This is a genomic window from Cyanobium gracile UHCC 0281 (assembly GCF_034931305.1).
GTDB classification, from domain to species: Bacteria; Cyanobacteriota; Cyanobacteriia; order PCC-6307; family Cyanobiaceae; genus Cyanobium; species Cyanobium gracile_A.
This window is the reverse complement of the sequence record NZ_JAYGHY010000021.1, coordinates 1-45,986: the sequence shown is the minus strand read 5'-3', so window position 1 is coordinate 45,986 and position 45,986 is coordinate 1. Positions and strand designations below refer to the sequence as shown.

The following is a 45,986-nucleotide window of genomic DNA, read 5'->3' as shown; positions in this document are numbered from 1 at the left end:
GGAACGTGGGGGCGGCGCTGCGCCAGCTGCGGCCGTCGAAGCGTTCATGCACCAGCACCCGCCAGTAGCGCTGCTCCAGGGGCGGCGGCTCGCCGCCCAGGGGAAAGGCGACCCGGGCGGCGGCCTGGCGGCTGACGGCGAGCCTGGCGATGGAGCCCGGCTCCATGCTGTCGCTGAGGCCGGTGACGGCCCCCATGCCGTGGCCGGTGCCGAGGTTGCTGAAGGGCATCAGCCGGGGCAGCAGCAGGAACAGCACCAGGGCGATCGGCAGGGCCGCCAGCAGCACCTGCAGGCTGCGGCGCAGCAGCGCCTTCCAGTCGGGCCCGGCCCCCAGTTCCAGGGCCAGCAGGCCGGCCAGGGCCATCAGGATGGCCAGGCCCTGCAGCAGGCTCGGGCCCAGTTCGGGGCGCAGGGCCGCCAGCAGACCGGCGCAGACCAGCTGCAGCAGCGCCACCACCCGCCGCTCCTCGAGGCTGCGGGCCTCGCGCAGCTTCAGGGCCGTCAGCACCGCCAGGCCGAAGGCCAGCAGGCTCAGGGACAGGGCGGGCGACAGGCCCAGCAGCCCCACCGCCAGCAACCCCATGGTGAGCCACTGCAGGGGAGCGGCGGCGCGGCTCATCGGCAGCAGGCGAGGGCCGCCAGGCACTGATCCCGGTGGAGCACCCCCCGGCCGGGCGCGATGGCCTGGCCGCCCAGCACCAGGCCGTAGCTGAGGCCCCGGCCGTGGCAGCTCCAGATGCGCTCACTGAGGTGTTCGAGGGCCGCCTCCAGGGGCACCCCGGGTTCCGGGGCCAGCAGGGGGGCCGCTTCGGGGCGATCCAGGAAGCGTTTGGCGTACTCGCCCCGCCCCTGGGCCAGCAGTTTCCAGGCCAGTCGGCTCGGGCTGTCCTGGGGGCGATGGGGAGCCAGGTCACGCCAGTCCTCGCTGCCCTCCTGGCGGCTGGCGACGGCCGGTTCACCGGCCACGGGAGCGGTGGCTCCAGCCAGCAGCTGTACCGGTCCGGCCCGACGGGCCGGGTAGATCAGCTGGGCCGCTTCCGGGTACCAGCGGGACCAGCAGCAGAACAGCCCCAGCGGGGCCGTGGTCTGCACCCGCAGCAGGCCGGGTGTGTGCCAGCCCCGCCCAGATGGTGTCCAGGTCACGGTGAGCGCATGGTCCCCCGGCGGCAGCGACAGCGGCGCACCCGCCGCCTCCCCCCCCAGCCGCAGGCGCACCCCTTCGCTGCGGCTTGGGCAGCGCAACTGGATCGGATAGGCGAGCGGGGTCCCGGCGAAGCCCGGCGCCGGTGCGCCGCAGCCCAGCTCCACACCCTGCAGGTTGAAGTGGGTGAGGTGCAGGGTGAGCAGGAACAGGCTCAGCATCAGGAAGCTCAGCAGCAGGGTGCCGTTGCTCTGCATCTGGATGCCGACCACCTGCAGCAGCACGGTGCCCGCCAGCCAGAGCCAGCCGAACCGCGTCGGCAGGATGTAAAGGTTGCGCATCCGCAGGCGCACCCGCTCTCCCCGCTGCGGCCTACCGAAGTCCATCGACACCCGCCTGGAGCCGCTGGCTCAGCTCCCCGTTGCGTTCCCCCCGCTGGCCGCCGTCCATGCGGTGCTCGCAGACGGCGGCCAGCACCGCCTGGACGTCGTCAGGGAGCACATGGTCTCGACCCTCCAGCAGCGACCAGGCGCGGGCGGCAGCCACCAGGGCCAGGCCGGCCCGGGGGGATAGCGGATGGCCCTGGGCGGGCTGGTGACGGCTGCGCTCCAGCAGGTCGAGCACGTAGTCGAGCAGGGCGGTGCTGCAGTGCTGCTGATCACAACGTGCCTGCAGCTCCAGCAGATCCTCGGGCCCGAAGCCGCCGTTCAGGCCATCGGGCCGCAGGCCCTCGCCCTGCAGCAGGGCCCGCTCCGCCTGGCGGGGCGGATAGCCCAGGCTGAGGCGCATCAGGAACCGGTCCAGCTGGGATTCCGGCAGGGCTGAGGTGCCCCCCTGGTCGAGACCGTTCTGGGTGGCGATCACCAGAAAGGGCTGGGGCAGGGGATGGCTGGTGCCGTCCACGCTCACCCGACCGGCGGCCATCGCCTCCAGCAACGCGCTCTGGGTGCGGGGGCTGGCCCGGTTGATCTCGTCGGCGAGCAGCACCTGGCTGAACAGGGGACCAGGCTGAAAGTGAAAGCTGGCGGCGCCAGGGTCGAACACATTCAGGCCGGTCAGATCGGCGGGCAGCAGGTCGCTGGTGAAGCTCACCCGCTTGAAGCCGAGCCCGAAGCTGCGGGCCAGGGCCTCGGCCAGGGTGGTCTTGCCCATGCCGGGCAGGTCCTCGATCAACAGGTGGCCGCGGGCCAGCAGGCAGGCCAGGGCCAGCCGCACCTGATGCTCCTTGCCCAGCAACACCTCTCCGATCGCGCTGATCACCGGCTGGAGAGGGGAAGGGGGCACGGGGGGAGTGCGGTGCACCGGTGGTCCACCCATTGCAGCAGCCCCGCCACCCTTCTGTGTTACAACCTCCTGAATGTTCCCTGGAGTCGGTGCCAGCTCACCACCCGGTGACGGGGCTTCCTGATCCGCCGCAACCCCATGGCGGCAACCTCCAGGCGGCCGCAAGACGCCTCGGCTGCCGTCCGGATCAGCTGCTGGACGCCAGCGCCTCCCTGGTGCCCTTCGGCCCTCCGCCCCGCCTGCGGCGCCTGCTGCACCGCGCACTGGGCACCGATCTGCGGGACTATCCCGACCGGGAGTACGGGGGCCTCTGCGGCGCCATCGCCGCCTGGCACGGGCTCGATCCGGCCATGGTTCTCCCCGGCAATGGGGCCGCCGAACTCTTCACCTGGGCGGCGCGGGACGCCGCCGCCTGCGGCCTGAGCCTGCTGCCGGCGCCGGGCTTCGCCGACTACCGCAGGGCCCTGGACTGCTGGGGCGGCGCGTGGAGGACCCTGCCGCTGCCACTGGACTGGTGCGGACCCGGTCCCACCGACTGGCCCCTGGCCGAGGCCGCCATCGCCACGGCCGTGACGACAGGCCGCCCGGCTGTGCTGTGGCTCACCAATCCCCACAACCCCACTGGCCAGCTCTGGAGCCGGGCCTCGCTGCAGCCCCTGCTGGAGCGGTTCGCCCTGGTGATCGTCGATGAGGCGTTCCTGCCGCTGGTGCCCGCCGGCGAGGACCAGTCGCTGGTGCCGTTGCTGCCGGCCCACCCCAACCTGGTGGTGATCCGCAGCCTCACCAAGCTGTTCTCGATCGCCGGCCTGCGCCTCGGCTATGCCCTGGGCGGCGCCGAGCGGCTGGCCCGCTGGGCCACCTGGCGCGACCCCTGGCCCGTCAATGGCCTGGCGGCAGCGGCGGGGCAGGTCCTGATGGCCGATCAGGCCGGCCTGCGGCGCTGGCAGCGGCGGGTGCAGCACTGGGTGGCCGGAGAGGGGCCCTGGCTGATGGCCCGTCTGGCGGCGGTGCCCGGACTGGAGCCCCTGCCCTCGGCGGCCAACTACCTGCTGGTGCGCAGCACTCCTGCGGCCGTCTCGCTCCAGCCGCTGCGGCTGGCGCTGGAACGCCAGCACCGGATCCTGGTGCGCGACTGCCGCTCCTTCGAGGGCCTGGGGGAGAACTGGCTGCGGATCGCCGTCCAGAGCAGGGCCGGCAACCGTCGTCTCCTGGGGGCCCTGCGGCGCTTCAACCGCGGCCGCTGACCTGCTCCAGCACCTGCACCAGCCGCCGGTCGGCGTCCCGCACCGCCAGGGCCTGCATGCCGTCCCGCATCGGCTCCAGAGGATCGGCTCCTGTGGCGGCGCCCCGCAGGCGCGGCCCCAGCAGCCGCCACACGGCCCGCCCCAGGGCTGGCTCGCCGGGCTCGTGCTGCCAGACGATCACCGCGGCGCCCAGGCTGGCGGCGGCGGCGGCATTGGCATCCTGATGCCGGTCGGCGGCTTGGGGGAAGGGCACCAGGATCGCCGGCGTGCCGCAGACGGCCAGCTCGCTGAGGCTGCCGGCGCCGGCCCGGCTGATGGCCAGATCGCAGTGTTGCAGCAGCCCGGGCAACTCCTCGCTGAAGGCCCGCTCCGCCACCCCGTCGAGGCGCAGCGTTCCGGCTTCGGGGTCCTGGCTGCCCGTGAGGTGCACGATGCGGCAGCCGCTGGCCGCCAGCTGCGGCAGCAGGGGCCGCACCATGCGGTTGAGGCGCAGGGCCCCCTGGCTGCCCCCCATCACCAGCAGCAGGGGCCCGTCGCCCCCTGGCACCCACTCGGGCAGGGGTGTGGGGGTAAGGAAGTCCCGTCGTACCGGGGTGCCGCACACCAGAGGACGGCAGCGGGACAGCCGCTCCGCCGCCTGGGGAAGCCCCACCGCCACCGTTGTGCACAGGGGGCCCAGCAACCGGGTCACCCGCCCGGGGATGGCGTTGCTCTCGTGCAGCACCACCGGTACCCCGCACCAGCGGGCGGCCAGGATCGCCGGTGCGGCGATGTACCCCCCGCTGCTGAACACCACGCTCACCCCCTCCCGCCGGATCAGGCGCCGCATCGGCAGCACGGCCAGCAGCAGCTGCAGCAGGTTCCACAGCTTCCGCAGACCCCGGCCCTGCAGTCCGCCGGCGCGCACCATGTGGAGCGGGTAACGGCTGGGGACCAGGTCCGTCTCCAGCCGGTTCGGTACCCCCACCCAGTGCACTTGCCAGTCGGCAGGCAGGGCTTCGGCCACCGCCAGGGCGGGGAACAGGTGGCCACCCGTGCCGCTGGCGGCGATCAGCAGGGTCGGCATGGGCGGGTGGGGCGAGCGCGCCTAACTTAAAAGCCGATTCCGGTCCGCTTACCGCCGCCCCGGTTCCCTCCCTCTCCATGGCTCCGTCCTGCCCGCTGAACGCCCCCCTGCCCCCGGTTCGGTCGCCCCAGCGGCTCGGCATCCTCCTGGCGACCATGGTGATGGCCGGCGCTGGCGTCGCCCCCGCCCTGGCGGTTCCCCCTTCGCCCGCCCAGCTGCAGGCCCTTGAGACCGCCCTCAACAGCAGCTCCGACACGGCCCTGGCTGGCCTGCTGCAGGCGGGCCCCGGTCTGGATCCCGCCCTGCTGGAGAGCCGCCGGCGCTTGTTGCGGCAGCAGTTTCCCGATGCCCGCTGGCAGCTGCGCAGCGGCGCCCAACTGCGCGATGGTCAACCCACGGTGACCCTCCGGGTGGATGGCACCCGGCGCCAAGGCGGCACCACTTACCGGCTGGAGGCGGAGCAACAGCTGGCCCTGCAGAGCGACGGCACCCGCATCAACGGCCAGACGGTGCTGCGGGAACGGTCGCTGCTGCGCAGCGGTGACAAGCCCCTGCCGGTGAGCCTGCTGATCCCCGACGCCGTGCTGACCGGCCAGCGCTACGACGTCGACGTGATCTTCGATGATCCGCTCGACGGTGCCCTCGCCGCTGGGGGCATCGCGGCCATCACCCCCCAGCAGCAGGCCACCATGGCCAGCCCGAGCATGGAACTCGGCGCCCTCGGGGGCGGCGGACTGTTCAAGATCGTGCAGGCGCCCCTGTCCCCCGGTTCCCAGACCTGGGCCGTCCTGCTGGTGCACCCCGACGGCATCGTCAGCGCCACCAAGCGGGTGCGCGTTGTCGCCGATCGCCAATCGCTCGAGCCCTGAACCATGGGCCGACCGCATCGGATCTGGGTGGTGGACGACGATCCGGACCTGCGCCATCTCCTCTCCACCTACCTGGGGGACCAGGGCTACGAGGTCCGCTGCATGGGCGATGGCGCCCAGCTGATGGCCCGGCTGGAGGGGCAGCGCCCCGATCTGCTGGTGCTCGACCTGATGCTCCCCGGCGATGATGGCCTCACCCTGCTGCGGCGTCTGCGGGACGGGGACGACGACCTGCCGGTGCTGATGCTGACGGCCCGTGCCGATGCGGTGGATCGGATCATCGGCCTGGAGCAGGGGGCCGACGACTACCTGGCCAAACCCTTTCTGCCAAGGGAGCTGTCCGCCCGGATCGAGGCGGTGCTGCGCCGCCGCGGCACCCTTCCCGGCGGATTGCCCCAGCCCGACGGGGCCCGGATCGGCTTCGGCGACCTGGAGGTGGATCTGGCAGCCCGCACTCTGGAGCGCCAGGGGGAAGCGCTCACCATCACTGGCGGCGAGTTCGCCCTGCTGGCGGCCTTCGTGCAGCACCCCCACCGGCCCCTGTCCCGGGAGCGGCTGATCGAGCTGGCCCGGGGCCCGGGCAGTGACACCGACAGCCGCAGCATGGACGTGCAGGTGTCACGGTTGCGGCGGCTGATCGAACCCGAGCCGGCTAGGCCCCGCTATGTGCAAACGGTCTGGGGCTATGGCTATGTGTTCGTCCCCGATGGCAAGCCCCGCCAGTCCTGAATCCTTCTGGCGGCCGTCGCTGGGGCGCACGCTGGCGTACCTGGTGGCAGGCACCGGCGCGGCCGCCCTCAGCCTGGTGATGCTGCAGGTGCTCCTGGGTCGGCGGCTGGCCCAGCAGCAACTGGTCCAGACAGGTTCGGAGGTGGCCTCGAACGTGGTGCTGGGGGAAGTGGCCCTGGAGCGCTTCAGCCCCGAGGTGCTCGGCCAGATCAGCGGCATGCGCCTGGTGGTGGGCACCCTGCCGGAGCCGGAACCGGCCGCGGCCGCGGACCGACGGTTGCGCTGGCAGACCCACCGGCTGCAGCGGGAACTGTGCCGTCGCCTGGGCCGATGTCCTGCGGTGCGGCCGGCCCTGTCGCCTCGGCGCGGCGTGTGGGTGGAGATGGCCTCGTCCCTCGAGCGGGTCTGGTTGTTCGCCCCCCTGCCCTCCCCCCGCGGCTGGCCGCCGGATCCGTTTTTTCTGTCCGTGTCCATCGGCCTGGGCGGCCTTGGAGCCCTGCTGCTGTTCCTGACGCTGGAGGTCCAGCGGCCCTTGACCCGCCTGCAGGAGGCCCTGGCCGATGTGGGTCTCGAAGCCCTGCCCGAGGCTCTGCCCGCCATGGGCGCCCCGGCGGTGCGGCAGCTGATGGCCCGGTTCAACGCCATGCTGCTGCGGCTGGAGGATTCCGCGCGGGAGCGCACCACGATGCTGGCTGGCATCGCCCACGACCTGCGCAGTCCCCTCACGCGGCTGCGGCTGCGCCTCGCCCTCGCCGCTGAGGGCCCGATGGCGCCCCAGGAACTGGAGCGGGCCCAGGCCGACATCCGCTCGATCGAGCGGATCACCCGCCAGTTCATGATTTTTGCGGGAGCCGAAGCGGGGGAGAGTCCCTTGCTCGTGCCGCTCGATGCCCTGGTGGCGGAGTCGGCGGCGGCGGTGGGGGAGGTGCCCCTGGAGCTGGATCTGGAGCCGCTGGTGCGGCGGGTGCGCCCGATCGCTCTGGCGCGGGCGGTGGGCAACCTGCTCGACAACGCCCTCACCTATGGCCGGCCGCCGCTGCGGGTGGTGCTGCGGCCCCTCGGCCCGGGCGATGGGGCGGTGCATCCCCACGGTGAGGCCGGACCCGTGGAGAGCGGTTTCGAGATCCAGGTCTGGGACTGTGGCGAGGGCATCAGCCCGGAGCAGTGGCACAAGGCCATGACACCGTTTCAGCGACTGGATCAGGCCCGCGGCGGTGAGGGGCACTGCGGTCTGGGCCTGGCCATTGCCGCCAAAGTCGCCCGCGACCATGGCGGTGACCTGCGCCGGCTTGAGGCCCCTGCCGCCGCCGAGCCTCCGCAGGGACGCTTCGCCGTGGCTCTGAGGGCCTGGCCCCTGCCGGGGGTGTAGGTCGGCTTCAGTTGCATCTGGTCATAGCTGGCGAGTAGTCAGTCTGATTGCCGTCACACTTGCCGGTCACCATGGAATCGTTAACGACACTTCCTCCCATGCCCGCCAACACCCTGCTTCAGCCCCTGCGGATCGCCGTTCTGGCCGCGGTCCTCGGTTCCACCGGTGTCGCCATGGCCCAGAGCGGCCCCTCGGAGGCCGGACGGCCCACGCCGGCCCAGATGCAGAAGATCTTCCCCGAGCAGAAGCGGCTGGCGATCAGCGATCATCAGGCCCGCATTGCCATCCTCCAGACCGGTGAGCGGTGTCTCTCCGCCGCTGCCAGCAGCGAAGCTCTGCGGGCCTGCATGAAGCAGCAGCGTGAAACCAGCCAGCGCCAGCGTCAGCAGCATCGGGCTGCCATGCAGGCACTGTTCCAGCGCAACGGGATTCCCCTGCCCCAGTGGGGCAAGGGCGATCGCAAGGGGAAATGGGGTGAAGGACGGCCCGGCAACCCCGGAACCATCTGACGCCGGGCCTCAGGCCTCGTCGAGGGCGGCCACGCCGGGCAGCACCTTGCCTTCCAGGAGCTCCAGGCTGGCGCCGCCCCCGGTGGAGATGTGGCTCATCTTTTCGGCCACACCCACCTTCTCCACCGCCGCCACGGAGTCACCGCCGCCGATGATCGTGCAGCAGCCCTTGCCGCTGAGCTCGGCCAGGGTGTGGGCGATGGCGTTGGTGCCGGCGGCGAAGGCGTCGAACTCGAACACCCCCATCGGGCCGTTCCAGATCACGGTCTGGCAGTCGGCCAGGGCCTCCTGGAAGGCTTTCACCGAATCGGGACCGATGTCGAGGCCCATCCAGCCATCGGGGATGGCATCGATCGCGGTGGTCTGGCTGTTGGCGTCGGGGGCGAAGTTGTCGGCCAGCACCACATCGGTGGGCAGCAGCAGCTGGACGCCCTTGGCGGCCGCCTTGGCTTCGAGTTCCTTGGCCAGTTCCAGCTTGTCCTCCTCCACCAGGCTCTTGCCCACCGCCAGTCCACGGGCCTTGTAGAAGGTGAAGATCATGCCGCCGCCGATCAGCACCTTGTCGCACTTGTCGATCAGCGACTCGAGCACGCCGATTTTGCTGCTCACCTTGGAGCCACCGACGATCGCGGCCAGGGGACGCTTGGGCTCATCGATCGCCCCCTGCAGGTACTGCAGCTCTTTCTCCATCAGGAAACCGGCCACGCTGGGGCTCAGATACTTGGTGACGCCCTCGGTGGAGGCGTGGGCGCGGTGGGCGGCGCCGAAGGCGTCGTTCACATAAACGTCCGCCAAGGCGGCCAGTTTCTCGGCGAAGCCGGCGTCGTTCTTCTCTTCTTCGGCGAAGAAGCGCACGTTCTCGAGCAGCACCACATCGCCATCGGCCATGGCGGCCACCTTGGCCTCGGCGTCGGGGCCGATGCAGCTGTCGGTCTTGACGACGGCTTTGCCCAGCAGCTCGCTGAGACGGGCCGCCACCGGGGTGAGGCGCATCGCCTCATTCACCTGGCCCTTGGGCCGGCCGAAGTGGGCCGCCAGCAGCACCCTGGCGCCGTGGTCGATCAGGTGGCGCACGGTGGGCAGGGCCGCCCGGATGCGGGTGTCGTCGGTGATGGCGCCGGTGTCGTCGAGGGGCACGTTGAAGTCGACCCTGACCAGCACCCGCTTGCCGCGGAGATCATCGGCGCTGAGGCTGGAGAGGGATCGCTTCGCCATGGTTACGTGTAAGGAAAGGCGGGGGGAGATTAGCCTCCGGCGCCTCCCGCTCCGCCGCCGCCGCGATTCGGTTCTTCCCACCCCCGCTCCCTGGCGGCCGCAACGGTCGGCGCTAGGACAAGAGGGCCGGGCCTTCCGCCATGTTCGACACCGTTCTCTTCCCCATCGACCAGAGCCGCCAGACGATGGAAACGGCGGCCGTCGCCCTGCAGCTCGCCCAGCGCCATGGCAGCCGCGTCGTGCTGCTGTCGGTGGTAGAGGCCGAAGAGGGCGTGATGCACGATCCCGCCGCCGTGGCCCAGCTGCTGGAGCAGGCCCGCGCCAGCTTCACCGGCGCCGGTGTGGCCTGCGAGGTGCTGGAGCGGGAGGGAAAGCCGGCCTTCGTCATCGGCGATGTGGCCGATGAGATCAATGCCGATGTGATCGTCATGGGCACCCGCGGCATCACCCTCGAAGGCGATCACCAGAGCACCGCCGCCCGGGTGCTGCAGCTGGCGCCCTGTCCGGTGCTGGTGGTGCCCTGATGCCGGACGTCGGCGACACGGTCCGCCTCAGCACGGCCGCCCCACCGATTCAGTGGTACCCAGGCCACATCGCGAAGGCGGAGAAGGCCCTCAGCGCCAACCTGGAGAAGGTGGATCTGGTGATTGAGGTGCGGGATGCCCGCATCCCCCTGGCCACCGGGCACCCGCGCCTGCAGCGCTGGATCCGGGGCAAGCAGCATCTGCTGGTGATCAACCGCCGCGACATGGTCAGTCCCGCGGCCCGCCTGGCCTGGGATGGCTGGTTCCGCCAGCGGGGCGAGGTGCCGTGGTGGTGTGACGCCAAAGTGGGCACCGGCGTGAAACAACTGCAGCAGGCGGCGATCCGGGCCGGGGAGCAGCTCAACGCCCGCCGGGCCGGTCGCGGCATGCGCCCCAGGCCGGTGCGGGCCCTGATGCTGGGCTTCCCCAACGTCGGCAAGTCGGCGCTGATCAACCGGCTGGTGCGCCAGAAGGTGGTGGAGAGTGCCCGCCGGGCCGGCGTCACCCGCAGCCTGCGCTGGGTGCGGTTGGGCCAGGACCTGGATCTGCTAGACGCCCCCGGCGTGCTGCCCCCCCGTCTCGATGATCAGCTGGCCGGGCTGCGGCTGGCCCTCTGCGACGACATCGGCCAGGCCTCCTACGACGGCGAGGCGGTGGCCCTGGCTTTCCTGCAGCTGCTGCCCCAGCTGGAGCCCGTGGCGGCTGCTGGGGTGGCCGCCGGGCTGCTGGAGCGGCGCTATGGGGTGGCCATGCCCCCCGGTGATCCAGACCCCGCCGCCTGGCTCAGCGCCAGCGCGGCCCGCCACACCAGTGGTGACACGGCCCGCATGGCCCAGCGCCTGCTCGATGATTTCCGCCGTTCGCTGCTGGGGCCGATCTCTCTGGAGCTACCTGTCACTCCCCACAGTTGACTGGCGGGCGGGAGAGGGGGGCTTTCTCGATCTCGATCAGCAACGTCCAGGGGTGATCGTCAGTTTTCCGTAGGGCAATCCCCAAGGCAGACCCCTACGACTGTAATGAACACACAACGGCGTTGCCCCTTGGCGCTCTGGGGCCATCATCGCCGCAAGTTCTGGAGAGGTTGGGACGTCGTACATGATGCCCATTGACGGAGAGATGGCCCGGTAATCCATCCATTCCTTCATCCATGCTGGAGTGACCTGGATGGATCCAGTCACCTGACCATAGCCAGCGCTGAGCAGGGCCTGGCGCTGGATCATCAGCATTCCCATGGCCAGATAGACAGCCAGAAGCAATGTCATGAGGGGGGCAGCGAATGAAGCAGGTCTTGCGTTGATGGCTGCAGGAGAAAGTGAAGGAATGAGGACTGTAAGACTTTTGTCGACAGTGCTAACAAGAAGTAGAAATGGGAAAATGCTGTAGGGAATTGATGGCCTTAGTCCGGCTTCTTTGAGGAATAGAATCTGAAAAGCGATGATGCTTAGGCTGCCACAGATGGCAAGGCCGATGATCAGGAGTCCTCCAGAATCTGTCATGGCCTCTCTCTGTCTTTGGGCCCGTTTCTGCATGGCCAGGACAACCATCAAGATCCCAGTGCAAGCCAAACTCAGTAAGACCGAAGGACGAGAAAGAAGCATGACCATGTTGCCCTTCATGAGGTTGATAAAGGGAAGAGGGTTGCTTCGAATGCGCTCGATGCCAATGTTTCTCTGGATCCTTGAGAGATCACGGCCGCATCCCGGCAGTCCGGTTGCGTTGGTCTCCTTCAGGGCTTCACGCCAGGTCTGGCCGGTGGCCATGCCCATGATTGAACTCCCCGAGTTGGAGCCGATGGACCCGCAGGCGGTTCTCGCCAGCTTTCGTTCCAGTGCCAGCTGTCCTCCCGAGATCAGCAACCAGCCAAGAAGCGCTAGCAGAACGATGGGGAGGATGCGCCTCCAGGCCCAGGACGGGCGCTTCCCCTGGGACCCCAGAAGACCCGCGGCAATGGCCAACAGCACCACCAGGGAAGGCAGTAATCCCAGAGTTCCTGGGCGGGCCTGCAGTGCCAGGGTAAGCAAAAGAAAGCCAGCGGCGCTTCGAATGGCGTGCTCACGGAATCTCCCGCCTTCGAGAGAATCGATCCCCAGGATGAACCACGCTAGGGCGACGTTCACAAAGACGAAGGCATTGAGTTCGGAGCCGTGGGTGTAGCCGAGGCCTTGACCACTGAAGTCCAGGAACGGAGACGGTCCAAATCTGGGTAGGGTGCTGACCAGGAGAGCGCCAAGCCCCGCTGTGGCGATCAGTGTCAGGCGCGGACGGAGTGCCGCCAGAACGGTGGCAATGCTCGCCAGCGCCAAGAGCCGTTTGATGGCCAGCTCACTCACCAGAGGGTCAGGTCCGAAGCGGTCACCGAGCCAGAGGGAGGTCACATTGAACGGGAGGTTCCAGGGCCTTCGGACCCCATAGTCCGTGCGGTAGCCACTGGCTGCATCCAGAGAAGCCTTGAGCCAGTCGAATCCGTCGGCGACTGGAAAGCGCCCACCGAGGAAATCATGAAAGCTGTTGTCGTTTCTGGCTGCAGCCAGATAGATGAGCGTCGAGAGGCTCACCAGCGTCCAGAAGAACCACTCCCACCGATGGCCAGAGCGTCGCCGCTGCTGTTGGTGAAGCCACGGCTGGAGGCTGCTGGGTTTCATGACACCGGCGGGGGTTGGGATGGAGGAGAGACGCTGTGTGGCGGACTGACCCGTTGACCCGCCCTCCTGCAGGTTTTGATTCTGCTCGTGCCCGGCCCACCCGGACATCCGGGCGATGTCGGCGTTGACTGCTCACCGTATGGTCGGAGTCCAAGTGGTGATGCAGGCGTCTGGTTATCGAAACTGCCGCGCGGTCTCTCCCCAGCGCCCTCCGACGGCCCCATGTCCGGAGAGCCTCACTGACGATGCTGACGTGATGGCCGCCTTTGGCGAAGGCGAAGGGGAGCTGTTGACGCTCCACTACCCGAAGCCGCTGCCGATGCGGCTCGACCGCTGGCTGGTGTCCCAGCGGCCCGAGCAGAGCCGGGCGCGGATCCAGAAGTTCATCGAGGCGGGCTACGTGCGGGTCAACGGCGTCACGGGCCGGGCGAAGACGCCCCTGCGTACCGACGACACCGTCGAGCTGTGGATGCCGCCGCCGGAGCCCCTGCCCTACCTGGTCGCCCAGCCGATGGCGCTGGATGTGCTGTTCGAGGACGCCCATCTGATCGTGATCAACAAGCCCGCTGGACTGACGGTCCATCCGGCACCGGGCAACAAGGACGGCACCCTGGTGAACGGCCTGCTGCACCACTGCCCCGACCTGCCCGGCATCGGCGGCGAGATGCGGCCCGGCATCGTGCACCGCCTCGACAAGGACACCACCGGCTGCATCGTGGTCGCCAAGAGCCAGGAGGCGCTGGTCAAGCTGCAGGTGCAGATCCAGAAGCGCATCGCCTCGCGGGAGTACCTGGCGGTGGTGCACGGCCAGCCGGCGGCGGAGTGCGGCACGATCGTGGGGGCCATCGGCCGCCATCCGGTCGATCGCAAAAAGTACGCCGTGGTCTCGGACAGCACTGGCCGCCATGCCTGCACCCACTGGCGCCTGATCGAAGCCCTGGGCGATTTCGCCCTGCTGCGCTTCAAGCTCGACACGGGCCGCACCCACCAGATCCGGGTGCATTGCGCCCACACGGGCCATCCGATCGTGGGGGATGCCACCTACGGCCGCTGCCGCAAGCTTCCAGTGGCGCTGCCCGGCCAGGCCCTGCACGCAGTGCGGCTGGCCCTCGACCACCCGATCAGCGGCGAGCGGCTGGTGTGCGAGGCGCCCCTGCCGGAGGTGTTCGAGACGCTGCTGCTGGCCCTGAGGCGGCGGTCGTCCTGACGGCGTTGCTGCGGCAGACTTGAAGTCCCGGATCCCGGTGTCATGGCTCCGCCGCCGCGTCGGCTGTTCGTTGATCAGTTCTTCGTCGGCTGGGTGTACGGCCCCTGGGTGGTGGCCGGCCTGCTGGTGATCATGGCGCTGAGGCTGCTGCTGGCGGAGGATTTCAACCTGCACAGTCACGCCTGGGGACTGTTCGGCAACGCGGCGATCTGCTTCTCGATCGGCTGTGTCTGCAAGCTCTCCTGGGCCATGGCGCGGTTCAACACGGTGCGCCAGCTGGAGCTGCAGCTGCGCCAGGAGCTGGGCTTGCGCTGATGGCGATGACCCGTTCCCAGCTCGGCATGGTCGTCACCCTGCCCTGGCTGGTCGCCGGGGTGGTGCTGCTGGCGATGACCCGCATCGAGGGCGAGACCCGCGAGGCGCAGCTGGAGCTGTTCGGCAGTGCCGCGATCTGCTTCTCGATTGGATGCCTGGCCCGCACCAGCCTGGGCCTCCACGATCTGATGCAGGCTTCCCACACCAAGGAGGCGGCGCCAGCCCCGGGCCCCCGGCAGCCATGACCCGGTGCCGCACCCGAGCCTGGCTGGCCCCGGCCCTGGCGCTAGCCGTGCTTCCAGCGATGGCCCCGGCCCAGGCCCAGACCCGTCGACTGCCGCCCCCTTCCCCGGCGCTGCTGCGCAGCCTCCAGGGGTTCCAGCAGGATCTCGAACGGCTTGACCGCAGCCTGCTGCCCGCGGCCCCGGAGGCTGACAGCGCCGGCACGGCAGAGGCGCCTGACCTGCCGGCTCCGGCCGCCGCTGCCCTACCGGAAGCTCCTGAGGAGGTGCGGATCGAGCGGCGCCAGCGTCTGAGCCTGGCCGAGGCCCTGGCGGTGGCCGTACGCAACGATCCCGATCTGGCCGCCGCCGTGCTCGGCGTACGCGAGCAACAGGACCTGGCCGGCTCGGCCCGGGGACGCTGGTGGCCGGAGCTGGGCCTGAACCTGGCCGGTGGTTTCCGCCAGGAGCGTTCCTACAACCAGGTCTGGGCCGACAACGCCGGCCTCTATCCGGCGGACTCCCCCTTTCTGGTCCGTCCCCAGGGCTGGAATGTGGTGCAGACCAATGTCGGGGCGGCTGCCGCCCGGTTGGAACTGGGCTGGGAGCTGATCAGCCCTTACCGCGCCGCCAGCATCGCCGAGGCCGACGAAAGCCTCAAGGCCTCCCGCCAGCGCTATGCCGACCGGTTGCGCCAGCTGCAGCTGGATGTGAGCGTCGCCTATTACGGCCTGCAGCTCGCCGACCAGCTGCAGCGCATCCGCCGGGCCGTCGCTGACAGCGACACGGTGGTGCGCGACCAGGTGGCGGCGCTCCAGCAGGTGGGACTGGTGCCGCGGCTGGATCGGCTCCGGGCCGAGGCCGCCCTGCAGCAGAGCCTTTATCGCCTTGAGCAGGCCGAGGCCCTGCAGCTGAGCCGTCAGCGCCAGCTCAGCAACCTGATCAACGTGCCCTTCGACGTCAGCCTGCGGGCCAGCGAGGCGGTGCGGCTGCAGCCGCCCTGGCCCCTCGATCTCGAGCAGACGATCGTGCGCGGCTGGCGCGACAACCCCCAGCTGCGGGCCCTGCAGGCCGCCCGCGATGCCCTGCTGCGCCAGGCCGATCGCCGCGCCGCCGAACTGCTGCCCAGCCTGCGGCTGGTGGCCAGCGGTGGCTACGGCCAGGGGCTGATCACCCAGCCGGAGATCCGCCTGGAGGGCTGCTGCAGCTCGGCCCTCATTCCCCAGCTGCTCAACCAGAGCGCCGACTGGGCCGCGGGCCTGCAGCTGCACTGGCGCTTCTTCGATGGCGGCGTCACCGCCGGCGCCGTGGCCGCCAGCCGCTCCGCCGCGGCGCGCACCGACCAGACCCTGGCCCGCGAGCGCAATGCCATCCGCCAGCGCCTCGAGGCCGCGTTCTACGACCATCGGGCCGCCTTGCGTCAGATCGTCGCGGCCCGCGCCTCCTACAGCGCCTCCCGGGAGGCCTTCCGGGATGTGCGGGCCCGCTACCAGCTCGGACTGGCCGATTACAGCGATGTGGCCACCACCGTGGCCACGCTCACCGGCGCCATGGAGGGGGTGGCCGAGTCCACCACCCTGGCCAACGTCAGTTACGCCCAGCTGCTGCGCGAACTGCTGCCGGTGCCGGAGCGGCCCGATCAGCCAGTGGCGCTGCCGCTGGTGCTGGGCGGCTCCTGATCACCACCCTGGAGCCGCTGCCAGCGGCGCTGGCGCCAGGCGAAGGAGCGCCACAGCAGCAGCACCAGCAGGGCCGCGGACCAGAACCAGACCTCCGGGGCGTTGGCGTGCAGCAGCACCACCAGCAGGGCCGCCTCCAGCACCAGCCAGGGCAGCTCGCGGCGCAGGCAGCCGTTCGGGGGCTGGACGTCGTCGTTGGTCATGGCAGGGCGTCCCGTTGCCGCAGGGGCGGCTGGTCCTGGCGCTCCTGCTGGCGCAGGGTGCGGTAGCTGCCGGTGAGGTCGCGCAGCATCGGCAGCAGGTAGCTGACCGGTGGGCGCCATTCCACATAACCGTGGGCCTTGAGGGTCAGCCCCTCGCGGATCGGAAAGACGCTGCTGCCGCGGCTGAGGGTCCAGCGGTAGCCGTCGAAGCCGGGGGGCTGGCCGGTGGGCTGCAGGGCGATCTCGGTGCGCATCACCGGTCCGTGGCGCACCAGGGCCTCCGCCAGCTGGGGGTTGCCCATGGTGGTGTTGACGTCTTCGCGGGTGGCGGGCAGCAGGTTGACCCGGATGACCCGACCGCGGATGCCACCGAAGCGGCCCCGCTCGTTCCAGTCCGGCACCACCTCCATGGCCAGGCCTGGGCGCAGGCGGCGGGCATCGGCCGGGGCGAAGTAGGCCACGGCCTGCAGGGTCCGGCCGTCCCCTTCAGGCCCCCCCAGGGTGCCGAGACGCTGGCCCGGTTTCACCGTCTGGCCCCGCACCACCTGCAGATCCAGCAGCCGTCCATCCCGGGTGGCGCTGAGGGTGCCGTCGAAACCGAGGCGGGTCTGGGTGACGCGCACGGCGCGGCGGGCGTCATTGATGGCGAAGCGCCGCCGCTGGGCTTCGGTGTCGATGGCGAGCCGGACCTTCTCCCAGGCGTCGATGGCCTCCCGTTCCCGGATGCCCAGTTCGGCGACGCTGTTGTCGAGCTGGATGGCCCGGTCCTCGCTGGCCACCACCTCCCCGGCCAGGGGGGCCACCACCTCACGGCGGGCCAGGTGGCGGAAGTCGGCCACCTTCTGGTCGTAGATGCGACGCAGGTCGTCCAGGCGCCCGCGGTTGCCCTCCAGCTGGGCTAGGGCGGTGTCCCGCAGCCGCCGGGCCGAGGCCAGCCGCGCCTGGTCGCGGCGGTCGAGATCGGCGTTGATGCGGATCAATTCGGCCAGGTCCTTCTCCTGGCGGCGCAGCTGCTGCTCCAGGGTGGGCAGGTAGAGGCGGATGAGGGTCTGGCCCCGGCTCACCCGCTGGCCCTCCCGCACCGGCAGGCTGAGGATCTGGCCTTCGGCCCGGGAATCGATCACCGTGGCGCCGCCGGGCACGATCACGACCCCGCGGCCGACCACCTCGGTGGGCACCGGCCAGAACAGGAACCACCCGGCCGTCAGGGCCCAGGCGGTGCCCAGGGCCACCAGCACCCGCTTCTCCGACGCTCCCGCCGACGCTTCCTCCGGCGTGCCCATGGCCACCCTCAGCCCCGCAGCCGTTCCACCAGGTGGGTGCCTACCCGCAGGGCGTTGGCGATGGCGGTGAGGGAGGGGTTCACGGCGCCGATCGTCGGCATGAAGCTGGTGTCGACGACGTAGAGGTTGTCGAGCTCGTGGGCCTTGCAGTTCAGGTCGAGCACCGAGGTGGCCGGATCGCTGCCGAAGCGGCAGGTGCCGGCCTGGTGCCCCACGGCGGCGATGCCCATGCTGTTGGCGATATAGAACTGGCGCTCCACCAGGTGCTGGCGCAGATAGAGACGATCCAGCAGGCCCTCCAGCCGGCTGACCAGGCGCGCCGAGGCGGTGAGATTGTTGGGGGTGTAACTGAGCTGGATCTGGCCGGAGCCGGTCACGGTCACGCGGTTGTTGGGATCGGGAAGGTCCTCGCTGGAGATCCAGAAGTCGAGGGCATGTTGGGCGATCTTGTCCATGCTCCAGCCGGGCATCAGGAAGGTTTCCAGCGGCGCGTAGCCTTTCATGATCGTGCCGTTGGTTTTGCCCGTCATCTGGATATTGCCCATCGGGTAGTCGAAGTCGGCATCCCCGAGATACCAGTCGTTGATCGAGACCGTTTTCTGGAACACGGTGAGGTTCGGCTCATGGGCCAAAGCCACCATCGCCTTGCTGTTATGGAACATGTAGTGGCGGCCCACCTGGTCGGAACCGTTGGCCAGGCCGCGGGGATGGCGGTCGTTGGCCGACATCAGCAGCAGCCGGGCGCTGTTGGCGGCGCCACAGCTCACCACCACCACATCACCGCTGACCGTCAGCGGCTCGCCGTCCCGCTCCAGCTCCACGGCGCACACCGTGCGGCCGGAGGCATCGGTGTGCAGTCGCTTCACCTGCGCCCGCGTCAGCAATGACACGTTGGGGCAGGCCAGGGCCGGCCGCAGGCCCAGCACCTCCGCGTCCGACTTGGCGTGCACCAGGCAGGGGAAACCATCGCAGCAGTTGCACTTGCGGCAGCGGCTGAAGGCCATGTGGGCCTCGTCGAGCTGGACGCCGCTGGGGGCATGAAACGGGTGCAGCCCGGCGGAGCGCAGGTCGTCGACGAGCTTCTGCATCCGCGGCTCATGGGCCACCGGCGGATGGGGGTAGGGGCCGCTGCAGGGCGGCTCGGTGGGATCCTCACCGCGCTGCCCGTGCACGTGGTACATCTCCTCGGCCTTCTGATACCAGGGCTCGAAGTCGGCGTAGCGCAGGGGCCAGGCCGGCGATGTGCCATCGAAGTGGGCCAGCTGCTCGAAGTCCTGCTGGCGCAGGCGGAAATGGGCAGCGCCGTACATCTTGGTGGCGCCCCCGACGAAGTAATGGCTGCCCGGCTGAAACGTCTTGCCGTGCTTGTCGAGCCAGGGATCCTTCGACACATACCGGTTCTGCTGGAACACCGCTTCGGCATCCCAGTTCTGGGGCTCCTGAGGCAGCCAGTCGCCCCGCTCCAGCACCAGCACCTTCAGGCCCGTGGGGGCCAGGTGGCGGGCCAGGGTGCCGCCACCGGCGCCGCTGCCGATGATCACCACGTCAAAGTGGGCACCGTTGCTCACCTGCAGCTGCCCCGCGGCTGGCAGGGGCGAGCTGTGCAGGCTCGGACCGGCGATCGCGCCGCTGGGGGAGGGGGAGCTCATGGCGGGGGGGTGTAGCGGTTGAGCTGGTTGAGCATCTTGCAGACCATGGCGCTCCAGCCGGTCTGGTGGGAGGCACCCACTCCGGCCCCATTGTCGCCGTGGAAGTATTCGTTGAACAGGATCAGATCGCGCCAGTGGGGATCGGTCTGGAACAGTTCCACGGCGCCATTGAAGGGGCGGCGGCCCTCGCTGTCGCGGCGGAACAGACCCACCAGCCGCTTCTCCAGCTCCAGGGAGGCCTCCCAGAGGCTGATCCAGTGGCCCGAGCGGGTGGGGAACTCCACCTTGAAACTGTCGTCATAGAAGTGGGCGAACTTCTGCAGCGATTCGATCAGCAGGAAGTTCATCGGCATCCATACCGGTCCGCGCCAGTTGGAGTTGCCCCCGAACATCGCCACCGGACTGTCGGCCGGGCTGTAGGCGAGGGTCTGGCTCTCGCTGCCTTCGGTGTAGGTGTAGGGGTGCTGTTCGTACACCTTGGAAAGGGAACGAATGCCGTAGGGGGAAAGAAACTCCTCCTCGTCAAACAGTCGTTCGCAGATCCGCTGCAGCCGCTCCCTGGGCACCAGGGTGAACAGCACCCGGTCGTTGTGCCAGATCCCCAGGTTCTGCACCATCCAGGAAGGCGTGGTGCGCTCGTGGGTGAACCAGGCCAGGCCGTTGGTGACATCCAGCATCGGCAATCGTGCCACGGTGTCGATGTCGAAGCTCTGCACCGCCAGCAGCGGCACCAGGCCGGAGACGGAGCGGGTGCGCAGGTAGTCGACGCTGCCGTCGGGCCTCTTGATGACGTCGTAGTAGAAGCCGTCCTCCTCATCCCAGTTGAGGTAGTTGCGGCCGGCTGGATTGTTGAGGCCGATCGCCAGCTGCACGAAATCCACCACGAAGCGCTCGCAGATGTCGGCGTACTCCGGCTCTTCGCGGCTCAGCTCCACGGCGATCTGCAGCAGGTTGAGACTGAGCGAGGCCATCCAGGCGGTGCCGTCGCACTGCTCGATGATGCTGCCGTCGGCCAGGGGGAAGCGCCGATCGAACACGGCGATGTTGTCGAGACCCAGGAATCCCCCCTGGAACACGTTGTCGCCGGAGCGGTCGTTGCGGTTGGCCCACCAGCCGTACTCCAGGATCAGCTTGCGCAGGGCGGCGCGCAGGAAGGCCAGATCGGCGGCGTCGGAATTCTTGCGATCGATCTGATAGATGCGCATGGCCGCCCAGGCGCCGATCGGCGGATTGGGATCGGACAGGGCCCATTCGTAGGCGGGGGTCTGGGCGTTGGGAGCGGTGTACTGGGGCTTGCGCAGCAGCATGCACTGTTCCTTGGCCGTCGCCGGATCGAAGACGGCGAAGGCCACGGCGTGGAACATCAGGTCCCACTGGCAGAAGTAGGGATACTCCCAGCAATCCGGCATCGAGATCACGTCGTGGGCGTGCAGCCGTTCCCAGTAAGCGTTCTGGGTGTGACGTCGCTGGGCCGGTGGCGGCGTGCCGGTGGGGTCGCCCTCGAGCCAACGCATCACGCTCCACCCGTAGTACTTCTTGCACCACAGCAGCCCGGCGGTGCCGGCCAGATGGATGCGGCGGTCGTCTTCGGACAGGCCGGGGACGCGATGCTCGAAGTACTCCAGCCACTCCCGTTCGCGTTCGTCGAAGAGTGCCGCGACGGCCTCCCCATCCAGCGCCGGGGCTGGTTCGGGGCCGTCGACGCGGTGCAGGCGCAGCTCCACCACCCACTCCTCGCCGGCGGCCAGGGTGTGCTGCAGCAGGCGGCCCGCCTTGCTGCCCTGCAGGGCCGGATTCACCGCGCCGGCTTCGCCGTCGACCACATGGCGATGGAAGCCGTCCTTCTGGAAGGCTGTGGCGTTGGGCTGGCCCCAGAGCCGCTCGCTGTTGGTTTCGTTGTCGGTGAAGATCCAGCGGCCGGGCTCCTGGCAGTCGAGCTGATACACCCCCAGATGGGGGATCCCATCGGTGACCACCGCCGGGCCGCTGGCCGCATCGCCGGCGCCATCAACCGGCCGGATCCGGTGCTCGACGTCGTCGGGATAGCCCCAGCGCCAGGTGTTGCGCAGCCACAGGCTGGGCAGCAGGGTGAGGGGTGCCGCCTCGGGGCCGCGGTTGGTGGCCCGCAGGCGGATCAGCAGGTCCTCTGGTCCGGCCTTGGCGTACTCGATGACGACATCGAAGTAGCGACTGTCGTCGAAGATTCCCGTGTCGACCAGTTCGTACTCGGGCTGGTCGCGGCCGCGGCGGCCGTTCTCCTGTCGCAGCTCCTCGTAGGGGAAGGCCCGCTGCGGGTACTTGTACAACGCCCGCATGAAGCTGTGGGTGGGGGTGTTGGCGAGATGGAAGAAATAGTCCTTGAGATCCTCCCCATGGTTGCCTTCGGGATTGCTGAGCCCGAAGGGCCGTTCCTTGAGGATCGGATCAACGCCATTCCACAGGGCCAGCGAGAAACACAGGCGGCACTGGTCGTCGCAGAGGCCCAGCAGGCCGTCCTCGCCCCAGCGGTAGACGCGCGAGCGGGCATGGTCGTGGGGGAAGGAGGTCCAGGCGTCCCCGTCGGCGGAATAGTCCTCGCGCACGGTGCCCCACTGACGCTCGCTCAGGTAGCTGCCCCAAAGGCTCCAGGGGGCGACGTCGTGGTCGCGCTCGGCCATGCGCCGGGTTTCCGACGGCGTGATGGCGTCGATCGCGGCGCGGGCGGGGACGCTGGCCGTCATAGGCAAGCCTTCAGGGCGGCACCGATGCGCAGGGCGTTGGCGATCACCGTGAGCCCCACCCCCACCGACGGGCAGAAGGGCAGCACGCTGGCATCGACGATCCAGAGGTTGGCCACCTCGTGGCTGCGGCCCTCCAGGTTCACCACCGAGGTGGCCGGATCCGAGCCCATGCGGCAGGTGCCGCAGGCGCCGCCGATCACCGGCAAGGGCGCCTCGCCGCGGGGGTGGGTGGGGGCGGCCTTGGCGACCAGGGTCAGGGGGTCGGCTTCCACGGCCTTGAGGCAGTCGATCCAGCGGTAGACGAGGCGGTCGTGGGCCTCCCGGTTGTTGGCCGTGTAATGGATCTGCAGCAGGTTGCCCCGCAGGGCGACCCGGTTGTGGGGATCGGGCCGCACGGCGCTCATCGCCCACCAGGTGATCGAGCGGGCCGCGAGCTGCTCGAGGCCGAAATCCGGCAGCAGCCGGGTCACCAGGGAGAGCACCGGCGGCGATTCGGCGAACAGGGCGTCCTGGAGCACCCCGCCGCCGCTCTGGATCGAACCGAGCGGAAAGTCGACGTTCTTGTCCCCCCAGTAGAAATCAGTGAGGCCATGGCCGCGGCCGTAGCGGCCCGAGTTGCGGGCGGCAGCCAGCTGCAGGATCGAGGTGAGCTGGGGCTTCATCAGGTTGCGGCCCACCTGATCGGAGCCGTTGGCCAGGCCGCGGGCGTGGTGATCGGTGGCGGAGCGCAGCAGGATCTCTGGGGTGCCGATGGCCCCGGCGGCCAGCACGATCTGGTGGCCGCGGAACAGCCAGCGCTGGTTGTCGATTTCCGCCTCGACGCCGCGCACCTCCTGGCCGGAGGGGTTGACGTGCAGCTGCATCACCCGGGCGCGCTCCTTGACCGTGACGGCGCCGCAGGCGCGCGCTGGATCGACGCCGAACAGCTCGGCATCCCCGGTGGGATCGACCGCCGAATCGGACCAGCTCAGCGGCAGGTCGTAGGGATGCAGGCCCTGGCGTTCGAGGGCGGCACGCAGCTCCACCAGGAACGGCTCCACCGGCCGCGGTGCGGCGGGGTAGGCACTGTTGCGCGCAGGGGCAGTGGGATCGGCCCCGGCCACGCCATGCACGTGATAGAGCGATTCCGCCTGATCGTACCACGGGGCCAGGTCGTCGTAGCGCAGCTCCCAGTCCGGCGAAGGCCCCTCCTGGAGGGGCACGCCAAGGAATTCCTGCTCGCGCATGCGTTCCAGCACGCCCCCCCAGATCTTGGTGTTGCCACCGATGGCATGCACCATCTGGGGGGAGAAGGGATCACCGTCGGTGCCGAACCATTTCTCCTCGGGGTGGTAGCGCTGCTGGCGGAACAGACTCACCTCGGCCACGTTCTGGTCGGCCTGGGGCATGACGCCACCGCGCTCCAGCAACAGCACCGTGTGGCCCGCATCGGCGAGGCTGGCGGCCAGGGTGCCGCCACCGGCGCCGCTGCCGATCAGAATCACGTCGTAATGGTTGTCGTCAATGATCATGGTTCAGGCTCTCCAGACATAGAGCAGCACGAACAGGATGATCCAGATCACATCCACGAAGTGCCAGAACAGGGACGTGGCGATGACGCCTTCTTCGCCACCGTCGTAATTGCCGGGGACGAAGGATTTGGCCAGCATCAGGCCCATCAGCAGGATGCCGGTGAGCACATGCAGGCCATGGAAGCCGGTGAGCAGATAGAAGGTGCCTCCGAACGTGCCCGAGGTGAAGCCGAAGGTGAGGCCGCTCCACTCCACCGCCTGGCCGTAGAGGAAATAGGTCCCCATGGCCATGGTCAGCAGCCAGAAGCCCCGGAACAGCCAGATCTTCCCCTTGCCTTTGAAATGCTCGGCCACCACCATCGTCAGGGAGCTGGACACCAGCACCACCGTGTTGATCAGCGGCATGCGCCATTCGAGGCCGTCCACACCGGCGGGCAGCCAGTCGAGGGCGGAGAGGCGCAGCAGGGCGTAGCCACTGAAGAACGCCAGGAAGATGACGCTCTCTGAGCACAGAAAAATGATGAACCCGGTGAGGTTGTGGTTGGCGTGCTGGCCTTCGCCGTGGGCTCCGGACGGGCCGCTGGGGGGGATGGGGGTGCTGCTCATCGGATGGCCTCCTGAAGGGTGAGCGCGCGCTCGATCTCGCTCTGGTGCTCCACGAGCGGTTCACCGGTGCCATAGCCGTAGGGGCGGCTGATCACGGTGGGAACGTGCTCGCCGAAGTTGTCTTCCGCCGGTGGTGAGGGCAGCAGCCACTCCAGGCCGATGGCGTTCCAGGGGTTGTGCGGCGCCTTTGGACCGCGGGCCCAGGAGCTGATCATGTTGAGCAGGAAGGGGATGATCGACACCCCCAGCAGGAAGCCCCCGAGGCTGGCCAGCACGTTCCAGAAGGCGAACTCAGGGTCGTAGGAGGACACCCGCCGGGGCATGCCCATCAGGCCGAGGGGGTGCATGGGCAGGAAGCTGAGATTGGCGCCAATGAAGGTGAGCAGAAAATGCAGCTTGCCGAGGCCCTCGTAGGGCATGCGGCCCGTGAACTTGGGGAACCAGTGGTAGATGGCGGCGAACACACCCATGACGGCGGCGCCATAGATCACGTAGTGGAAGTGGCCCACCACGAAGTAGGTGTTACTGACGTGGATGTCAATCGGTACGGTGGCCAGCATGATGCCGGTGATGCCGGCAAAGACGAAGTTGAACAGGCCGCCGAGGCAGAACAGCATCGGGGTGGTGAGCCGGATCTTGCCTCCCCACATCGTTCCCAGCCAGGCGAACACCTTCACCCCGGTGGGTACGGCGATCAGCATCGTGGTGACCATGAACAGGTTGCGCATCCACTGGGTGACGCCGCTGGGGAACATGTGGTGCACCCAGACGATCAGTCCCAGGCCAACGATGATGAAGGAGGCGAGACACACATAGACGTAGCCGAACAGGGGCTTGCGCGAATAGACGGGGAACAGCTCCGAGAAGATGCCGAACACCGGCAGGATGATCACATACACCGCCGGGTGGGAATAGAACCAGAAGAAGTGCTGATAGAGCACCGGATCGCCGCCCCCTTCGGGCCTGTAGAACGACGTGCCGACGCTCAGATCCAGCAGCAGCATCACGGCGCCGCCGGTGAGGGCGGGCAGGCCGATCAGCTGCAGGGTCTGGGCGGCCAGGGCGGTCCAGCAGAAGACGGGCATGCGGAACAAGCCCATGCCCGGAGCCCGCATGCGCAGGATCGTGGTGACGAAGTTCACCGCTCCCATGATCGAGGAAACGCCGGACAGGGCCACGGCCAGCACCCAGAGGAACTCGCCGTTGATCAGGTGGCCGAGCGGGTTCTGCAGGCTCACCGGGGGATAGGACCACCAGCCGGAGGTGGCCGGGCCGCTGGGCACGAAGAAGCTGGCGATCAGCAGGATGCCGAACACGGGCACCAGCCAGAAGGCGGCGGTGTTGAGCCGCGGAAACGCCATGTCGGGGGCACCGATCATGGTGGGAATCAGCAGGTTGTTCAGCCCATTGAGCACCGGAAAGATGAACAGGAACAACATGATCGTTCCGTGCATCGTGTAGAGGCCGTTGTACACGGTGCGATCCACCAAGTCGGAAGCAGGTGTGATCAGCTCCCCTCGGATGATCATGGCCAGCAGGCCACCCACCAGGAAGAAGAAGAAGGCCACCACGATGTACTGGATACCGATCACCTTGGCGTCGGTACTGAAGCCGAAGTAACGCCGCCAGGAGGCGGGGGGTTCGGGGGAGAGGGTGGTGCTGGTCATGGCCTCAGGCGTCGTGGGGAAGGGTGCTGGAACCGGGAACGTTGACCTGGGGCGGGGGAGCCGGCACCACCGTGGGCCAGCCGCCGCGGGGATTGGTCTGTTGCTCGGTGTATTCGGCAGCGGCGACGCTGAGGCCGCTCTGCAGGGGGGCGGCGGCAGCCTGCTTCAGCCAGAGGGCATGATCATCGGCGGTCTCGACCACCACATCGGCCTGGTTGGCGGCGAACCAGGTGCCGCTGAACTGGGAGTCGCGCAGGCGGTAGCGGCCCAGGCGGGTGGGGGTGAGGCTGAAATCGATCGCCCGGCCAGGGATCACATCCTGCTTGAGCCGAAAGGCCGGGATGAAGAAGCCGTGCAGCACGTCTTCGGAGACCAGCCGGAACGTGATCGGCCGGTTCAGCTCCAGGTGCAGCTCCGTGCTGGAGACGTGCTGGCCGGGGTAGCGAAACTCCCACGACCATTGCCTGGCGATCACCTCCACCTGCTCGACCGGCAGCCGGCCGCCGGGGTACCCCCCCTGCTGCTCCTGGGGATTGCGCAGATGGATGTGCTCCATCGGACCCAGTACCCCCAACTCCGTGTTGATCTGAATGGCGTACCAGGCGATGGCCATCACCAGCACGAAGGGGATGGCGGTCCAGATCACCTCCAGCTTGGTGTTGCCCTCGATCGGTTCGGCATCGCTTTCGTCGTACTTCTCGGCGCGGTGCACGAGCATCACCCAGCCCATCACCGAGACCACCCCCAGAAACACGAAGGTGCCGACGCCGGTTTCGAAGCTGAACAGGCCATCCACCAGTGGGGCGGCATTGGAGGCCTGCACCGGCAGCCAGCGATAGGACTCGCCGGCCATCCAATAACTGATCAAGGCCAACAGGCCGATCCAGATGGCAAGGGCCGCCAGGGCGATGGGGCCAGGGCGGCGTGGGGTGGAGGAGGTCATGGGGAGGGGGCCCTTAGGGAAGGGCGGTGCGGAGATTGGCTCCGCTGGCCAGGAGCTGGTCGGCGGTGATGTGGACGCCGAATTCGGCCGCCAGCTCGGCACCGAGGGTGCCGTGCAGGCCGATCACCAGGAACAGGGCCAGTCCCACCAGCAGGTAGAGCCACTGCACCTGCCGGCCCATGTCCCGGCGCCACAGAAAGCGCTGGTAGCCGCGCCAGACCGTCATGGCGATGATCGCCACCAGGATCGCCACCCCGCCGACGCCATGCCAGAGCATGGTTTCCATGCTCTGGAGCCCGATGCTGCTGGTGACGCCCGGCAACGGCACCGCCAGCAGCATCTCGAAGAAGCCCGCCGCCACGGTGAAGAAACTGACGATGGCGCAGGCCAGCAGGTTGTACCAGCCCACGTCGTGGAAGCCGGCCCGGGTGATCGGCAGGGCCAGGAAGCGGAACACCCGCTTTTCGATCGGATAGAGGGCGCCGACGATGTCGAAGGCGATGGCGATCACGAACAGGCCGATCGTGAAGTGGACCAGATTCGGATGGATCGGCAGGCTGTAGGGCAGGTCGTTGGGGCCCAGCCAATCACCCAGCTGCTGGATCGGGGCCTCGGTCTGGAGCAGGGAGACGGCCATCAGATCAGTCCGGCACGGCCGGCGGCCACCACCGGCACCGTATGCAGGCCATACACCCAGATCAACTGGTTGCCCAGGGTGACCTGCACCACCACCAGCGCGGCCAGCACCCCACCGGCGGCCAGGAAGGGCAGCGGCAGGGTCTCGGGGTCACGGTTGCGCAGCACGTAGCGCCAGCCGGTGAGCACCGACAGGATGCCGGCCAACGACCAGCCCAGGGTGCTGTGCAGGTTGAGGATCGAGCGTGAGGCCCCATAGGGATCGGCCAGGCCCGCTTCCACCTGGCCGAAGATGATCGCCACGAAGATGGCCCCTGTGGCGAAGAGCAGATTCCAGAAGCTGACTTCAAACAGATTCGGCCGGCGCATCACGACGCCGATCAGATCGAAGACCACGCTGATCACCGCCATGGCGATGACGAAGTGGACCACGATCGGATGGAGGGTGTCCATCCAGGGCAGGTTGTGATCGTTGAGGGCTGGCAGCAGTTGCTGCATCGGGCACCGGCCACGGTGGGCACCTTCACCTTGGCCAGACCCGGGCGACTGGCCTGGCTCTGTGATCTTTTGCTACAGCTTTGTGGCGGTACCCCGACCTGGCCGGACAACCGTTCTCAGTCCTGGTCGCTGGCGCCGAAGGCCTCCATCAGGGCGTCGCCCCAGCTGTTGATCGCTTCCAGTCTGTGGTCCGGGGCGCTGCTGATGGCGGCGGCATGGGCCTTGAGCAGGGTGGCCTTGCTGAACGCGTGGCCGTGGCTGCTGGCCAGAGCAACGATGTCATCGACCCCAGCGGCGGCCTGGAGTTTCTGCCGCAACTGACCATCGGCGGCGGCGCTGCTGAGGAAGGCCTGCAGGGCGGAGTGCGACACGGGCAGCCAGCGGGTGAGGGACTCTGCATCCTGGCAGGACAGCGCTCCCAGACCCGGAGATTGCCCCTACCTTTCAGACATCCAGAGCGGCGCATCGATGCCAAAGGAACGCTTCTTCCTTGAGCTTGAGCCGAGCGACGCCGTGATGAAGAGCTGGCCCCACGTGGTGATCGTGGGTGGAGGCTTTGCCGGTCTGAAAGCGGCCCACCGGCTGGCGGGCCAGCCGGTGCGGGTCACGCTGGTGGATAAGCGGAACTTCAACCTTTTTCAGCCCCTGCTCTATCAGGTGGCCTCCGGTCTGGTTTCCGAGGGCGACGTGGCGACGCCCCTGCGGCTGTTGCTCGCCAAGGCGGCCAATGTGCAGGTGCTGCTCGGCGAGGTGGTCGATCTCGATGCCGCCTCCCGGGAGGTGGTCTTCAACGATCGCCGCCTGCGCTACGACAGCCTGATCCTGGCCACCGGCTCCGGCAGCACCTACTTCGGCCATGAGGACTGGCGCGAACTGGCGCCGCCGATGAAGATCCTCGAGCACGCCGATGAGATCCGGCGGCGGGTGCTGTCGGCCCTGGAGGAGGCCGAGCAGACGCCGGATCCCGAACGCTGTCGCTTTCTGCAGTCGGTGGTGGTGGTCGGCGGCGGCCCGTCCGGCTGCGAACTGGCCGGATCGATCAACGAGCTGATGCGCCACGCGGCGCGGCGCGACTTCCGCCAGCTGGATCCCGCGCTCTGCCGCGTGATGCTCGTGGACCCCGGCGATCGGCTGCTGCGGGCCATGGATCCGTCGCTGTCCAAAGCGGCGGGCGATTACCTCGTCTCCCGCGGTGTCGAGCTGGTGCTGGGCGGCCGGGTGCAGAGCATCGAGGCCGGCCGCCTCACCGTGGCCTTCAAGGCACCGGCACCGGGAACCCCCGGCGAGCGGGTGCTGGAGGCGGCCACCATCTGCTGGAGTGCCGGGGTGCGGGCCTCCCACCTCGGCAAACTGCTGGCGGAGCGCACCGGTTGCGCGGTCGATCGCGGCGGGCGGGTGGTGGTCGAGCCCGATTTCTCGATTGCCGGCCATCCCGAGATCCGGGTGGTGGGCGATCTGTGCTCCTATTCCCACACGGCCGATGGCAAGCCCCTGCCGGGCATGGCCGGACCGGCGGTGCAGATGGGGGGCTGGGTCGCCCAAGACCTGCTGGCCCAGCTGGGCGGTCAGCGGCAGGCCCCCTTCCGCTGGTTCGACTTCGGCAGCATGGCGGTGATCGGTCCCCTCTGCGCTGTCGCCGATCTGCGGGGTCTCAAATTCACCGGGCCTGTGGGTTGGCTGCTCTGGGGTCTGGCCCACCTCGCCTTCATGCCCGCCAACGAGAACCGCCTCACCCTGCTGACCAAGTGGCTGTGGGTGATCGCCACCCAGCAGCGCGCCAGCCTGCTGATCACCGGCCGGACCGATCAGCACATGGGTGTGGAGGTGGGCCTGGAGCGGGCCGAACGGGCGGAGGATCCCCCTGCGGCCTCGGCGGAGCAGCCGGCGGCGGCCTGAAGGCTCAGAGGCCCGGGCTGCTGTGCATCAGGCCACCATCGGCGAAAATCGTGGTGGCGGTGATGTAGCTGGCGGCGTCGCTGGCCAGGAAGCCCACCACCTTGGCGATCTCCTCCGGCTGGGCCATGCGGCCCATGGGGATGGCGGCGTTGAGCTTGGCCAGCAGTTCGGGATTGTTCATGGTGGAGTCGTTGATCGGCGTGGCCACGGCGCCGGGGCCCACATTGACGATCGTGATGCCGTGGGGCGCCAGTTCCAGGGCCGCGGTGCGGGTGAGCATGCGCACGCCCCCCTTGGCGCAGCAGTAGGGGGTGTTGTCGGGCATCGGCCAGTCCTCGTGCACCGAGGAGATGTTGATGATGCGGCCACCGCCACCCTGGGCGATCATCTGCTTGGCGGCGAACTGGGTGGCGAAGAAGACGCCGCGCAGGTTGACATCCAGCACCTTGTCGAAGTTGTCAGGGGTGGTGGTGAGGATCGAGGTGCGGGTTTCGATGCCGGCGTTGTTGATCATCACATCAAGTCGACCGTATTTCGCCACGGTGGCGTCCACCAGCCGTTGCAGGTCATCGAGCTTGCCCACATCGGCTTGAACCCCGAAGCTGCTGCCGCCATAGGCGCCGATTTCACGCTCCAGCTCTTCGGTGGCTTCGGGATGGGAGCGGTAATCGATCACCACCTTGGCGCCAAGTTCGGCCAGGTATTCGACGATCGATTTGCCGATGCCGCTGTTACCACCGGTGACGATGGCGACCTTGCCTTGCAGCAGGGTGGAGAGGGCCTTGCCGGCCAGGGGGTTGGAGCTCGTCATCGGGTGGGGCCAGCAAAAGAATGTGGTGGGACATCCACGGGCCCATCCTAGGGACGACCACCGATCAGGCCCAGTGAATGGATGGTGTCAGCATCGGAAACTCACCATCAAAAAGCAGGGGCCATGGCATCACGGCTCATGGCCCCTAGCCTGTTGCGGAACCGAGTGGAACCAGCCCGATGGACGGTGATGCGTGGCGGGGGCCGGACAGGAATGGGAACCGGAATGGGCAGGCCGCCGCTTCGGTGACGAAGGGCGCGGCGCTCCTGGTGGCAGCGTTCCTGGCCAACACACTCCAGAGTGCGTTCGCGCGGGCGGTGGGTGCCGACATGGACGCCTTGACGTTCACCTGGCTCACCTTCGTTCTGGCCTTGGTCCTGCTGATTCCGGTGCTGGTTGTGCGCGGCGGTCGCGATCTGTCCACCGCTGTGTTGCCCCTGCATCTGCTCCGTGGTGGCATGGGAATGGGGGGCTTCCTGCTGTTCATGGCCGCCGCCAAGCTGGTGAATCTGGTCAATGCCAATGTCCTGCTGAATACGACACCAATGTTCATCCCATTGCTGGCCTGGCTGGTCCTCAAGCAACGGATTCCTGCCAATCTCTGGAAGGCGTTGGCGGTGGGATTTGCCGGCATGGTGATTGTCGTGCAGCCCAATGCGAGCCTCCTTGACAAGCCCGGCGATCTCCTTGGCCTGGCTGCAGGCTTTGTCTGCGCCATTGAGTTTCTGGCTGTGAAATCTCTGGGAAAGAGCGAGTCTTCTTTCACCCAGCTTGCCTATTTTCTGACGATCGGCAGTCTGACATCCAGTCTGATGATGTTGGGGCGATTTCAGAGCATCACGTGGCATCAACTCCTGTTGGTGCTGGCCTCGGCCGTCTGCTTGCTCAGCTTCCAGTTGCTGTTGATCCGCGCCTACAGTTTTGCCGATCCAAGCGCCATTGGAGCCTTTCAGTATTCGTCCGTGATCTTCGCTGGCTTGATCGGTTGGATCTGGTTTGAGCAGATCCCGAATCTCGGCGTGGTGGTCGGTACCGTGCTGATCTGCATCGGTGGCGTGCTCAGCCTGGTCTGGCAGAACCCGCCGCGACCGACCCCTGATTGGAGCGCCTGACGTCGCCATGGCCGGCGCTCTCCCTTTGACTGGCCCCATCCCTCTGGTGACCTGCCGACGATGCTGCTGCCCCACATCGAGAGCATCGGCTTCACCAGTGCCGATGCCGAAGCCAGCGCCGCGTTCTTCGAGACCTACCTGGGCTTCCGGCGCCTGGGGGAGGCTCGATTGCTGGAGGGGGGCGCCTATGCGGCGCTGGTGGGCCTGCCCGGAGCCCGCCTCAAGGTGCTGCGGCTGGCGATCGGTGCGGAGGTGCTGGAGCTCACTGAGGTGCTCGAGCGTCCCGGCGGCACCCGGCCGGGACGGCCGGTCCCGGCTGATTCGCGCAGCAACGACCGCTGGTTCCAGCACGGCTGCCTGGTGGTGAACGACATGGCGGCGGCCCTGGCCCTGCTGCAGCCCGCCTTCGCGGCCGGGCGGATCACGCCGATCTCGACGGCGCCCCAGCGGCTGCCGGATTGGAACACGGCCGCCGCCGGCATCTTGGCCTACAAGTTCCGCGATCCGGAAGGCCATCCGCTGGAGCTGCTGCAGTTCCCGCCCGATAAGGGGGAGCCCCGCTGGCACGTTGGCGCGCCCGGGCCGCTGCTGGGCCTCGACCACAGCGCTATCGGCATCGCCGACACCGCCGCCAGCGGCCGTTTCTACCGCGAGCTCCTGGGCCTGGCTGCCGGCGGGGATGGCGTCAACAGCGGCCCGGAACAGGATGGGCTCGATGGTCTGGTGGGAACCCGGGTGCACATCACCGGCCACCGCTGCCCCACCGGCGCCGGCGTCGAGTGCCTCGACTACCGCGAACCCGGCGGTGGCCGGCCGATGCCCGCCGATCACGGTCCCCAGGACCTGGCCCACTGGCAACTGCGCCTGCGGGTGGCCGATCTGGAGCCGATCGCCGCTCGGGCCGAGGTCCTCGGCGGCCGTCTGATCTCCGGCGGCATCATCGCGCTGGGGGATCAGGCTGAGTCGATGGGGGCTCAGAGGGCCCTGCAGCTGGCCGATCCGGATGGCCATCGGCTCCAGCTGCTGCAGGGCTGAGCTCCACGGTCAGCACCACGACCGAGCGTGGTGCCAGCGTGTAGGTGTCCCCCACCAGGGCCGGCGCGCTGTCCCGGGGCACCACGTCCTCCGGGCTGGGCCGGGAGGTGTCGATCCAACGCTGCCAGGCGTGCGGGCCGGCTTCGGCGGCGGGCAGGCGGAACGTCAGCGGTTCCCACCAGGCGTTGACCATGGCGTGCCAACGGAACCGATGGCCGATGCTGGTGATCGTCACGGCGAAGGCATGGGAGCTGTCGCTCCAGTCGGGCTGGTTCGGTTCGACCCCATGCCAGCTCACCTGATGGCGTTGCACCAGTTCGCCAAGGCTGAGGCTGCGGGCGTTGACCACCACATCCCGTTGCTGGCGGTAGCTCAGCAGCTCCCGCACGAAGCGATGCAGGTCGGCCTGGCGCTCCAGCAACGACCAATCGAGCCAGCTGATCGCGTTGTCCTGGGCGTAGGCGTTGTTGTTGCCCTGCTGGCTGCGGCCCATCTCGTCCCCCATGGCCAGCATCGGCGTGCCGGTGGCCAGCAGCAGCAGGGTCAGCAGGTTGCGACGTTGCCGTGAGCGCAGGGCCAGGACATCAGCGTCCTGCGTGGGCCCCTCGATGCCGCAGTTCCAGCTGGCGTTGTCGTCGCTGCCGTCGCGGTTGTCTTCGCCGTTGGCTTCGTTGTGCTTGCCGTTGTAGCTGACCAGGTCGGCCAGGGTGAAGCCGTCGTGGCAGGTGATGAAATTGACGCTGGCTTCGGCTTCACGCTGCTTGTGGCCGTAGATGTCGGGGCTGCCGATCAGGCGCTGGCCGACGCTGGCCGCCAGGCCCCGGTCCCCCTTGATGAAGCGGCGCACATCGTCGCGGAAGCGCCCGTTCCACTCCTGCCAGTTGTCGCCGATGAAGCTGCCCACCTGGTAGAGGCCGGCGGCATCCCAGGCCTCAGCGATCAGCTTGGTGCCCGCCAGCACCGGGTCGGTGTCGATGTCCCAGAGGATCGGTGACAGGGGGGTGGGCTGGCCGGTCTGGTCCCGGTCCAGCACCGAGGCCAGATCGAAACGGAAGCCATCCACATGCAGGTGCTGCACCCAGTGGCGCAGGCTGTGGTGGATCAGGCGCCGCACCACCGGGTGGTTGGTGTTGAAGGTGTTGCCGCAGCCGGTGACATCGATGTAGGTGCCATCGCCGTTCTGGAGGTAGTAGTCGCCGTCGGCCAGCCCCCGGAAGCAGAAGGCCGGTCCCTCGGCGTCTCCTTCAGCGGTGTGGTTGAACACCACATCGAGGATCACCTCGATGCCGGCACGGTGCAGCGCCTTGACCAGGTCGCGGAACTCATCGATCACCGCCAGGGGATCGCTGCTGCAGCCGTAGCCGGGGTGGGGCGCGAAGAAGGAAACCGGCTGGTAACCCCAGTAGTTGCGGTGGCCGCTGGGGGCTGCCAGGGGATCAAAGGCGAAGACCGGCAGCAGTTCCACCGCCGTGATGCCCAGGTCCTGCAGGTAGGGGATCTTGCTGATCAGGCCCCGGTAGGTGCCCGCCTGCTCCGGCGGCAGACCGGCGCTGGGGTGGGCGGTGAAGCCGCGCACGTGAAGCTCGTAGATCACCGTCTCACGCGAGGGCCGGTGCAGGGGCCGATCCCCCTGCCAGTCGTAGGCGAGCGGATCGGCCACCACGCTCTTCATGGCGCTGCCCCAGTCGCCGGCGCTGCTGCGGCCTGGGGCGCGGCCGTAGCCCGGCGGCACCGCCAGGGCCAGACCATGGGGATCGAGCAGCAGGTTGGCCGGATCGAACCGCAACCCCAGCGCAGGCTGCCAGGCCCCCTCCACCCGCCAGCCATAAAGCTGGCCCGCCCCGATCCCCTCGACCCGGACATGCCAGTAATCGCCGGTGCGGTGCCGGGCGGGATCGAGGGCGAGGCGATGGCTGGGCTCGGCGTCCTCGACGCGGTCGAACAGGCACAGCTCCACCGCCGTCGCCCGGCGGGCGTAGAGGCTGAAGTTGACGCCGCCATCGCTCAGGGAGGCGCCCAGGGGGGCACTGCTTCCCGGGGACGGCAGGGCCGCCGTGGATGGGGTCATGGCGTTGGCAGGGGGGAGGTGGCAGGGGCTCCTGCTTCGCATGATGGCCAGGGGCGGAGGTTTCGCCCTGCTGCGGCGCCGATGGCCCACCCGGCTTACGTTGTGCCGGCAGGCCGTTCCGCTGCGTCGCGCGTCCATGGATCTCGAGATCGTCACGTTGCTCGTGCCCAGCGGCCCTTCCCTGGCGGCGGGCGTCGGCCTTCTGGTGCTTCGCCTGTTCGTGGGGCTGGCCTTCATTCGCCACGGCTGGCCGAAGCTGCGCAACCTCAAGACGTGGTCCACGGCGATGAAGACGCCGGAATGGCTTTGTTTCCTCTCGGCGGCCTCGATGTGGGGCGCCGGGATCGCCCTGATCCCGGGGCTGCTCACCCCCCTGGCGGCGCTGGCGATTCTGGTGTCAATGGCCTATGCCATGGTGCTGGAACTGGTCTCCGGTACCCCGTTCATCGCTCCCGATCCCTACCAGATCCCCGAGGGGGACTACGCCGGGCCGATGGGCGTCGGTGAACCGCCCAGCTGGGAGAAGGCGGCGATGTACGTGGTGATGTGCCTGGTGCTGATCACCTCCGGTGGCGGCCTTTTGTCCCTCGACAACCTGCTGATCGCCGACCTGCTGCGCGCGATCGTCTGAGCTTTCCACAGCAGGACGGCTCAGGCGGGTGGATCAAGACAAGACGGGCAGGCGCGGACAGGCCTCCACCAGGGTGCGGGTGATGGCGGCCTGGGGATGACTCAGCAGCTCGGCACCGGCGCCCTCCTCCACGACCCGGCCGCCGTCGAGCACGAGCACCCGGTGGCAGAAGCCGCCGGCCACCGAGAGGTCGTGGGTGATGAACAGCAGGCCGAGGCCGAGCCGCTCCTGCAGGCGGCGCAGCAGGGCCAGCACGTCGGCCTGCACCTCGGCGTCCAGCATGCTGACGCTCTCATCGCAGAGCAGCACCTGGGGTTCGAGGATCAGGGCGCGGGCGATCGCCACCCGCTGCTGCTGACCGCCCGAGAGCTGGCGGGGCAGACGGTTTTCGAAGGACTCGGGTGGATCCAGCCCCACCAGGGCCAGCTGCTCCCGGGCGCGACGGCGGGCCTCCGGGCGGCTGGCCAACCCATGGATCAGCAGGGGGTCGGCCACCGCCTCCCCCACCGTCATCTGGGGGTTGAGGCAGGCCAGGGGGTCCTGGAACACCATCTGCAGGCGGCGCCGTGCCCGCCGCAGGCAGCGGCCCCGCAGCTGGCGCAGGTCGACCCCCTGGAGCCGCACCGCCCCGCCCCGCACCGGCGCCAGTCCCATCAGGGCGCGGCAGAGGCTGCTCTTGCCGCAGCCCGAGGCCCCCACCACGCCGATGGTTTCGCCCTCGTGCAGCGTCAGGCTGACCCCATCCACCGCCTTGATCCAGCGCGGCTGCCAGGGCAGGGAGGGCAGGGGGTGCCAGCTGCGCAGTTCCTCCACCTCCAGCAGCACCGGTGCGGCGGCGGGGGCCTCGCTGTGGCCGCCCTCCCGCCGCCGGGCGGCCCCCACCAGCCGTTGGGCCAAGGGGGAGGCGGGCGCTGTGAGCAGCTGGCGGCTGGGGGCCTCCTCCACCAGACGCCCCTGGTCGAGCACGGCGATGCGGTCGCACCAGCGGCCGGCCATGGCCAGGTCGTGGCTGATCAGCAGCAGGGCGCTGCCGGTTTCGGTGCAGAGATCGCTCAGCTGGGCCATCACCTGTCCGGCCACGGCCACATCCAGGCTGGTGGTGGGTTCATCGGCGATCACCAGGGGCGGCTGCAGGGCCAGGGCCAGGGCGATGGCCAGGCGCTGGCGCATGCCGCCGCTGAACTCGTGGGGGAAGCTGCCGTAGCGCTCAGGGTCGATGCCCACCCGGGCCAGCAGCTCCCGGGCCCGCTGGCGACCCCCGCCGCGGTGGGCGGCCAGGGTGTCCCGCAGGTGCTCACCGATGGTGAGCAACGGATTGAGCCGGGTCATCGGGTCCTGGAACACCAGGCCCACCGCCTCGCCCCGCAGCCGGCGCAGGGCGGCGCGCCGGAGCTGGCGAGGGTCCTGGCCGGTCAGCAGCAGCTCCCCCTCGCAGACGCTGCCGGGGGGCAGCAACTGCAGCACGGCCCGGGCGACGGTGCTCTTGCCGCAGCCAGAGGGGCCCACCAGGGCGAGGCGCTCGCCTGCGGTCAGGGTGAGATCGAGCCCATCGAGGGTGGGTTGTTCACTGCCGGGATAGCGCACCAGCAGATGGCCGATCCGCAGTACCGGCGCCGCTGGGATGGTCGGAACGGGCAGGGCCATGGACGACGCCGGCGGCGAGCAGTCTGGATGGCCGAATGCGCAAATCCCCTGGTTCGTGACGATTGCCCCATACCATGGGGGGACCCTGAAGGGTGTGATGCTGAGAGTGGCGCCGGATCCAGGTTCCTCTCCGGTGGCCTACGCCTCGGTCCCAGCTTCTGGTGGAGATGGGATCCAGGAGGGCGTCGTGCCGCCCCCTGTGGTCTCCGCCTGCGCCGAATCCTCTGAGCGCACCTACGCCGTCCCTCTGCCGGCCTGGCTGCGCCAGAGCCTGCAGCAACGCCAGCCCGCCGGCGAGGAGTCCCACCCCGTCGATCCGGAGGCTTTGGTGGCCACCGCCTTCGACTTCGCCTACCAGCTCCACGACGGCCAGTTCCGGGCCAGTGGGGAGCCCTACATCGTCCATCCGATCGCCGTCGCCGGTCTGTTGCGCGACATCGGCGCCAGCGCGGCGGTGATCGCCGCCGGCTTCCTCCACGACGTGGTGGAGGACACCCAGGTCACCCCCGAGGAGATCGAGGCCCGTTTCGGCGAGGAGGTGCGCGCCCTGGTGGAGGGGGTCACCAAGCTGGGCGGCATCCATTTCACCAACCGCACCGAAGCCCAGGCGGAAAACCTGCGGCGCATGTTCCTGGCCATGGCCAGTGACATCCGGGTGGTGCTGGTCAAGCTGGCCGACCGGCTGCACAACATGCGCACCCTCGCGGCCCTCAAGCCCGAGAAGCAACAGCGCATCGCCAGGGAAACCCGCGACATCTACGCCCCCCTGGCCAACCGGCTGGGCATCGGCCGCTTCAAGTGGGAACTGGAGGATCTGGCCTTCAAGGTGCTGGAGCCCGAGTCCTATCGGGATGTGCAGCAGCAGGTCGCCACCAAGCGCAGCGAACGGGAGGAACGGCTGGGGGCCACGGTGCAGCTGCTGCGGGATCGGCTCGCCGCTGCAGGTCTGCAGGACTGCGAGGTGAGCGGCCGGCCCAAACACCTGTACGGCATCTGGAGCAAGATGCAGCGCCAGCAGAAGGCCTTCCACGAGATCTACGACGTGGCGGCGCTGCGCATCCTCTGCCCGGGCGTGGAGAGCTGCTACCGGGCCCTGGCGGTGGTGCACGACATCTTCCGGCCGATCCCCGGCCGCTTCAAGGATTACATCGGCCTGCCCAAGCCGAATGGGTACCAGTCGCTGCACACCGCCGTGATCGGCCGCCACCGCCCGATCGAGGTGCAGATCCGCACCACCGACATGCACCAGGTGGCGGAGTACGGCATCGCCGCCCACTGGAAGTACAAGGAGGGGGGGTCACCGGCGGCCGGTGATACCGAGCGATTCAACTGGCTGCGGCAACTGGTCGACTGGCAGAAGGACGACGGTGGCGAGGACAGCAGCGACTTCCTGGCCTCGATCAAGGAGGACCTCTTCGATGAGGAGGTGTTCGTGTTCACCCCCAAGGGGGACGTGGTGGGGCTGCGCAAGGGATCCACCGCCGTCGACTTCGCCTTCCGCATCCACTCGGAGGTGGGCAACCATTGCCAGGGCGTGCGCATCAACGACCGCCTCTGTCCCCTGGCCACTCCGCTCCAGAACGGCGACTTCGTGCAGGTGATCACCGCCAAGAACGCCCACCCGAGCCTCGACTGGCTCAACTTCGTGGCCACCCCCACGGCCCGCAATCGCATCCGGGGTTGGTACAAGCGCAGCCACCGCGACGACAACATCCAGAGGGGCACCGAGATGCTCGAGCGGGAGCTGGGCCGTGACGGCTTCGACGCCCTGCTCAACGGAGAAGCGATCGCTCGGGTGGCGAAACGCTGCAACCTGGTGGGCACGGAGGATCTGCTGGCAGCCCTGGGCTTCGGCGGCGTCACCCTGCAGCAGGTGCTGAACCGCCTGCGGGAGGAGGTGCGCCTGAGCACCGCCGCCGCCGCCCCCGCGCCCACCAATGAAGAGGTGGCGGCCGGGGTGGCGGCGGCCCAGCCGCGCCATGCCCCCCACGCTCACCCCTCGAACAGCCCGATCCTGGGGCTGGAGGGCCTGGAGTACCGACTGGGTGGCTGCTGCAGCCCCCTGCCCGGTGAGGGGATCGTCGGCACCGTGGCCCTGGGCAACCACGGCATCACCATCCACCGCCAGGATTGCGCCAACGTGCCCCAGGTGCCGGTGGAACGGCGGCTGCCGGTGCGCTGGAACCCTCTCGGGGAGGCGCAGCAGCGGCGCTACCCGGTGCGGCTGAGGATCGAGGTGCTTGATCGGGTGGGGGTGCTGAAGGACATCCTGATGCGCCTTTCCGACCACCGCATCAACGTCAGCGACGCCCGGGTGCGCACCAGTTCCGGCAAACCGGCCCGCATCGACCTGCGGGTCGAGCTGCTCAGCGCCGCCCAGCTGCGCACCACCATGGACCAGATCCGTTCGATGGCCGACGTGCTGGATCTCTGCCGCACCGGCATCGGCTGAACCGGCCCGCGGTTCGGGATCGTGGGCCTACGTGGAGGCGCCCTTGGCGCCGATGAGCACCTCCAGGACGCTGCCCCGGGCGTGGATGGAAAGAACCAGCAGATAGGGGGCGAGAAACAGAAGGCCGCCGACACTGGCCAGCAGGCCGAGGCCGAGGCCCTTGGCGGAGAAGTCGTGTCGCCACGCCACCCAGAAGCCGCAGATCAGCAGGAAACACAGGAAGTCCAGATGGAACTGGCCGGGCCAGCCAAGCGCTCGGACGTCCCTGAGGAACACCGACAACAGATCGATGCCGTGCTCGGCGATCACGACCAGCGTGTAGCCGGCCACGGCCAGCCACATCAGAACCAGGCAGACACGAAAGGCAGTCATGACGGCAGCTTGGCGATGGGGAGGGACGAGAGGATGGTTCTCAGGGACTCTGGCGGACATGGGGCATCAGGAAGGCCATGAAGTCCGCTTTGCCGAGAGGCACTCCCAGCCGACGAAGAATGGCATAGGTTGTGGTGATGTGAAAGTAGAAATTGGGGATCCAGAAGTCACTCACAAACAGCCGCGCAGACGTCTGGGTGAAGAGTCCGTTCCCCAGTTGCGTGTGCTTGGTCTCGTCCAGCCTGGAATCGTCGGCATCAATGCTCTCCAGCAGCCCCTTGGTTTCCTCGATATGGGAATAGGCCAACCTGATGGTTAGAACGTCTGGATCAAGGTTGCTGCTGGCTTGGCCGGCGCACCAGTGGGAAAATCCCCGGGGTTGGTTGCAGACGAAGGCGATCTGGGTTCCGAGGGGGAGCATGTCCGGCGCCAGGCGTTCTTGCAGCGCGGCGTCCATGTCCGGAAGGTGGGTTTCGGCCTTGGACAGGAGGCCGCCCAGCGTGTCCAGCCGTGTGGAGAAAATGCGACGGAACTCGGTGATCTCAGCGTTCCCCATGGCCCCTCAGGCACCCTCCACCCCTCTTTATCAGGTCTGGGGAGTTTCGTGGGAGGGAGCGTGGCGATCCAGAGTGCCGTTCACTTCATGATCAGCACATCAACTCCGGGTGAGCGACCGCGCACCATCACACCCACGTCGTAGTCACTGCGGTGGAACTGCAGGTTGATCTCCTCGTCTCCCAGCCGCAGCCCGTTGATGTCCAGCAGGTTGAGCCCCCTCGGCAGGCAGGGATTGTGCAGGCGCACCTGCACCCGGCTGCTGCCGTGCTCCCGCTCGATCGCCATGCCCGTGACCGCCTCCAGCATGCCGAACACGCTGGCACTGGCCCAGGCCTGGGGACTGCAGGCCACCGGGTAGAAGGTGGGACCCTCTTCCTCCCGGCGCGGGAAGCCGCAGAACAGTTCCGGCAACTGGAACATCGGCACCGCACTGGCGGTCTCGAACAGGCCTGTGAGGATCTGCATGGCCTCGGAGCGGTGGCCATACCGGGCCAGACCCATGCCGATCAGGGCGTTGTCATGGGGCCAGACGGAGCCGTTGTGGTAGCTCATCGGGTTGTAGCGGCGCTCCCGTTCGTCCAGGGTGCGCACGCCCCAGCCGTTGAAACTGGTGGGTGCCATCAGCTGCCGGGCGATGGCCGCCGCCGCCTCCGTGGTGGCGATGCCGGTCCAGAGGCAGTGGCCGGCATTGGAGGCCCGCACCTGGCAGGGCTGGCCTTCGCCATCGAGGGCCAGGGCATAGGAATCGATCGAGGGGCTCCAGAAGGCCTGGTGGAAGCGGTGGCGCAGGGCGGCGGCCTCCTCCAGCAGCCCCTCCGCTTCCGTGGGCCTCCCCACGCGGTGCAGGATCGACGCCAGGGCGCGGCGGGCCCCATAGGCGTAGGCCTGCACTTCGCACAGGGCGATCGAGCCTTCGGCCAGGCGGCCGTCGGCGTGGTGGATGGAGTCGTCGGAATCTTTCCAGCCCTGGTTTCTCAGGCCGTTCTCGGCCACCCGCAGGTAGCGCAGGAAGCCATCGAAACTGCTGGCTTCGGCCCTGTGGATCCAGGCCATCGCCGCCTGCAGTTCAGGCAGCAGGCCGGCGACAAAATCCTGATCGTCACTGCGGCAGAGATAGTCGCCCGCCAGCATCAGAAACAGGGGCGTGGAGTCGACGGCGCCGTAATACCTCGAGAACGGCACTTCTCCGAGGGCCGCCATCTCCCCCAGCCGTGATTCATGCAGGATCTTGCCGGGCTCTTCGTCGTGGGCGGGATCGTTGGCAACTGCCTGGCGACTGGCCAGATAGCCGAGCACACCCCGCGCCAGCCGTGGTTCCACCATCAGCATCTGGCGCGCCGTGATCAGGCCGTCCCGGCCGAAGGGACAGCTGAACCAGGGCACCCCGGCATAGGGGTAGAGACCATGCTCCACCTGGCTGGCCAGCAGATGCACGTCGGAGAAGGAGCGCATCAGCCAGCTGTTGAAGGCCGGGTTGTCGCTGATCACCGAGGCGGCGCTGCGCCGGGCCTCCCGGAAGCGCTGGATCGTGGCGGTCATGGCGGCGTTGAAGTGATCTTCCGCGCCCAGCGGCGCTGGACTGGGATGGAAGTCCAAGACCAGGAAGAGTCGCCGGGTCTGCCTGGGTTCCAGGGTCAGCTGCAGGCTGATGTGCTCCTCGCTCACGTCCTCCACGGGATCGCTCAGACGCAGCACCGTCACCCGATCCTCCCCGTCCAGTCCCCGGTAGATCAGCTCCAGGGTGCCATCCACGCCACGGCGCACCGTGCGGCCCCGTTCCGACCTGACATAGCCCCTCACCTCGAAGATGTCACGGAAGTCCGCATCGAGGCGCAGGGTCAGCGGCATCACAACGGGCCGGTCCCCATAGCTGGTGAAGCAGAACTGCTGCAGGCAGGCGGTGGCGGTCAGGACGGTGCTGCGTTCCAGATGGATCGACATGGCCTCAGAGCCATAGGTGGTGCCGTCGTTGTTGCTCAGATGGCTCACGAGTACCCCAACCGCGCCACGTTCGGTGGAACTCAGCACCAGCGGCGCCCGCCCCCACAGCAACAGCTGCAGCCGGCTGACGTGACGGGTGCCGCGGTGAAAGATGCCGACATCCTGCTGGACGTCCGGGCAGATCTCGCCACGGGAATCCAGGATCGCGAAGGTTTCTTCGTTCTTGAGGACGAAGGGATGCAGCGGATCAGGCATGCACCGGTGTTCGGTGGGCAGGGGTGTGGCAGCGACGGGCCTGGATCTGGTGGCGGTAGAGCTGCTCGTAGTCCTCGGCCTGGCGACTGACCGAAAAGCTGACTTCAAAGTGGCTGCGGACCCGGGCACGGTCCAGCTGTTCCAGCGCGCCGACCGCGGCGATGGCCTCCTCCAGCGAGGCCACCAGGAAGCCGTTGATCCCGTGGCGGATGACTTCCGGGGTCGAGCCGTTGCGCCAGGCGATCACCGGTGTGCCGCAGGCATTGGCCTCGATCATCACCAATCCGAACGGTTCGGGCCAATCGATCGGAAACAGCAGGGCAAGGGCATGGCCCAGCAGATCCTGCTTGCCGGCGTCATCCACTTCGCCAATGAATTCCACCAGCGGGTTGTTGTTCAGCAACGGCTCGATGTGATCGTGGAAGTAGGGGGTATCCACCGGATCGATCTTGGCGGCCACTTTCAGCGGCAGGCCCACGGCCGTGGCGATCGCGATGGCGCGATCCAGCCGCTTTTCCGGTGAGATGCGGCCGATGAAGGCCAGATAGGGCCTGGGTGTGGCCTGGTAGCGATAGAGGTCGTTGGGTAATCCGTGGTAGACGTTGCCGAGCCAGTTGGCCCAGGGCACGGGCTGGCGCTGGGTTTCGGAGATCGAGACCAAGGGCACCTGATGGAAGTGGCTGTAGAGCAGCTTCTGCTCGGGTGCATGCAGGGGGCCGTGCAGGGTGTTGAGATGGGGAATGCCCAGCAGGTTGGACAGGGGGAAATGGGAGTGGCCGTTATGGAAATGGAGGATGTCGAAGTTATCGAGCTGCTCGACGACGCGGTCGAGCTGGATCGCATTGTGCACGCTGGCGTCAGACGCCTGCCCGCTCAGTCGCAGGGCCTGAGGGACACAGGCGCAGAGCTTGGCGCTGGTCAGGGAGTCGCCGCTGGCAAACAGAACCACGTCATGGCCCCGTCGCACGAGTTCTTCGGTGAGGTAGTGAACAACCCGTTCCGTTCCTCCATAGCCGACGGGTGGAACCCTCTCATGAAGGGTGGATATCTGCGCGATTCTCATCTCTTCACCTTCCTGCTTCAGATCCGTCGCTCCCTTTAACCCTATGCACAAATCTCCCGATGGATGGTGACACTGCAGATCTGCTGCAGTCCGGTAGTTTGTTGTTCAGGCGGAGGGGATGAGATGAGCTTCAGCGAGAGGCTGGAAAGAAGCACGACGGCCGCCCAGAGATCGGATGCCATGGCGATCGTTTCCTTCTCGTTGCGGTCTCCGCGGAACGTGCGATGGATGCCTGCCAGGGCTGCGGCGGAACTCCACGATGGCAGGGCCAGGCTGGTCAGCTCAAGCAGACCGATCAAAAGATGGGCAAAGCCGAGTCCCCTGACAAGCACCAGAGAATCCTGGGACTTCAGAGCAAGAATCACCTCGGCCGTATAGCGGGTCTGCGGAATCTGCTGCCATCCCGCTATTGCCAGTCGAACGCTCACTACCCAGAAGACGAACCACTTGCCGACCAGGACTCGCGTGAATGCGGCCTGGCTCATCAGCGACTCCACGATGAAACCGGTCGCCGGAAGAACGAGCATGAGGGCGACGACGATGGTCAGGTCCATGCCGGCTCCCCTTTCGACGCGTCCTGACCGTATCCAGACCCGGCCTAGTCGGCGCGCTTCTGATTGAGGATCCTGCCGGTCGCCGCGTCGATGGTGACCTCGATCCGGCCGCCCGGGCCGGCGACATCGGCGTCCCAGACGGTGCGGCCGTTTTCCGTATCCAGATCGATCGCCATCACCCGGCCCCCGGGAACGGCGGCCGCGGCGGTCGTGATCGCCTGCTGGACCGTGACCGCCGGACCGGGGCGCAGGGCTTCACGGGGGAGCGACTCCCGTTCCTGCCTCAGAACCGCCCCTGTGGTGGCGTTGAGGTAGAGCTCGAGGCCGGTGTTGTCGGGTCTGCGGACAAGCACCTCCCACACCGGCTGGCCGTCTTCGATGCCGGGATCGACGTCGACGACGGTCCCTCCGAGGATCCGCTGCAGGGCGATGGCGGCCGCCCTAGCGGCCGTGATTCGGGCGGTGCTGCCGGCTCCGCTGGCCAGCGCCTGTCCCGCACCCAGCCCCACACCCACGGCAAGGGCGAGCGCGGAGATGGACATGGTGATCCGACGAGTCATTGCAACGGTCTGCAAGGGAATCAACGTAACGCTGGCCGTTCCGCTCGGGCCCCGCTCCCTAGGGTCGGCCCGGCCACCGCCCACGCCCATGTCCGCCCGCCCCAACCCCTTGCTGGGGCTGTCCTTTGAGGGCGCCATCGAGGATCTCGGGCCGGAATACTGGGATGTGGTGGAGGCGGCCCAGTTTCCCCTCACCCGCCTGCGCTTCCGCAACGACACGCTGCTGCGTCAGCTCGGCCTGGATCCGGCCGCCATCAGCGACGCCGACCTGGAGGAGGCCTACGGGCGGTTCGAGGGCCGCACGCCCCTGCTGGCCCTCCGTTACCACGGCTATCAGTTCGGCAGCTACAACCCCCTGCTGGGAGACGGCCGCGGCTTCCTCTACGGCCAGCTGCGTGATCGCCACGGCCAGCTGCAGGACCTGGGCACCAAAGGCTCCGGCACCACCCCCTGGAGCCGGGGCGGTGATGGTCGCCTCACCCTCAAGGGGGGCGTGCGGGAGGTGATTGCCGCCGAGGCCCTGCAGCGCCTCGGCGTCAGCACCAGCCGCACCCTGACGCTGATCGAAACCGGCGAGGGTCTCTGGCGCGGCGATGAGCCCTCCCCCACCCGCAGTTCGGTGATGGTGCGGCTGGCCCGCACCCACCTGCGCTTCGGCACCTGCGAGCGGTTGCTGTTTCGGCGCCAGCCCGCCCAGCTGGAACGGCTGCTGCGGCATGTGGTGGCCGTCCATTACCCCCACCTGCAGGCGATCCACAGCGATGGCGAACAACTCCTGGTGGCTTTCTACGGCGAGCTGGTGCAGCGGGTGGCCCGGCTGGCGGCCGAGTGGATGGCGGCGGGCTTCACCCATGGGGTGCTCAACACCGACAACATGTCGCTGGCCGGTGAAAGCTTCGATTACGGCCCCTTCGCTTTCCTGGAAACCTGGGATCCGGGTTTCACCGCCGCCTATTTCGATCACGACGGCCTCTACGCCTACGGCCGCCAGCCCCTGATCTGCCAGCACAACCTGCGCCTGCTGCAGGAGCCCCTGGCGATGCTGTTGCCCCGGGCACCGCTCGAGGCGGCCCTGGAGGCGTTCGGCGCCGCCTACGACGCCCACTACCGCCGCCAGATGCGTCGCCGCCTCGGCTTCGACGCCGTCCTGGTGCCGTCTGAGGCTCTGGCTGACCTCCCTGATCCGGTGCCCCCCACCGTGCGGCTGCTGGCCGGCTGGCCTGTGGCCTATGGCCGTTTCTTCGCCGCCCTGGCCGAGCGCGTCCGGGCGGGCGGGCTGCCGGCCGCGGCCGACGACCTGGCGC

Annotated in this window: 43 protein-coding genes; 17 read left to right on the top strand and 26 right to left on the bottom strand. The window is 68.4% G+C overall.

Annotated features, from left to right (window positions below; all coding sequences use genetic code 11):
- The 3 genes from VB739_RS08405 to VB739_RS08395 all read right to left on the bottom strand — a co-directional run.
- Nucleotides 1-619, bottom strand: a 619-nt coding sequence (locus tag VB739_RS08405; protein ID WP_323356647.1) for a DUF3488 domain-containing protein, incomplete at its 3' end; no start/stop codon positions are given.
- Nucleotides 616-1,527: a hypothetical protein gene (locus VB739_RS08400; protein ID WP_323356646.1), complete on the bottom strand. Its 912-nt coding sequence runs from the start codon at nt 1,525-1,527 to the stop codon at nt 616-618. The genes VB739_RS08405 and VB739_RS08400, both read right to left, overlap by 4 nt.
- Nucleotides 1,514-2,425, bottom strand: coding sequence for a MoxR family ATPase (locus VB739_RS08395; protein WP_323356645.1), 912 nt, complete (start codon nt 2,423-2,425; stop codon nt 1,514-1,516). The genes VB739_RS08400 and VB739_RS08395 overlap by 14 nt, the downstream gene beginning before the upstream one ends.
- Nucleotides 2,426-2,532: 107 nt before the next feature.
- Between VB739_RS08395 and VB739_RS08390 the strand changes: the two genes are divergently transcribed.
- Nucleotides 2,533-3,669 (top strand): pyridoxal phosphate-dependent aminotransferase, encoded by a 1,137-nt coding sequence (locus tag VB739_RS08390; protein ID WP_323356644.1) that lies wholly within the window; start codon nt 2,533-2,535, stop codon nt 3,667-3,669.
- Here the strand turns inward: VB739_RS08390 and VB739_RS08385 are convergent.
- The gene (locus VB739_RS08385; RefSeq protein WP_323356643.1) at nt 3,653-4,735 is read right to left on the bottom strand and encodes a UDP-N-acetylglucosamine--N-acetylmuramyl-(pentapeptide) pyrophosphoryl-undecaprenol N-acetylglucosamine transferase; all 1,083 of its coding nucleotides are present in this window, start codon (nt 4,733-4,735) and stop codon (nt 3,653-3,655) included. The two genes, VB739_RS08390 and VB739_RS08385, sit on opposite strands and share 17 nt — an antisense overlap.
- Nucleotides 4,736-4,812: 77 nt before the next feature.
- On the opposite strand from VB739_RS08385, the gene VB739_RS08380 reads away from it, so the two are divergent.
- From VB739_RS08380 to VB739_RS08365, 4 genes are all read left to right on the top strand, one after another.
- Nucleotides 4,813-5,604 carry a hypothetical protein gene (locus VB739_RS08380; RefSeq protein WP_323356642.1) on the top strand — a complete coding sequence of 264 codons (792 nt, stop codon included), beginning with the start codon at nt 4,813-4,815 and terminating at the stop codon, nt 5,602-5,604.
- 3 nt (nt 5,605-5,607) lie between these two features.
- Nucleotides 5,608-6,333, top strand: a complete 726-nt coding sequence (locus tag VB739_RS08375; protein ID WP_323356641.1) for a response regulator — start codon at nt 5,608-5,610, stop codon at nt 6,331-6,333.
- The gene (locus VB739_RS08370; RefSeq protein WP_323356640.1) at nt 6,311-7,702 is read left to right on the top strand and encodes a sensor histidine kinase; all 1,392 of its coding nucleotides are present in this window, start codon (nt 6,311-6,313) and stop codon (nt 7,700-7,702) included. The genes VB739_RS08375 and VB739_RS08370 overlap by 23 nt, the downstream gene beginning before the upstream one ends.
- Nucleotides 7,703-7,800: 98 nt before the next feature.
- A complete protein-coding gene (locus VB739_RS08365) occupies nt 7,801-8,211 on the top strand; it encodes a hypothetical protein (RefSeq protein ID WP_323356639.1) in 411 nt (136 codons plus the stop codon).
- 9 nt (nt 8,212-8,220) lie between these two features.
- Here VB739_RS08365 and VB739_RS08360 read toward each other — a convergent pair whose 3' ends face one another.
- Nucleotides 8,221-9,426 (bottom strand): phosphoglycerate kinase, encoded by a 1,206-nt coding sequence (locus VB739_RS08360; protein WP_323356638.1) that lies wholly within the window; start codon nt 9,424-9,426, stop codon nt 8,221-8,223.
- Nucleotides 9,427-9,566: 140 nt separating this feature from the next.
- Between VB739_RS08360 and VB739_RS08355 the strand changes: the two genes are divergently transcribed.
- Both VB739_RS08355 and ylqF read left to right on the top strand, forming a co-directional pair.
- The gene (locus tag VB739_RS08355; RefSeq protein WP_323356637.1) at nt 9,567-9,950 is read left to right on the top strand and encodes a universal stress protein; all 384 of its coding nucleotides are present in this window, start codon (nt 9,567-9,569) and stop codon (nt 9,948-9,950) included.
- Nucleotides 9,950-10,861, top strand: a complete 912-nt coding sequence (gene ylqF / locus VB739_RS08350) for a ribosome biogenesis GTPase YlqF (RefSeq protein WP_323356636.1) — start codon at nt 9,950-9,952, stop codon at nt 10,859-10,861. Before VB739_RS08355 ends, ylqF begins: the two co-directional genes overlap by 1 nt.
- Before the next feature lie 36 nt (nt 10,862-10,897).
- Here ylqF and VB739_RS08345 read toward each other — a convergent pair whose 3' ends face one another.
- Nucleotides 10,898-12,592 carry a hypothetical protein gene (locus VB739_RS08345; RefSeq protein ID WP_323356635.1) on the bottom strand — a complete coding sequence of 565 codons (1,695 nt, stop codon included), beginning with the start codon at nt 12,590-12,592 and terminating at the stop codon, nt 10,898-10,900.
- A 256-nt stretch (nt 12,593-12,848) separates the two neighbouring features.
- Between VB739_RS08345 and VB739_RS08340 the strand changes: the two genes are divergently transcribed.
- From VB739_RS08340 to VB739_RS08325, 4 genes are read left to right on the top strand one after another with little or no spacing between them, the layout of a single operon-like run.
- The gene (locus VB739_RS08340) at nt 12,849-13,799 is read left to right on the top strand and encodes an RluA family pseudouridine synthase (protein ID WP_323356634.1); all 951 of its coding nucleotides are present in this window, start codon (nt 12,849-12,851) and stop codon (nt 13,797-13,799) included.
- A gap of 42 nt (nt 13,800-13,841) precedes the next feature.
- On the top strand, nt 13,842-14,114 hold the full coding sequence (locus tag VB739_RS08335) for a hypothetical protein (protein WP_323356633.1): 273 nt from the start codon (nt 13,842-13,844) through the stop codon (nt 14,112-14,114).
- Between the two features lie 5 nt (nt 14,115-14,119).
- Nucleotides 14,120-14,359 carry a hypothetical protein gene (locus VB739_RS08330; RefSeq protein ID WP_323356632.1) on the top strand — a complete coding sequence of 80 codons (240 nt, stop codon included), beginning with the start codon at nt 14,120-14,122 and terminating at the stop codon, nt 14,357-14,359.
- Entirely contained in the window at nt 14,356-16,014 is a 1,659-nt protein-coding gene (locus VB739_RS08325; protein ID WP_323356631.1) for a TolC family protein, read from the top strand. Before VB739_RS08330 ends, VB739_RS08325 begins: the two co-directional genes overlap by 4 nt.
- Here the strand turns inward: VB739_RS08325 and VB739_RS08320 are convergent.
- From VB739_RS08320 to VB739_RS08270, 11 genes are all read right to left on the bottom strand, one after another.
- A complete protein-coding gene (locus tag VB739_RS08320; protein WP_323356630.1) occupies nt 15,975-16,217 on the bottom strand; it encodes a hypothetical protein in 243 nt (80 codons plus the stop codon). The two genes, VB739_RS08325 and VB739_RS08320, sit on opposite strands and share 40 nt — an antisense overlap.
- The gene (locus tag VB739_RS08315; RefSeq protein ID WP_323356629.1) at nt 16,214-17,500 is read right to left on the bottom strand and encodes an NHLP bacteriocin system secretion protein; all 1,287 of its coding nucleotides are present in this window, start codon (nt 17,498-17,500) and stop codon (nt 16,214-16,216) included. Before VB739_RS08315 ends, VB739_RS08320 begins: the two co-directional genes overlap by 4 nt.
- An 8-nt stretch (nt 17,501-17,508) precedes the next feature.
- A complete protein-coding gene (locus VB739_RS08310; RefSeq protein WP_323356628.1) occupies nt 17,509-19,149 on the bottom strand; it encodes a GMC family oxidoreductase in 1,641 nt (546 codons plus the stop codon).
- Complete coding sequence (locus tag VB739_RS08305) at nt 19,146-21,869, bottom strand: MGH1-like glycoside hydrolase domain-containing protein (RefSeq protein WP_323356627.1); 2,724 nt, start codon at nt 21,867-21,869, stop codon at nt 19,146-19,148. The genes VB739_RS08310 and VB739_RS08305 overlap by 4 nt, the downstream gene beginning before the upstream one ends.
- On the bottom strand, nt 21,866-23,380 hold the full coding sequence (locus tag VB739_RS08300; RefSeq protein ID WP_323356626.1) for a GMC family oxidoreductase: 1,515 nt from the start codon (nt 23,378-23,380) through the stop codon (nt 21,866-21,868). Before VB739_RS08300 ends, VB739_RS08305 begins: the two co-directional genes overlap by 4 nt.
- A 3-nt stretch (nt 23,381-23,383) precedes the next feature.
- On the bottom strand, nt 23,384-23,986 hold the full coding sequence (locus VB739_RS08295) for a heme-copper oxidase subunit III (RefSeq protein WP_323356625.1): 603 nt from the start codon (nt 23,984-23,986) through the stop codon (nt 23,384-23,386).
- Nucleotides 23,983-25,653, bottom strand: coding sequence for a cytochrome c oxidase subunit I (locus tag VB739_RS08290; RefSeq protein WP_323356624.1), 1,671 nt, complete (start codon nt 25,651-25,653; stop codon nt 23,983-23,985). The genes VB739_RS08295 and VB739_RS08290 overlap by 4 nt, the downstream gene beginning before the upstream one ends.
- A gap of 4 nt (nt 25,654-25,657) precedes the next feature.
- Complete coding sequence (locus VB739_RS08285) at nt 25,658-26,596, bottom strand: cytochrome c oxidase subunit II (protein ID WP_323356623.1); 939 nt, start codon at nt 26,594-26,596, stop codon at nt 25,658-25,660.
- A 13-nt stretch (nt 26,597-26,609) separates the two neighbouring features.
- The gene (locus tag VB739_RS08280) at nt 26,610-27,233 is read right to left on the bottom strand and encodes a DUF2231 domain-containing protein (RefSeq protein WP_323356622.1); all 624 of its coding nucleotides are present in this window, start codon (nt 27,231-27,233) and stop codon (nt 26,610-26,612) included.
- Nucleotides 27,233-27,730 carry a DUF2231 domain-containing protein gene (locus VB739_RS08275; protein ID WP_323356621.1) on the bottom strand — a complete coding sequence of 166 codons (498 nt, stop codon included), beginning with the start codon at nt 27,728-27,730 and terminating at the stop codon, nt 27,233-27,235. The genes VB739_RS08280 and VB739_RS08275 overlap by 1 nt, the downstream gene beginning before the upstream one ends.
- Before the next feature lie 116 nt (nt 27,731-27,846).
- A complete protein-coding gene (locus VB739_RS08270) occupies nt 27,847-28,101 on the bottom strand; it encodes a Nif11-like leader peptide family natural product precursor (RefSeq protein ID WP_323356620.1) in 255 nt (84 codons plus the stop codon).
- 97 nt (nt 28,102-28,198) lie between these two features.
- Between VB739_RS08270 and VB739_RS08265 the strand changes: the two genes are divergently transcribed.
- On the top strand, nt 28,199-29,626 hold the full coding sequence (locus VB739_RS08265) for an NAD(P)/FAD-dependent oxidoreductase (RefSeq protein ID WP_323356619.1): 1,428 nt from the start codon (nt 28,199-28,201) through the stop codon (nt 29,624-29,626).
- Between the two features lie 4 nt (nt 29,627-29,630).
- Here VB739_RS08265 and VB739_RS08260 read toward each other — a convergent pair whose 3' ends face one another.
- Nucleotides 29,631-30,437, bottom strand: a complete 807-nt coding sequence (locus VB739_RS08260) for an SDR family NAD(P)-dependent oxidoreductase (RefSeq protein WP_254991468.1) — start codon at nt 30,435-30,437, stop codon at nt 29,631-29,633.
- A gap of 179 nt (nt 30,438-30,616) precedes the next feature.
- Here VB739_RS08260 and VB739_RS08255 point away from each other — a divergent pair, with 179 nt between their 5' ends.
- Nucleotides 30,617-31,549, top strand: coding sequence for a DMT family transporter (locus VB739_RS08255; RefSeq protein ID WP_323356618.1), 933 nt, complete (start codon nt 30,617-30,619; stop codon nt 31,547-31,549).
- A gap of 60 nt (nt 31,550-31,609) precedes the next feature.
- Nucleotides 31,610-32,584: a VOC family protein gene (locus VB739_RS08250; protein WP_323356617.1), complete on the top strand. Its 975-nt coding sequence runs from the start codon at nt 31,610-31,612 to the stop codon at nt 32,582-32,584.
- Here VB739_RS08250 and glgX read toward each other — a convergent pair.
- The gene (glgX, locus tag VB739_RS08245; RefSeq protein WP_323356616.1) at nt 32,487-34,652 is read right to left on the bottom strand and encodes a glycogen debranching protein GlgX; all 2,166 of its coding nucleotides are present in this window, start codon (nt 34,650-34,652) and stop codon (nt 32,487-32,489) included. The genes VB739_RS08250 and glgX overlap by 98 nt on opposite strands.
- A 136-nt stretch (nt 34,653-34,788) precedes the next feature.
- Here glgX and VB739_RS08240 point away from each other — a divergent pair, with 136 nt between their 5' ends.
- The gene (locus tag VB739_RS08240) at nt 34,789-35,283 is read left to right on the top strand and encodes a DoxX family protein (protein ID WP_323356615.1); all 495 of its coding nucleotides are present in this window, start codon (nt 34,789-34,791) and stop codon (nt 35,281-35,283) included.
- A 33-nt stretch (nt 35,284-35,316) separates the two neighbouring features.
- Here VB739_RS08240 and VB739_RS08235 read toward each other — a convergent pair whose 3' ends face one another.
- Entirely contained in the window at nt 35,317-36,927 is a 1,611-nt protein-coding gene (locus tag VB739_RS08235; protein ID WP_323356614.1) for an ABC transporter ATP-binding protein, read from the bottom strand.
- Between the two features lie 97 nt (nt 36,928-37,024).
- Between VB739_RS08235 and VB739_RS08230 the strand changes: the two genes are divergently transcribed.
- A complete protein-coding gene (locus VB739_RS08230; protein WP_323356613.1) occupies nt 37,025-39,379 on the top strand; it encodes a bifunctional (p)ppGpp synthetase/guanosine-3',5'-bis(diphosphate) 3'-pyrophosphohydrolase in 2,355 nt (784 codons plus the stop codon).
- Between the two features lie 27 nt (nt 39,380-39,406).
- Here VB739_RS08230 and VB739_RS08225 read toward each other — a convergent pair whose 3' ends face one another.
- The 6 genes from VB739_RS08225 to VB739_RS08200 form a co-directional block, all read right to left on the bottom strand.
- Nucleotides 39,407-39,751 (bottom strand): hypothetical protein, encoded by a 345-nt coding sequence (locus VB739_RS08225; protein ID WP_323356612.1) that lies wholly within the window; start codon nt 39,749-39,751, stop codon nt 39,407-39,409.
- Between the two features lie 40 nt (nt 39,752-39,791).
- Entirely contained in the window at nt 39,792-40,307 is a 516-nt protein-coding gene (locus VB739_RS08220; protein WP_323356611.1) for a DUF1993 domain-containing protein, read from the bottom strand.
- 80 nt (nt 40,308-40,387) lie between these two features.
- A complete protein-coding gene (locus tag VB739_RS08215) occupies nt 40,388-42,505 on the bottom strand; it encodes a glycogen debranching N-terminal domain-containing protein (RefSeq protein ID WP_323356610.1) in 2,118 nt (705 codons plus the stop codon).
- A complete protein-coding gene (locus VB739_RS08210; RefSeq protein WP_323356609.1) occupies nt 42,498-43,568 on the bottom strand; it encodes a glycosyltransferase family 4 protein in 1,071 nt (356 codons plus the stop codon). Before VB739_RS08210 ends, VB739_RS08215 begins: the two co-directional genes overlap by 8 nt.
- A gap of 41 nt (nt 43,569-43,609) precedes the next feature.
- Nucleotides 43,610-44,122 carry a hypothetical protein gene (locus VB739_RS08205; RefSeq protein ID WP_323356608.1) on the bottom strand — a complete coding sequence of 171 codons (513 nt, stop codon included), beginning with the start codon at nt 44,120-44,122 and terminating at the stop codon, nt 43,610-43,612.
- A 44-nt stretch (nt 44,123-44,166) separates the two neighbouring features.
- Nucleotides 44,167-44,664 carry a PepSY domain-containing protein gene (locus VB739_RS08200; protein WP_323356607.1) on the bottom strand — a complete coding sequence of 166 codons (498 nt, stop codon included), beginning with the start codon at nt 44,662-44,664 and terminating at the stop codon, nt 44,167-44,169.
- A 106-nt stretch (nt 44,665-44,770) separates the two neighbouring features.
- On the opposite strand from VB739_RS08200, the gene VB739_RS08195 reads away from it, so the two are divergent.
- The coding region (locus VB739_RS08195) for a protein adenylyltransferase SelO (RefSeq protein WP_323356606.1) at nt 44,771-45,986 on the top strand (1,216 nt) is incomplete at its 3' end.

Bases quoted from the DNA above. Each gene is read 5' to 3' on its own strand.
- VB739_RS08385 (WP_323356643.1), bottom strand. From the start codon at position 4,735: ATGCCGACCCTGCTGATCGCCGCCAGCGGCACGGGTGGCCACCTGTTC.
- VB739_RS08225 (WP_323356612.1), bottom strand. From the start codon at position 39,751: ATGACTGCCTTTCGTGTCTGCCTGGTTCTGATGTGGCTGGCCGTGGCC.
- VB739_RS08285 (WP_323356623.1), bottom strand. From the start codon at position 26,596: ATGACCTCCTCCACCCCACGCCGCCCTGGCCCCATCGCCCTGGCGGCC.
- VB739_RS08200 (WP_323356607.1), bottom strand. From the start codon at position 44,664: ATGTCCATCTCCGCGCTCGCCCTTGCCGTGGGTGTGGGGCTGGGTGCG.
- VB739_RS08370 (WP_323356640.1), top strand. From the start codon at position 6,311: ATGGCAAGCCCCGCCAGTCCTGAATCCTTCTGGCGGCCGTCGCTGGGG.
- ylqF (WP_323356636.1), top strand. From the start codon at position 9,950: ATGCCGGACGTCGGCGACACGGTCCGCCTCAGCACGGCCGCCCCACCG.
- VB739_RS08345 (WP_323356635.1), bottom strand. From the start codon at position 12,592: ATGAAACCCAGCAGCCTCCAGCCGTGGCTTCACCAACAGCAGCGGCGA.
- VB739_RS08400 (WP_323356646.1), bottom strand. From the start codon at position 1,527: ATGGACTTCGGTAGGCCGCAGCGGGGAGAGCGGGTGCGCCTGCGGATG.
- VB739_RS08260 (WP_254991468.1), bottom strand. From the start codon at position 30,437: ATGACGAGCTCCAACCCCCTGGCCGGCAAGGCCCTCTCCACCCTGCTG.
- VB739_RS08205 (WP_323356608.1), bottom strand. From the start codon at position 44,122: ATGGACCTGACCATCGTCGTCGCCCTCATGCTCGTTCTTCCGGCGACC.
- VB739_RS08240 (WP_323356615.1), top strand. From the start codon at position 34,789: ATGGATCTCGAGATCGTCACGTTGCTCGTGCCCAGCGGCCCTTCCCTG.
- VB739_RS08300 (WP_323356626.1), bottom strand. From the start codon at position 23,380: ATGATCATTGACGACAACCATTACGACGTGATTCTGATCGGCAGCGGC.
- VB739_RS08250 (WP_323356617.1), top strand. From the start codon at position 31,610: ATGCTGCTGCCCCACATCGAGAGCATCGGCTTCACCAGTGCCGATGCC.
- VB739_RS08320 (WP_323356630.1), bottom strand. From the start codon at position 16,217: ATGACCAACGACGACGTCCAGCCCCCGAACGGCTGCCTGCGCCGCGAG.
- VB739_RS08375 (WP_323356641.1), top strand. From the start codon at position 5,608: ATGGGCCGACCGCATCGGATCTGGGTGGTGGACGACGATCCGGACCTG.
- VB739_RS08365 (WP_323356639.1), top strand. From the start codon at position 7,801: ATGCCCGCCAACACCCTGCTTCAGCCCCTGCGGATCGCCGTTCTGGCC.
- VB739_RS08340 (WP_323356634.1), top strand. From the start codon at position 12,849: ATGGCCGCCTTTGGCGAAGGCGAAGGGGAGCTGTTGACGCTCCACTAC.
- VB739_RS08255 (WP_323356618.1), top strand. From the start codon at position 30,617: ATGGACGGTGATGCGTGGCGGGGGCCGGACAGGAATGGGAACCGGAAT.
- VB739_RS08290 (WP_323356624.1), bottom strand. From the start codon at position 25,653: ATGACCAGCACCACCCTCTCCCCCGAACCCCCCGCCTCCTGGCGGCGT.
- VB739_RS08330 (WP_323356632.1), top strand. From the start codon at position 14,120: ATGACCCGTTCCCAGCTCGGCATGGTCGTCACCCTGCCCTGGCTGGTC.
- VB739_RS08315 (WP_323356629.1), bottom strand. From the start codon at position 17,500: ATGGGCACGCCGGAGGAAGCGTCGGCGGGAGCGTCGGAGAAGCGGGTG.
- VB739_RS08235 (WP_323356614.1), bottom strand. From the start codon at position 36,927: ATGGCCCTGCCCGTTCCGACCATCCCAGCGGCGCCGGTACTGCGGATC.
- VB739_RS08265 (WP_323356619.1), top strand. From the start codon at position 28,199: ATGCCAAAGGAACGCTTCTTCCTTGAGCTTGAGCCGAGCGACGCCGTG.
- glgX (WP_323356616.1), bottom strand. From the start codon at position 34,652: ATGACCCCATCCACGGCGGCCCTGCCGTCCCCGGGAAGCAGTGCCCCC.
- VB739_RS08210 (WP_323356609.1), bottom strand. From the start codon at position 43,568: ATGAGAATCGCGCAGATATCCACCCTTCATGAGAGGGTTCCACCCGTC.
- VB739_RS08380 (WP_323356642.1), top strand. From the start codon at position 4,813: ATGGCTCCGTCCTGCCCGCTGAACGCCCCCCTGCCCCCGGTTCGGTCG.
- VB739_RS08360 (WP_323356638.1), bottom strand. From the start codon at position 9,426: ATGGCGAAGCGATCCCTCTCCAGCCTCAGCGCCGATGATCTCCGCGGC.
- VB739_RS08295 (WP_323356625.1), bottom strand. From the start codon at position 23,986: ATGAGCAGCACCCCCATCCCCCCCAGCGGCCCGTCCGGAGCCCACGGC.
- VB739_RS08335 (WP_323356633.1), top strand. From the start codon at position 13,842: ATGGCTCCGCCGCCGCGTCGGCTGTTCGTTGATCAGTTCTTCGTCGGC.
- VB739_RS08220 (WP_323356611.1), bottom strand. From the start codon at position 40,307: ATGGGGAACGCTGAGATCACCGAGTTCCGTCGCATTTTCTCCACACGG.
- VB739_RS08215 (WP_323356610.1), bottom strand. From the start codon at position 42,505: ATGCCTGATCCGCTGCATCCCTTCGTCCTCAAGAACGAAGAAACCTTC.
- VB739_RS08230 (WP_323356613.1), top strand. From the start codon at position 37,025: ATGCTGAGAGTGGCGCCGGATCCAGGTTCCTCTCCGGTGGCCTACGCC.
- VB739_RS08305 (WP_323356627.1), bottom strand. From the start codon at position 21,869: ATGACGGCCAGCGTCCCCGCCCGCGCCGCGATCGACGCCATCACGCCG.
- VB739_RS08325 (WP_323356631.1), top strand. From the start codon at position 14,356: ATGACCCGGTGCCGCACCCGAGCCTGGCTGGCCCCGGCCCTGGCGCTA.
- VB739_RS08310 (WP_323356628.1), bottom strand. From the start codon at position 19,149: ATGAGCTCCCCCTCCCCCAGCGGCGCGATCGCCGGTCCGAGCCTGCAC.
- VB739_RS08355 (WP_323356637.1), top strand. From the start codon at position 9,567: ATGTTCGACACCGTTCTCTTCCCCATCGACCAGAGCCGCCAGACGATG.
- VB739_RS08280 (WP_323356622.1), bottom strand. From the start codon at position 27,233: ATGGCCGTCTCCCTGCTCCAGACCGAGGCCCCGATCCAGCAGCTGGGT.
- VB739_RS08275 (WP_323356621.1), bottom strand. From the start codon at position 27,730: ATGCAGCAACTGCTGCCAGCCCTCAACGATCACAACCTGCCCTGGATG.